The sequence below is a fragment of the Acinetobacter sp. DSM 11652 genome (genome assembly GCF_900109815.1).
Taxonomy (GTDB): Bacteria; Pseudomonadota; Gammaproteobacteria; order Pseudomonadales; family Moraxellaceae; genus Acinetobacter.
Window position 1 is genome coordinate 196,357 of record NZ_FOBK01000005.1, and the last position, 43,506, is coordinate 239,862.

Consider the following 43,506-nt stretch of genomic DNA (forward strand, 5'->3'; position numbering starts at 1 on the left):
TTAATCGCGGCAATTATTCCAAGCTATTTAAAACATAAAAATGATCACCGCTGGGCAAGTCTAGGGGCTTCTGGAGCAGTGTCAGCAGTCTTGTTTGCTTATATTTTATTTCAGCCATGGAAACTGATATTTGTCTTCTTTATTCCAGTTCCAGCCATTATTTTTGCCGTGCTTTATGTTGCTTATAGTATTTGGTCAGGTAAACGTGGAAACAGTAACATCAACCACAGCGCACATTTATGGGGTGCAACCTACGGTGTCGTGGTTACGATATTGATTGAACCTCAAATTATTCCACATTTCTTCAGCAAGTTGCTTCAACTACCTTTCTAATCCTTTGATCATTGCGGAGGGTTAAAACACTCCGCACAAATACCCTTAAATTCAAAATTGATGCTGTTAAATAAATCAAAAACACAAACTCAACAATGATAATGATTATCATTTATATATTCATGTTAAGCTTTTATCAAACCACGAGGTATTGATATGACTTACATTAAACTTCCATTGGCACTCATTCTTTCATTCAGCGCCTTTGTTTCATATGCTCAACCTGTTCAATTCACTTATCAAGATCAAACTATTCAACTTCAAAATACACCACAGAAGCTGGCTGTTTACGAACTATCCGCGTTGGATACACTGAATGCTTTAGGTATTCAAGCATCAATCGTACCCGAAACTACTTTTGTTGGTGCTTTGAAAAAATTTAATGACAAACAATATGTAAAAGCTGGATCTTTATTTGAACCCAACCAAACCTTATTAAAAGAACAAAAGCCAGATCTCATCATTGTCGGCGGGCGTTCTGCTGCAAAATTAAATGAGGTCAAAAAAATTGCACCTGCAATCAACCTCTGGCCTGATACTCAAAACTTCAATCAAGACCTGAAAAATCGCACACTTTTTTTAGCAAAAATGTTTAATAAGGAACAACTCGCACAATCTAAATTAGATCATGTCTATGCCCTTCAAGCACAACTTAAACAACTCACTAAAGGCAAATCCGGCCTGATGCTTTTTGCCATCGGTAATAATTTTATACCGCATGCAAAGAATGAAAGATTTGGATTTACCTATGATATTTCTGGCTTAAAGTCAGTGGTGCCGCCTGCAGCACCTCAAGCCTCAAGTGCTCGACCTGCTCCAAACTCACCAGAAGCTCTTGCTACCGCGCAACGCAATTTAGAGCGTCTAGTACAAGCAATAAAACAAAATCCTGATTTCATCATTGTGTTAGACCGTGGTGCTGTAAACACGCAAAACTATGCTGCGAAACAACATATTCAATCACATCCATTACTCAAGAATAGTCAAGCAGTCAAAGAGAATCGTGTCATCTTTGTTGATGCCGATGCCTGGTATTTAACGGGCGCTGGCTTAGATAACACTGCATTTATGTTAGAAGAATTGATCAATGGCATAAAAAATACTAAATAATTGATTTTGTTTATAAAGGAAGTCTTCGGCTTCCTTTTTTTAGAAATATCTCGTAATAATTCAATCAATATCTGGTAATTAATGCCACCTAGATCATTAATTTTGTCAGGATAATGTAGGCATCCGCGAATTTATTCATTTTTTTTTGAGATTTTTTGCATGTCTAATCAACCTGATGGTTTACAATTTTCCTCTAACACGTCCTCTAAACCCAGCAGTTCAAAATCAGGCCAACGCATCGTCAGTGCTGCATTACAACAGATTCAGCCAGAATACGCTGATGCAGTTATCAATGAAAAGAATTGGCGAAAATCCTATCCGATTCATTTTAAACGGTTGGTAGAATGTGGGCTCTCATCACCTGAAGCTGCGCTGCGCATCGCTCAAGATGGACTTCAACAAGCTTATGAAGAGTTTAGTTTTCAACGTGATCAACATACACATGCATTGAATGAAGTGATGAATCTTAAATCAACAGATTTAAATACCTACACACTTCAAGGAAACTCTACTGCTGAGCCGCAATGGTTTGTACCTTATCAGGGTAAAAATTTAGAAGGTCAAGCCCTACTCGACCAAATTCAACTCTGGTTAGATCGAGGTATTATAGAAGCATCACATGCTCAGGCACTACAAGCGTGTGTACAGCATCCAGAGTGGTTTGACCTTTCGGATCGAACAATGGTGCTGTTTGGTGCAGCTTCTGAAGCAGGACCTTTACCTTGGCTGGCGAAATGGAAAGCCAATATCGTGGCGCTTGATTTAAATCATGAGCGAGTATGGACAAAGATTTTGAATACTGTTCTGCAAGGCAATGCGACCTTATACGCTCCAAGTGTCGAATCAATAGATTCATCTGCATCTATACGTGAAGCTGCAGAGCGTTTAGGCGTTAACTTATTAACAGATACCCCTGAGATTGCACATTGGCTCACCCAGTTTGATCAAGTCTTAGATCTTGCCGCGATTGCCTATTTAGATGGCGAAAAGCACGTTCGTGTTTCTATGGCGATGGACGCCATTATGCAACATGTCAGCCAACAAAAATCCAATACCAGTTTAATGTATATGTGTACGCCCACTGACGTCTACGCTGTACCACAGGAAGTTATTCAAGGTGGATTAGATAAGTTTAAATCACGCTCTAAACTTGAAAATATTCTGTCCAAGAGTATTTCGACTGTCTCTCGTGATTATTTTTTCAAACAAAACGAAGAACGCTTATTCCAATGTCATGATAAACAGTATGGGATCTGCGACTGTCTTGTGGTTGAACAAGGTCCAAATTATGCGTTGGCGAAAAGGATTCAACAATGGCGCGCTACGTTAGCACGGTCACAAGGTCAACGTGTCAGCATTAATATTGCTCCATCGACCACTACATATTCGGTAACCAAAAACCCATTATTAAAAGCTGCTTTCAATGGTGCCAATTTGTTTGATGTTGAAGCATTTGAACCCGCGACGACCAATGCGATTATGGCTGCGTTGTGGATTCATGATTTGAGAAACCCACAGTCGGTTGCCAATCCTGACATCGCCCTCAATCATCCATTAGACTTAATCATGCATGGTGCTAATCATGGTGGATTATGGCGTGTAGCATATCTCGCACGCACCGCCCTACCATTTGCCGCATTATATGGTTTTGCTGAGGAAAAACTCCCCTTGAAAAAACTTTGGTCTAAATTCCAAAAATAAGCGTCATAAACAATTTATCATAAAAAAAGCGCTGATTGTTCAGCGCTTTTTTAGTCTTTAAGTATTGATTTCAATCAGGTGAACTGAAGGAACAACCAGAATAAACCACCTGACAAACAGATTGTTGCTGGCAGTGTGAAAATCCACGCTGATAAGATTGTGCGAACCATTTGGAAGTTTAAGCCCGACTTATTCGCAACCATCGTACCTGCTACAGCAGAGTTTAAAACGTGTGTTGTTGACACTGGCATACCAAAGCCATCAGCAGCAGCAATCGTTGACATTGCAACTAGCTCTGCAGACATCCCCTGACCATAAGTCATGTGTTGTTTACCAATACGCTCACCAACGGTAACAACAATACGTTTCCAGCCTACCATCGTCCCTAGACCTAATGCCAATGCAGTCGCAACTTTCACCCATGTTGGAATGTATTGAAGGAATGAATCTAAGTTATCACGGTAGTTGTCCACTGTTTTTTCTTGCGCTTCAGTCATGGCAGGTAAAGCTTCTGCTTTATCTAAACGCTTGAATGCAGTCGTGCTGAGGTACATATCATTACGGAATTCAGCCACTTGATCTTCAGGAACATCTTTAATGGATGTGTAGCTTCCTACTTTTTCACCTAAATGATCCGTCAAGCTTGCCAAAGCTGGCACAACTTCAGGTGTGATTTCTTTGGTTTGGATATATGACGTGATAATTTGACGTGCTTTTTCATCTGGAATATCTTGGTGATTTGGATAAATCAAATCAGCAGTTTCAGCAGATAACTGACCAAACGTTTGGATATGTTGTTGATCTAGACTCTTGTTTAAAGAGTATGCCAATGGCACGATCCCGATCAGAATCAACATAATCAGACCCATACCTTTTTGACCATCATTTGAGCCGTGTGCAAAACTTACACCGGTACACGTGAAAATCAAAATGGCACGAATAAGTGGCGGCGGCGGTTTATTCCCTTCTGGTGGTTGGAATAATTCCACTTGTTTCTTAAAGATTTTTTTAACCAATAAGAACAATACAGCCGCAAATGCAAAACCGATTAATGGTGAGAATAAAAGTGCTTTACCCACTTTCATCACCTGTTCCATGTCTACACCTGACGCACCATTACCTGCGTTTAAGATGTAGTTCATGATGCCCACACCTAAAATCGAACCGATCAGTGTATGAGAGCTAGAAGCAGGGATACCGAGGAACCAAGTTCCTAAGTTCCATACGATTGCGGCAATCAACATGGCAAAGACCATGGCAAAACCAGCACCTGAACCGACGTTCATAATCAATTCAACAGGCAATAGCGCGATAATACCGTAGGCAACTGCACCACTTGCGACCATTACGCCAAGGAAGTTACAGAAGCCTGCCCACATTACAGCGACAGGTGCAGATAAAGCGTTGGTATAAATAACTGTTGCCACAGCATTGGCCGTGTCATGGAAACCGTTAACGAACTCGAAACCCAATGCGATAAACAATGCCGTGGCCAACATGATCACAGCATAAAGATTTAAAGCAGGCACATGAGATAAATCAGCAGCCAACTGAAAACCAATGTAAATCAAGGTTGAAACAATCAGTGTAAGGAACACTGGCATAAAGAATTTCGGCGTTGGCACGTGAACATTCGTCGACTGCATAGGCGTTGACGATTGTGCTGAATCTGAAACTGGAGTTTGATTAGAATTCATGCAAGCAGAGAAAGAGGATAAATATCCCCTCTATTGTTCAATTTAATTATTACAATTATATGACAAAGAGCTGTCATATAAGTCATCCAAACGACACTTATTTAAGAAAATTAAACTTTAAAAACAACCAATATTCAAAATTTAACAAAAATAATCAGATAGTTAATACAAAACCCTCGTCTTTAATCTTTATTTCAATCGGTAATTAAATAGATGAAATAAAGATGACATCACTGTCACATTTGTTACAACGGCAGTTATTATTACATTAGATTATGACAACATGATGAAATATAGACAGTTTCAGTTTTGATAGATTGATCATCGTAGTTGATGGATGAAATTCATCCTTAATTTTTTGGGAATAGGTTCATAAATTTTTATTTATCAGAAAAGTGGACGTAACTCTGCTAAAATATTGCACCATTATTTGTGCAGATTTTTGTGAGAGTCATTTGATGTCTACCCTCGCCACCTTAAAAGCGCTTCTTGCCAAACGTATCCTGATTATTGATGGTGCAATGGGTACCATGATCCAACGCCACAAATTGGAAGAAGCTGATTACCGTGGTGAACGTTTTGAGGATTGGGCCTACGACCTTAAGGGTAATAACGACTTATTGGTTCTAACTCAACCACAGATTATTCAAGGCATTCATGAAGCTTATCTTGAAGCTGGTGCAGATATTATTGAAACCAACTCGTTCAATGGAACGCGTGTTTCAATGTCTGACTACCATATGGAAGATTTGGTACCTGAGATTAACCGTGAAGCAGCTCGAATTGCCAAAGAAGCATGTAAAAAATACTCAACACCTGAAAAGCCACGTTTTGTCGCGGGCGTATTAGGACCAACGTCACGTACCACTTCAATTTCACCAAATGTAAATGATCCGGCATTCCGTAACATCACCTTTGATGAGTTAAAAGTTAACTACATTGAAGCGACTAAGGCATTGATTGAAGGTGGTGCAGATATCATCTTGATTGAAACGGTCTTCGATACCCTAAATGCCAAAGCTGCGATCTTTGCAGTGAAAGAAGTGTTTAAAGAAATTGGTTACGAACTGCCAATTATGATTTCGGGCACCATTACCGATGCATCTGGGCGTACACTCACAGGTCAAACCGCAGAAGCATTCTGGAACTCAATGCGCCATGCAGAGCCTTTATCGATTGGCTTTAACTGTGCACTGGGTGCAGATGCGATGCGTCCACACGTCAAAACCGTGTCTGATGTTGCGGATACTTTTGTTTCAGCGCATCCAAACGCTGGCTTACCAAATGCCTTCGGTGGTTATGATGAAACTCCTGAAGAAACTGCAGCATTTATTAAAGAATTTGCTGAAAGTGGCTTAATTAACATTACGGGTGGTTGTTGTGGTACGACGCCGGATCATATTCGTGCGATTGCGCAAGCAGTTGAAGGTATTGCACCGCGTCAAATTCCTGAAATTGAACCTGCATGTCGTTTAAGTGGTTTAGAGCCATTCAACATCACCAAAGATTCATTATTCGTCAACGTCGGCGAACGTACCAACGTGACAGGTTCTAAAAAATTCCTTCGTTTAATTAAAGAAGGTAACTTCACCGAAGCTTTAGATGTGGCACGTCAACAAGTTGAAGCCGGTGCGCAAATCATCGACATCAACATGGATGAAGGGATGCTGGATTCGCAAGAAGCGATGGTGCATTTCCTGAATCTGATCGCGTCTGAGCCTGATATTTCACGTGTGCCAATCATGCTTGACTCTTCTAAATGGGAGATCATTGAAGCAGGTTTGAAATGCGTCCAAGGTAAAGCAGTTGTCAACTCAATCTCCTTAAAAGAAGGTTATGACGAGTTTGTCGAACGTGCTCGCCTCTGCCGTCAGTACGGTGCGGCAGTCATTGTCATGGCGTTTGATGAAAATGGTCAGGCGGATACTGCTGAACGTAAAAAAGAAATCTGTAAACGTTCTTATGATGTCTTAGTCAATGAAGTGGGCTTCCCTTCTGAAGATATTATTTTTGACCCGAACGTGTTTGCGGTCGCAACAGGTATTGAAGAACACAACAACTACGGTGTGGACTTCATTGAAGCAACCGGTTGGATTAAACAAAACCTTCCAAATGCGATGGTGTCAGGCGGGATCTCAAACGTATCGTTCTCATTCCGTGGTAATGAGCCTGTTCGTGAAGCGATCCATGCGGTGTTCTTGTATCACGGCATTCAACAAGGCTTAACCATGGGGATCGTCAACGCAGGTCAGCTTGCAATTTATGATGATATCGATGCTGAGCTAAAAGAAGCTGTTGAAGATGTGGTACTGAACCGTAACCAAGGCGCAAGCGGTCAAGAAGCGACTGAAAAATTGCTAGCTGTTGCGGAAAAATATCGTGGTCAAGCGGGTGCGCAAAAGGCTGAAGAAAACCTTGAATGGCGCAATGAACCTGTAGAAAAACGTCTTGAATACGCGTTAGTTAAAGGTATTACGACTTATATCGATGAAGATACTGAAGAAGCACGTTTAAAATCAGCTCGTCCACTTGATGTGATCGAAGGTCCACTCATGGCAGGGATGAACGTGGTGGGTGACCTGTTCGGTGCCGGCAAAATGTTCTTACCACAAGTGGTGAAATCTGCACGTGTGATGAAACAAGCCGTGGCTTGGTTGAACCCATTTATTGAAGCAGAAAAAACCCAAGGCGAAGCCAAAGGTAAAATCTTGCTTGCTACTGTTAAAGGCGACGTACACGACATCGGTAAAAACATCGTGGGTGTGGTACTTGGCTGTAACGGTTATGACATCGTTGACCTTGGCGTGATGGTACCGTGTGAGAAAATCTTACAAACAGCGATTGATGAAAAAGTTGACATCATCGGTTTATCAGGTTTGATTACACCGTCATTGGATGAAATGGTTTTTGTTGCCAAAGAAATGCAACGTAAAGGCTTTAACATTCCACTCATGATTGGTGGTGCGACCACGTCTAAAGCACATACCGCTGTGAAGATTGCACCGCAATATCACAATGATGGTGTGTACTACACTGCCGATGCATCTCGTGCAGTCGGTGTTGCAACCCAATTGCTTTCACCTGAAATGAAGCCTCAATTGGCAGCTGACTATGCTGCGGATTATGAAAAAATCCGTACGCGTCTTGCCAACAAACAACCGAAAGCAGCAAAACTTTCTTATGCTGAATCGGTTGAAAATGGTTTCAAGATTGACTTTGAAAAGCATGCACCTGTAAAACCAAACTTCATTGGTTCGCAAACATTCACCAACTATCCACTCGAAACTTTAGTTGAATACTTCGACTGGACACCGTTCTTTATTTCTTGGAGCTTGGCGGGTAAATACCCGAAAATCCTTGAGGATGAAGTCGTTGGCGAAGCTGCACGTGATTTGTTTGAACAAGCACAAGCGATGCTCAAAGACATCATCGAAAATAAACGTTTCGATGCGCGCGCTACTTTCAGCCTTTACCCTGCCAACCGTGTTGCAGCAGACACTGTTGCTGTAACGGATGAAAATGGCAATGTGACCCATACCTTTGAGCATATTCGTCAGCAGTCTGACAAAGTGACAGGTAAAGCGAATTTCTCACTGGCTGACTTTGTTGCGCCGAAAGACGTGGCGCAAGATTACTTGGGTGGTTTCACTGTATCGATCTTTGGTGCGGAAGAACTTTCGCAAGAATACAAAGCTAAAGGTGATGACTATAACGCGATTATGGTTCAAGCCTTGGGTGACCGTTTTGCAGAAGCATTTGCAGAACACTTGCACCAACGTATTCGTAAAGAGTTCTGGGGCTACCAACCGGATGAACAGCTTTCAAATGAAGAATTGATTAAAGAGAAGTATGTGGGTATTCGTCCTGCACCGGGCTACCCTGCTTGTCCTGAACATTCTGAAAAAGCGCCTTTGTTTGATTGGTTAGGTACGACTGATAAGATCGGAACTTACTTAACCAGTAGCTTTGCAATGTGGCCACCTTCATCAGTGAGCGGTTTCTATTACGCAAGCCCTGAAACGGAATACTTTAACGTGGGTAAAATCTCTGGTGATCAGTTGGAAGATTATGCGAAGCGTAAAGGTTGGACGTTGGATGAGGCGAAACGTTGGTTAGCGCCGAATTTGGATGATTCAGTGATCTAAACATGCTAAAAAGTCCTTCTCTTGAAGGACTTTTTTATTTCTTAAATTAAACTGAGTCCTGCTCAAATAATTCAATTATTCATACTCTTACCCATTCATCATCTGGTTCATATAAAGACTATAATTTGATCTGATTAATCTAAAATTTTATTTATCTTATGATTTTGACGAAATTCCTCATTCCCAATTCAGGTTGAATTAGGTCTAATCAGTTATTTCTAATTTACAAAATAATACATGTAAATTACTTACGAAAAGTTATATTTTAATAATGCATTAATCTGATATTTTTTAATTATATTTTCTCTGTAAAAGTTCACAGCATTTAAAAGATTTCAATAAAATCAAATAAAAAGAGAAGAATTTCATGTTGTACTGTGGTGGTGAAAGTCATCCTATTCATTATATTTCTGATTATAAAATGACGGTTCTCGCACGTTATGATAAAGATGAACTTGGACGTACCGTAATTGAGACCTTTTGGGCAGGAGATCCTAACTTCAATGCTGGTCCAGTCGCTTTCCCATCTGCTTTAGATGCTGAAATTATCCGTCAAATTGAAAATAAGAATTTGAAACCTCATCAGAATAAGTGGGAGCGTTGGAATCTCTCCGCAATTGATCTCCCCCAAATGATGTCTTCTTTAGGAGGGACAGTAACCGTTAATGTATTTAATGCGTATATTGCCACTCAAGAAAATACCTTGGTCACGTCCAATGTCAGTTGTCCTCGTATGAGTTTAATTCCTACAAGTTTTAGTAATGTTGATACTTCTGAACCCAACCAACATTTAACGATTCAATTTGGTGATTATATTTTTAAGACTTTAAGAGAATATTGGAATGAAATTACATCAGATGAGTTTCTACGTTCTATTGAAGTCATCAACAATAAATCGGATAAGGAATTAGCAACCTTAGCGAAGCAAGCAATTAAAGCAATTTCGATTGTCCCAATAGACCAAATCAAGTTTGGCATAAATGATCAACTTGCTTTGTTTTCTCCACCAAGTCGAATGTGGAAGTTTGCTGAACAAGGTGATTTTAACCAAGAGATATTAAACTGATTGAATAAAAATAAAGGAAAATAAATGAAAGGTTTTGCGATTCATAATGCACCAACTGACCATAGTGGTCGGATTCCATCAACGCAGGTCAGAAGTTCTCAAGAAGGAAATCTTTTTGTTCGCGCTGGTGATGGTCATTTCTGCCCTAAATGTAAAGTCTGGTCAACCGTACAACCAAGCCATAACCATGTCATTTTTGATGATAAGCCTGTGGCTTATGTAGATGATATTCTAAGCTGTGGAGCTAGAATTTTACCTCAACAGTCTCACGTAGTAGGAGGTAGTGGTGGAGCTAATTTACGTTCATCTACACCTGTTTTTCAGCCTATTAGTTCTCAACAGAACCTCAATAATAATTTAACGGATAACAAAAATGAGCTCTTAAATGGCTATTACTACAATATAAACACTGGACTATATGAAGGGAGAATTTCTAACGGCAAAGGTAATCTAGAAGATGTCTATGCATGTAATGGAAAGAAATCAGATAGTGAATTTATCTCTCCCCAATATGCAAATATTACTCATAAAAAATTTCAAGAGTGCTCACGAGTCGTTTCGCATGAATCAGGAACAGCTACTATAGAATGTATTTATATTGCTTTTACTGCCAATAATTATGCAAAACAAGTGGAAAAAGATTTACATTCATTATTGATGTCTGGCTATTCCACTATGCCTAAAGGAACAAAGACTCCATTACCAGATAAACCAGCTAATGGAAAAGCTGAAGATCCTAAATATGGACTAGCTCGTAAAGGCGTTTTAAAAGTTTGCTTAGGAGAAGCGGATCCAACGGATGGTTCAACACATTGGGATGGAACAGACTTCTTAGCATGGGGGTTAGAAAGCCCATATAAATATAAAGATAATACAAATAAGCCACATGCTAAATTTAGAGAATATAAGAAAATCACAATTCCTAAATCTGTATATGATGAATTTTTGGCGGGATCACTAAAGGAATACCCTAAAGGAAGAGTTAAATATAGCGGTGTTTTCTATGATATTCCTGCAAATGTTTTTAAAGATCAAAAAAATTGGACAACTGGAAACTTTGAATACAACACTGGTAGCAAAGTTAGTAAATCATTAACAGCAAAAGTAACCGCAGGTCATACTATTTTTTGGAGAGCAGCATGAAATTTAAAATATTAATTCCAATATTTATTAGTTGTTCCGTTATAACTATGGGGTATGCTAAAACAAATAATTATTTGATTAGCAAAGACATTAAACCAAAATATAATCTTCAATTAAGTGGTTCATACCCACTAATAGCAGGAAACCAATTCAAAGAAGTGAATAGTTCTATTGTAAAATTTATTACAACTAATTTTGATAATGAAGATAATAACTATCCTACTGAAGTTGGTTTTGAAAAATTATATCAAAATAAAGATATATTGAGCTTTTCAATTAACTATAACATCAGTAACTCAACAGAAAGATACTTTAATAAATACTATGCGCTGAGCCTATCCAGTAATAAAGAATTAAATCTTTCTCAGTATCTTAAAGACAAGAAAATATCTAAATACAATATATTGAAAAATATAAATAGCTTTATTGCTCCTTGTCTTACAACACAGAAATCTCTCCCTGATTACTGTTCAGATATGGCATTACAAAATTTAATTGAGAACAATAAAAAGGTGAACTTTTCAGATATCTCTAGTTTTTTTATTAAAAGTAATGATGATATAGGAATAGGTATTGATTCCAATAAGTTCACGACTACTTTCATCTACAATATAAAAACTAAAAAAATTAATTTAAATTAATAATTTACATACCAAAATCCATACCCCGATCTTTCTTAGATTGGGACCACCATCACACTCAATCACCAACTTGGCAGCAGGACAGTAAAAATCTACGATGTAATTTAAAATTGGCTTTTGCCGATAAAACTGAAAATCTAAAATTTGTTTATTGCGAAGTCATGACCATAACAGCTTTTCAGCATCAGTCATGTTATTGCGTAAAACACGTGAGGCTTGTTTTAAGTTTTGATTGTAGGGCTTCATTTTTATTCTCTTTTTTAAAATCTCCCCTAGCCCTGAGCCATATATGGCGCAAGGGAAAAGAGGGAAATTTCACGCATCTAAAACCGCAATCAAATTCGCGCAAGTCCCCCTGAGCGAGACTTAAGCACTGCTTTATGTAGAAGCGCAAGAAAGGGGGATTTAGGGGGATTCTTTTCACCAATATATACATTAAAAACCGCCCCTTTTCTAACCACCAAACCTCAAATCATCCGTTTTAACATTTTTAGATCAGCAAATGTTTCAAGTTTGGTGAATAATTAATACTTATTAATGAAATTACCAAAAGTTTGATATTTCCATGAAAAAACTCATCAACCACCCTGAAAACTTGGTTGTCGACATGTGCAAAGGCTTTGTTCTTGCACACCCAGAACTCGCATTTACTGAGTCTCACAAAATCATTTCAAGAAAAGAAAAACACAACAATGTTGCTCTCATCAGTGGTGGCGGTAGCGGGCATGAACCTGCACATGCGGGCTTTGTCGGTAAAGGCATGTTAGATGCAGCCGTATGCGGAGACGTCTTTGCATCACCGTCACAAATTCAGGTCTATAAAGCATTACAACATGTCGCAACCGACAAAGGCGTGTTGATGATCATCAAAAACTATTCTGGCGATATGATGAATTTCCAGAATGGTGCAGCCTTAGCCGCTGAAGACGGAATTCAAGTCGACTTTGTGAAAGTTGCAGATGATATTGCGGTTAAAGATAGTTTATATACAGTCGGTCGCCGTGGTGTCGCAGGCACAATCTTTGTTCATAAGATTGCAGGCGCAGCAGCATCTAAAGGCTTAGAATTAGGTGAAGTTAAAACAGTCGCTCAAAAAGCGGCTGACAATGTCATCAGTTTAGGTTTTGCCTATAGCTCATGTACTGTTCCTGCTAAAGGCACACCAACCTTCACCCTTGCCGATGATGAAATGGAATACGGCGTGGGTATTCATGGTGAACCGGGCATCCGTCGTGAAAAAATCTTGCCAGCGAAAGAACTGGCACAACGTATGGTCGATGACCTGTTTTTAGATCGTCCAGACATGAAAGAAGTTGCAGTATTGATCAATGGCTTTGGTTCTACCCCAATGCAAGAACTGTATCTGTTTAACCATGATGTATGCGCACACCTTGCACATAAGGGCATTAAAATTTACCGTACCTTTGTCGGCAACTACATGACCAGTATCGACATGAATGGTGCATCCATTTCATTACTTGAATTGGATGATGAACTCAAAACATACTTAGATGCAGAAGCTAACACCCCTGCCTTTAAACTTGATGGTTCACCTGCTTTAGCCATTGAGTTTGCGATAAAAGATACGGCTACCCAACATCAAGGCAATAGCGAAGTTGAAACTGCAGCAGAACATGCTGAAATTCAAAATGAGCAATTCACCATTGAAAACATGCGCTATGTGGTCGATGTCATGGCTGCCTGTATTATTAAAAATGAAGTGCCATTTTGTGAGTTAGACGCACACGCAGGCGATGGTGACTTCGGCATGAGTGTGGCTAAAGGCTTTAAACAACTCAAGAAAGAATGGCAAAGCTTGATCCAAGCACAGCAGATGGATGAATTCTTACTCAATAGCTCCATGATCATCATGGAACATTGTGGCGGTGCATCAGGTCCCATCTGGGGTTCTGCATTTCGTGCCGCAAGTAAAGCCATTCAAGGTAAAACCACGTTAAGCGTGGCAGATTTTGCCGATATGCTGCAAGCCTCAGTAAAAGGTATTCAAACCACAGGTGAACGTTCATTTGGACGTGGCGCGGTAGTGGGAGATAAAACTCTCATTGATGCGCTCGTGCCATGCGCAGATTCATGGTCAGCCAACACCGACAAAAGCTTTAAGGAAAACTTTATCTTAGGTGCTCAAGCTGCTGTTCAAGGCGCAGAATCGACCAAAGAGATTGTTGCACGTATGGGTCGTGCAGGTACTGTCGGGGATCGTAGCTTAGGCTATCCTGATGCAGGTGCATATGGTCTAGGTGTGATTTTTACCGATATTGCCGATCATCTAAAATAACATCTAAACATGACATGAATGATTGATCTGTTCTACAAAAAAGCCCTGATGATTCAGGGCTTTTTTTTGCTTTTTATTTTTTAAAACTTGATAATAATGCGCTGGTAATCGCCTGATTATGTGATGCCACACGAGACTTCTTCGCTTTCGCTGACTGGTCAGCTACACGTTGAATTTTGACTGCTTTTAATTTACCTTGATTTTCAACAACCTGAAATTTGACTCGGTCATTGCGTTTTGGCTCACCTTCATCTGTAGGAAAGTCAGAAATGTGGAAAAAAATATCCTCACCTGCACCACCAATAAAACCAAAACCTTTATCGGCATGATAAATTTTAATTTTGCCTTGCTGGACTTCAGACTTCATAACATTCCCAAAAAACGGTATACAATTTTCAATATTATACACGCATCTTAAAGCGCATCATCTTTGCTGATCACTTTAAATAATCATGCAAATGCTGTTGGACAATGACGCGTTTGTGTCCTTTACTTTGTTGTTCCGATAACAATGATTCCGCATCTAAGACCACTACTCTGTGACCATCATCCTGTAGACGTTTCACACCTTCAAATAACATTCGAGCACCGACATCATGGATTAAGGTCAGATGTGTAAGATCAAGCACTACTTTATTTTTACCTACAGGCTCATTCTGTAACTCACGCAAGAACATTTCAGTCTCTGTAAATTGCAAGACACCACGTAGCTCATACACCACCATGCCATCATCATACTCACGGCGACTTTGGATAATGGTTTGTGCTGAAGGGGTTCCCTCCATTAAATGTAATCCCATATCACTTGATAGACGTTCAAAGATTTCCACACCTCGAACACTGTTGCCATGGCTGTCTAATTTAGGCGAAAAAACCGCAATTCCAACCTGACCTGGTAAGACACCAATGATCCCCCCTGCCACACCACTTTTGGCAGGAATACCAACGGTGGTCAACCAATCTCCAGCTGCATCGTACATACCACACGTCATCATGACGCTAAGTACCTGACGACATACCTGAGACGATCTAAAATACATTTTCCCGTAACAGGGTCTTTTCCGCCATTCGCCAACACACTGCCCATTCGCGCTAAATCTTTCACGGAGACTTTAATCGCACACTGTTGAATATAACCATGAACAATCTGTTCTGGGTCTTCTTCTAGCACGCCGACGGTACGCAACATATATCCAATCGAAAGATTACGAAATGCTGTTTTGAGTTCAGATTGATAGACTTGCTCATCAAAGGTTAACTCACGCCCACACAGTTCACTCAAGAAACGTCGTAAATGTTCTGCACGAGAAACAGTCTTTTTATGAGGCAATAAAGAATGTGTCGTAATCGCACCCGAGTTAATCATTGGGTTCTTAGGAATCGATCGTTCTTTTTCTAATGAGATTTGATTAAATGCTTCCCCCGAAGGTTCAACACCAACTTTTTCTAATACCTGAGCCAAACCATGTTCTTGAATCGCTAATGCATAAGCAAATGGTTTAGACATTGATTGAATCGTGAACTCAACCTCATCATCCCCTGAAGAATAAATCGTACCATCAATGGTTGAAAGTGCTAAAGCGATACGATTTGGATTGGCAGCTGCCAGTTCTGGAATATAGTCAGCCAATGCTCCTTCGGTATTCGCATGACATTGGTCCAATACATGGGCAAGATAATCAGGTACAGGTGTCTTCATTTTTATTCTCTTGGTGATCAATGGAGACCCAAAATAAGATCTCAAATGTTAAATTCAGTTGTCGATATCGTGTCACATCTGACTTGATTACGGCCATTCTGCTTTGCAACATATAGTGCTCTATCCGCCGCACTATAAATCCTTTGCTTTACTTCGTCTGTGTGTAGATGTGGTAAATTTTGTGACATCGCCACGCCAAAGCTTGCCGTCATTTGAATAAAAGTCTCTGAGCTAATCTCAATTTTTTCACTTTCGATCGTTTGACGGCAACGTTCTGCGATGATTAATGCTTCGTCGATATCACCATCTGTCAGTACTAGAACAAACTCTTCACCACCGAGCCGTCCTACTATATCCTCTTCTCGTGTTTGCTGTTTTAAAATGAGAGCTATACGTTTGAGTACAAGATCACCAACATCATGACCATAATTGTCATTAATCTGCTTGAAGAAATCGAGATCTAAGAGGATGAAAGCAAAGCTGCGATTTTGTTGAATTAACTTACTAATAAACTGATTGATGTAACGACGGTTATAGAGGTTGGTTAACGCATCTTTCTGACTTAGTACTTCAATCTTACGCTCACGTTGTCTCCACTGCGACAAGATCAACTCAAAAAATACTGCTGAGCACAACAGTATGGGTAAATATAGTACCGCCATACTTTTCAGCCAAAAAGGATTGGCATACAAATTAGATTGATTCAGTGCATCACTAAATAATGGCGCATAAGTCAGTTGACCATTGGCCGTCAGTACTGCCAACCACACGATAATACAAGCAATAATAAAAGAGACGCTATAGATGATGCGCTGTTCATATAACACAAAACCAATTAATACAATATTGACCGTTCCCGCCATCACCGCAGGACTATAAATCCCAACCGTGTATCCCGAAAAAATGACAATCAATCCATAAAATAAGGGGATTAAATAGCCCAAAATTCGGCGAGCAGTAGCATTTTTTCGAAGCATTAAAGCGATTATCAGAAAACACGTGGTCAAAATCACTTGTAAACATGTGGTCAATGTCCGATGAGGATAATATTCTGGATCTAACCAAATTTGATATTCTGAATGGAAAGTTAGGTAGTACCACAACCAATGACCAATGAGCATCAACAGCCCAAATATAAGTAACAGAATCCCTTTATTAAAGTTGGACCAGTTAATAATAGAACGTTCAGATTCTAACAAGACATATTTGATAGCTTGCAATAAACTGCGCTGTTGTTGTACTTCATTCTCTCGAGTCATCATCTAATTGTATTATCGAATATTCATATTTATTTTTATTAAAATTTGGATGTATTCAGCGATCATGTCAATGCGCTTTAAGCATTAAAAAGACTGCTTTATCGATCAGATCAATTTATGGTATGAATTTGATGATCACTGACCAAAACAAAAGCATTGCTATAAAAAAAACCTAAGCGTATGTTTCTCTATAGTTAGTAGTACCGAAACCGAAATTTAATCATTGAATTAAGCTGGCTGATATAACTGTACCTGATTTCGTCCGCTTTCTTTGGCAATATATAAAGCGTGATCTGCACAATGCGTAATGAGGTCTTGATCAGATAACTCATGGGATAATGCAATACCAAAGCTTGCCGTCACATTTAACGAGGTTCCATCATCCAGCACAATTGGCTGCTGTGCAATTGCGTTACGGCAACGTTCTGCGATATCAACCGCTTGATCACGACTGAGATTGTCCAGAATTAATATAAATTCTTCACCGCCATAACGTCCAACCGTATCACCAATACGAACATGATATTCCAAACGCGTCGCCACCTGTTTCAGGACTTCATCTCCTGCTGCATGACCATATTGATCATTAATTTGTTTAAAATGATCCAAATCCAATAAGATCACAGCATAATCAGCACGATCCTGCTGAAAATGTGATAACACTTCATTGATTTGACGACGGTTATAAACGTTCGTTAGTGCATCAAATTTACTGCTGGTTTCGAATTGTTTTTCACGACTGCGCCATTGGGTGAGTAAAATCTCAAAGAATAAAACACTCATAAGTAAAATGGGCACGTAGAGCTGTACCATGCTCATGACCCAAAAATCATTTTGGTAAACGATACTTTTATTCAACTCATCACTAAACATAGGTGCATAACGAATTCGATCGATATGCGTCAAGTAACACGTTAATAACGTGTATATCGTAATTGGAATTGCAATCCCATAAATAATTTTACGGCTATAAAATACCAACCCGACCAATACAATACTAATGAACCCTGCCATTGTTGCAGGACTATAAATTCCAATCGAATACCCTGAATAAATCATGGTCATTCCAAAGAAACTAGGGGCAAAGTAAGCAATGAAGGTTTGAAACTTAGCGATATGCTGAAACTTGAAACAACTCCAAAACAGGACAAGATAAATCACGGAGGTCACCAACAATTGGGTAACACGTAATTCAAAATAGTCAGGATTTAACCACTGTGCTTTTTCAGGGGTATAAAAAGCCACAATTAACCAGCGAGCGACCTCAAGTTGGCTTAGAATTCCAAAAAAGAGGATAAGCCGTCCCTTTTTAAAATCACTCCAATTGATCAGCATATTTTGAGGATCAAGGATGTACGTATTGGCCATACGATACAATCGCTTAATCATATGTTGAATCTTCCTGATTAACTTCATTCTGTCCTTTTATCTTTTATATTGTCTTTTTAAGCAGCGTGAACTCGCTCTACAAACAAGATCCCATCAAGATGGTCAATTTCGTGTTGAATAATTCGTGCAGGGAATCCTGAAAAAGTCTCAGTAATTTCCTGTCCTTGCATATTACGATAACGGACACGGATTAATGAAGCTCGAGCTACTTCCGCACGTCGATTCTCTACACTTAAACATCCCTCTTCTCCTAAAACAACATGATCAGAACGCTCCAATATTTCAGGATTAATCATGTAAATAGGCTCCATCTCAGGCGCATCGGGATACCGTATATTGGGTTTTGAAGCGACGATAATAATCCTTTTAGAGACATAAACTTGTGGTGCAGCAATACCGACACCATTGCGCTGTTGCATCGTAAAATTCATTGCTTCAACCAGATGCGTTAACCAGCTACTACTAAACTCAAGTTCACTTACCGGCGATGCAACCAATTCAAGGATCACTTCACCTTTTTGAGCAACGGGTAGTATCGTCATAATACGTTCATCTCAATTATGATAAGAATTTGATCTTCATAATTTTTTAAATTTTAAATCAAATATTTGATTAATAGTCAACCAATCTTAAAGCATTTCAAGATGAAGTAAAACTGATTTAAATGACGAATTTGTGACCTGATAATTTTACGGCTCAAGTTTCACTTTTTTGTATGACATCAGCATCCTGAAGTTCGTAGTAGTGTCTAACCTGATTACGACCACGTTTTTTTGCTAGATATAATGCTTGATCTGCATGACGAATCACCGCTTCTTTATTTAAATTAAATTCAGAAATGGCTATACCAAAGCTTGCTGTCACTCTGATCGTCGTACGTTCATCGATATAAAAGAGCTCATTTTCAATTTCTTTGCGACACCGCTCTGCGACCTCCATCGCAGCTCTGAGGTTTTTATTCTGCAACAGCATCACAAACTCTTCACCACCAAATCGCCCGACAATATCTGTATCACGTATATTTTGACGTAGTACATTGGCAACACGCTTTAAGACGTTGTCTCCGATATCATGACCATAGTTATCATTAATACTCTTAAAATGATCAAGATCTAACAGAATGAGAGCAAATTTTCGTTCTTGTAATTGAATTTCATTGAGTTCTAAACCTATTTTTCGACGGTTATAAATCCCCGTAAGCGGGTCCATTTGACTCATTAAATTAATTTGTTTTTCTCGATTTCTCCATTGCGTCAACAAAATCTCAAACAATACAAAAGTCGCAAAAAAAATAGGCACGTAAAAATAAAGTTGTGAATAAACCCAGAATTCATTAAATACCATGACTGAATAATTGAGCTGATCACTAAAGACCGGTGCGTAGGTCATATAACCCAATGCACTACTGACAATTGCAATGAGCATATATACAGTGACTGGTAAAAAAAGCAGATATACAATCTTGCGTTCAAATAAAACCAGACCAACTGTTAAAATACTGATAAATCCCGCAACGGTAGCAGGACTACTGATACCAACCGAATAGCCACCATAAATAAAGCTTACGGAAAATACCAAAATAATAAAGTAAGGTAAATATTGTATCACCCATTCTTTATGACGCCATATGACACAAGGAATAATCAGTAAGAACTGTAATACACAGCACAGCAACATCCGTGATAGGTGAAAATAATAATAATCAGGATTGAGCCAATGATGTAATGCAGGATGATGAAATGAAAATAAATACCATGCAATCCAGGTGATATGTGCAAGTCCGCCCAATACCATGACCAGAATACATTTATTTAAGGTACTCCAATTCATCAACACACTTTGATTCATAAATGAATGAAGTGTATAGGGGAGAAAAATTCGATTGAATAGTCTTAACATAATGAACTAACTCAATTGAAACAGCTCATCAAAATAAACTATATTTTCATTTAACTCTGTAATCATTAAATCTATTTCACCCCTACAAAATATAGTGAATAAAATCACATATTTTTTATTATGATTGCACTTATTATCACAATCTAACCTTAAGATTAGGATTTATCAAGGTTTTTTTACCATTTATTCTATTTTTTTTTAAAGCTTTTTTTGCTTAAATCCAGCTAAGGATACGCTCAAGCATTTTAATTTGACTCAGCTAAAAATTGCTAAACACACTCCTAACTCTTAGAGATCGAGTTCTCGATAAATAACTTTAATTTCTTGTGCAATGTGAATACTAACTTGATGATGCAAATATTGAATCAAAATATCAAATTGCTCTGCACCATCGTCTAATCCAGTACAAAAATATTCAGTATGAGGAGGAAGCGTTTTTAACCACTGACTTTGATAAAAATCGGCAACGGATTCAAAGTTAAGATAACGATGAGGATGCTGTTGTAATGATTTTACAAATTGCAGAAATCGAGCTTCCCAAAAGTGGATAATCATACATTTAAAGTCTACTGGTTAAATTCAATTTCATTGTTACGTCGATCTGCTTTATTTTGCAGATCGAATCATTCAAATCAATGTCCAAGGATGTAAATTTTTCAGAGTGAGTAGACGGTTTGCTGTTGAACTTGATATTTTTTCTTCCACTGAAGATAACCTAATAAGGCTAAAACAATAAATGCGCCATAAAGACCAGCCGTCAAGTATAGATCTTTATACATAAACATCATCACATAGATGATATCCACCACGATCCAAGCAGGCCAAATTTCCAAATATCGTTTAGACGTCCAATATGTAATGAGCAGACTTAAACTTGCCAATTGAGCATCTAAATAAGGAATGGAAGCATCCGTAAAATAATCCAGACCTAAACCAAAAATAAGTCCTGCACACATCGTAAAAAACACATGTTTGATAATTCTCAACCCTTGAATACGATTGATGGCAAGTTGCTCTTGCTGTTTAAACTGAGCTTTCCATATCCACCAACCATACAGTCCTAAACCGATAAACACGCATTGCAATATCGTTTCACCATAGAGTTGATAGTCATAAAATAACTTTGCATATAAGCCATAAGCCACGAGATTCACAGGCCAACACCATATATTACGACGAATCGTGAGGGTTACACCCAATACACTCATCAATACTGAAATAATTTCTAAAAGGCTCATACACTACTTAAAATGATCGTGGTTTATTCAATACGTCTATCCTAACGTATATTGAATGGCACCATACATGATTCTTAACAAACACCACTTAGCGATGTTCAATTTGAACTGCACAGTTTTGACCTAACCATTAAACTCCTCTAAAAATAGAATGTCCTCAATGGAAAATAATAATGATGAATACAACTCAAACGACCAGAATAACCATTGAAATTCGCAATCATCTGATGTTGATTGGTTTAAACCGTGCTGCGAAGCGCAATGCATTCGACAGTCATATGATTGATGAACTTTCACAAGCACTTACCACCTATGAAGACCAGTCCGATTTACGCTGTGCTGTGATTTATGCACATGGAGAGCACTTCACGGCAGGATTAGATCTGCTTGAGCTTCAGCCGCGTATGTCAGATGGTATATTTTCGGAAGATATGAATCTGATTAACCCATGGGGCACGACTGGTCGTAAACGAAAAAAACCAGTCGTTGTCGCTGTGAAGGGGTATTGTTTTACTGCTGGAATAGAATTGATGTTGAATGCCGATATCTGTATTGCCCATCAAAATACCCAATTTACTCAACTTGAAGTGCAACGTGGCATCCTCCCCTTTGGCGGAGCAACTTCACGCTTCGTTAAAACTGCAGGTTGGTCTAATGCAATGCGCTACTTATTGACGGGGGATTTTTTTGATGCTGCAACTGCATTTCGACTTCATTTGATTACTGAAGTAACAGAACAAGATCCGCTTGACCGTGCCATTGAACTTGCCGAATCCATCGCTTCAGCTGCTCCACTCGCTGTTCAAGCCACCTTGACGGCTGCTCACGAAGCGATTTCACATGATGAGCAGTACGCTTTTAATCAGTTAAAGACTCATCTTCTTCCACTAATACAATCTGAAGATGCAGTCGAAGGTATGCGAGCAATGAGCGAAAAACGTCAACCTCGCTTTAAAGGTCAATAGTTCAATATCGGGAAATATAGACATGCAAGCTATTCCAAATGTGAACCAGATGCCAAGAAGCATCAATAAAACTCAAGTTCAGTTTCCTGCCTTAGATAACTATATGCTCACCGGCACTCGCTACCTATCATCTGGTGTGAAGACTGTTGCACGTATTATTGTGGCTTCAGCGACAGCGGTTCCCCAACCTTTTTATCGCAGATTTGCAGAGTATGCTGCAGAACGTGGTTTTGAAGTGCTAACCTTTGATTATCGTGGTGTGGGGGCATCATCTCCAGCACAACTCAAAGGTTTTAAAATGAGTTATTTGGATTGGGGGAAACTTGATCTCGCTGGTGCCATTGAATACTTTTCTAGCGATACTTTCCCCTTATTTGTGACTGCACACTCTTATGGTGGTCAAGCCTTGGGACTTACCCCTAATCATCATCAAGTCAGTGCCATGTGTTGCTACGGTACAGGTGCAGGTTGGGCAGGATATATGCCGTTCAAAGAAAGATTCAAAGTATCCGTGATGTGGAGTATTGTGTTTCCACCCATTGTCGCAGTCACAGGTTATTTACCTTGGAGTAAATTCAATATGGGCTCTGATCTGCCTTTAGGGGTATATCAACAGTGGCGTCGTTGGTGCAAAAATCCGTTATATTTTTTCGCTGACCCCGAGCAACAAGATTTAAAAGCACAATATGCAAGTGTTAAAACCAAAATTTATGCTGTTTCAGCATTAGATGATGATTGGGCTCTCCCAAATTCGAGGCAAGCCTTTATGCAACATTATCGTTCTGCTGATATGCGCTACATTGATATCACAGCCAAACAGTATCAAATGCCTGCAATTGGACACATGGGATATTTCAAAAAAGGCGCAGAAAAAATTTGGGATGACATGCTCCAAAATTATCTCAATTTAGTTGATGATTAAATTCTAAATTACTGAATAAAGTCAGATTGATGCTCTACCCCTTGTGCGTCAGTATGTCGATACATGATGCCATATTGACTCACATAGTATTCAAGAGATTGATTACGATATTCCCATAAAATCGACCACTCACCTAAATCAAATTGATTGATCTGACATAAAGTTCGTGATGGCATCTTGTTCAAAAACTCATATTGAATTTGCTGAGCAAACTTGATATCACGATGATTTACACGTTTCTCAAACAGTAATTTAGCAACCTCATCAAACATACGAATATCTTCGACAGAATCCGTATCATACACCAAGCGCGCCGGCTGGCTGAGATCAGTAGGCTTGAGGAGTTTTGTTAAATCAAAGTGCCTCTGCGTATTCCCCATAATCAATTTAGGTTGTAATAATAGTCGCCATACGGCATAGCAACTGACCAAAGCAAAACACACCACGATTAGCATCATATTTTTTACTCATTCCGATGATTATTCATTGAATCGTTCATTACAGAAATGATTATTTCTTTATTTTTATTGTTAATTTTCTTGGTGTTATTAAGTTTTAACTTTTAAAATATTAACTTAAAAACCAGTAGAGCGATGGCACGAAACGTAACAACTCATTTCAAAATCCACATGTTATGTAAACCGTGTAAATCTAGGTAATTTTATTCAATTAATATGACTTAAAAGTACGTTGAAAGATTCTCATTAAAATAGGGTTTAAAATCTTAGTGTTCTAAATCATTACGACATTTTTTGTCGTTTAACTTGATACGCATCTACACTATTCTTTTCTCAAATTTTATAATTTAACCATGAACTATTCCCGTAAACGCAAACCCATTACCAGTGCATGGCCAGTTGAGCATGATTGCTTCCTCATTGAAAACAGTCATCTTCAACTCGAAGCATTGCAACAGACGCTTCCTTATTCTGCTCAAGAAATTCAAGATCGCCAAGAAATCTTGGGGCTCACGAGACGTCGTCGTCAAATGAAAAAATTAGGTCAATTTTAATTTTCTAATGAAGCTAAAAATAAAATCCCAATAATCCATCAAGTTTAAGTATTTTTTGTTTAATAAATTAACCCTCGTGCCCTCTCTGACAATGAATCAATTTCGCCATATTCTTGGATGGTGATTTGCCATCATTTTTGCTCAAAAATAATTATTATTTAAATGCTCCCTCAAAAATGGATCCAAAATATTTATTTTTAAAGATTATTATTGACTTTTTATCTAAAAAATAGAATTATTGGATCCAATTGATAAGGAGATCAACTCATGTTTGTAAAAAATGCTTGGTATGTGGCGGCACGACCTGAAGAAGTACAAGATAAGCCTCTAGGAAGACAAATTTGCGGTGAAAAAATGGTTTTTTATCGTGGAAAAGAAAACCAAATACATGCCGTTGAAGATTTTTGCCCACATCGCGGTGCACCTTTGTCATTAGGCTTTGTTGAAGATGGTCAACTGGTCTGTGGTTATCATGGGTTAGTGATGGGATGTGACGGCAAAACGGTTTCAATGCCTGGGCAACGTGTACGTGGCTTTCCTTGCAATAAAAGCTATCGCGCAATTGAAAAATTTGGCTTTATTTGGGTATGGCCAGGAGACCAATCGCTTGCAAGTGAAGATCAACTCCCAACTTTAGAGTGGGCTGAAAATCCAGAATGGGCCTATGGTGGTGGACTATTCCACATCAACTGTGATTACCGCTTGATGATTGATAACTTAATGGATCTCACCCATGAAACATATGTTCATGCAAACAGCATTGGTCAAAAAGAAATCGATGAAGCTGCACCAACCACTCGTGTTGATGGTGACCACGTTGTGACTGAACGTCATATGGAAAACATTTATGCACCTCCATTTTGGCAAATGGCTCTAAAAGGTAATAATCTCGCTGCAGATGTCCTAGTAGACCGTTGGCAAATTTGTCACTTTCATGCACCTAGCAATGTTCATATTGAAGTTGGTGTTGCCCACGCAGGACAGGGCGGTTACAACGCACCGGAAAATAAAAAAGTGTCTTCAATCGTTGTAGATTTTATTACCCCTGAAACGGAAACGTCTCACTGGTATTTCTGGGGTATGGCTCGACACTTCCAACCCGACAACATCGAATTAACTAACCAAATTCGTGTGGGACAGGGCAAAATTTTCTCGGAAGATTTAGATATGCTTGAACAACAGCAACAGAATTTATTGAGACATCCTGATCGTAAATTGCTGATGCTGAATATTGATGCAGGCGGTGTTCAATCTCGAAAAGTAATAGACCGCTTGATCAGCTTAGAGCAAACGAATGATGAGCAGAAAATTACAACTTTGAATGTTGTTTAAAGTAAACCCACATTTTATCAGTTTTTCATTTTACCAAGGAGCGATACTCACATGGATGTGACTATTCAGAAGATTTATCGTCATAATGAACACATTTTATCTTTCGAACTGGTAAACACCCATGGTGAATTATTACCAGCTTTTCAAGCCGGTGCACATATTGATGTGCACTTAGGTAATCAATTAATTAGACAGTATTCTTTGGCAAATTGTAGTTCAGAGCAGCACCGTTACGTCATTGGTGTCCTGAATGATCCTTTATCACGTGGTGGTTCTAAATTTATTCATGAACAACTTCGTGAGGGTCAGCAGCTCAAGATTAGTGAACCACGAAATTTGTTTGCCTTGGTTCCTGAGACAGAATATGCATATTTGTGTGCAGGTGGAATCGGTATCACCCCTATCTTAGCAATGGCTAAAGAGCTTAAACGCAATAATCAGCCCTTCCAATTACTGTATTTTGTGAAAACGAGAGCTTCTATTGCATTCCAACAAGATTTAGAGGCTCTAGGAGATTCCGTCCACATCCATATTGATGATGAACCTGAAACACATATTCTTTTGAATAGGGTCTTTGCCTCTCCTCATATCGATCATCATATTTATGTATGTGGCCCAGATGGTTTTATGAACTATGTGATCCATACCGCAGATACGCTCTCTTGGCCTAGTCATCAAGTACATAAAGAGCATTTCAGCGCACAAGGTATTGATACCAGTCAAGATGGCAGTTTTGAAATTGAGATTTTAAAAACAGGGCAACGTATTCATGTCGCAGCTGATCAATCTGCAGCACAAGCTTTAGAACATGCTGGAATCTGTATCCCTTTATCTTGTGAACAAGGTATTTGTGGCACTTGCTTAGTAAATGTAGTTGAAGGTGAAATTGATCACAGAGATATGTATTTAACTGAAGAGGAACAAGCTGCAAATGATCAATTCACACCTTGTTGCTCAAGAGCCAAATCTCAACGAATTATCATTGATGTTTAATTTGGATCGATAGATTTTCAAGTGTAGCCCTTCATTAATTGAAGGGTTTTTTATATAGACCCATCTGTATGAAATATTGAACGCATAGTCTCCCCTAAAGTAACCACATGACTATGCTCACGCATTAAACTTTCAGCGCGTGCTGAGTCTTGTTGCTTTAATGCATTGAATATTGAGCAGTGTTGGATATGCGCATATTGCAAACGACGAATTTCAGACAGCGCATTATTTTTATCATAAGTCAGTGCTTGTGCAGATGCCATAGGTAACTGATTGTTTTTACTGAGTGCTTGCACAATTGCGACATTATCCGAGCCTTGAATAATAGTATTGTGAAAAATAGTGTTGTAATGATGGTAGGTTTCTAAATCATCGCTTGTTAATTCTGGTTTATTGAATATGGAATCAATTTGCGTAATACAATTCAAAAGTGTTTGATGTTGATCTAACGTCATGCCTTTTTCAGCAAGCGTTTTTGCAGCAAGACCTTCTAAAACGCCACGTACATGCAACGCATCATGAACTAATTTGGATGAAATTTCTCGAACAGTATAGCCTCGAGTTGGATTTTTAACGAGTAAGCCTTCTTGCTCTAAAAGCCGAAAAGCCATTCGAATAGGTTGACGCGATACACCTAGCATTTCAGCAGTCGGAATTTCAGCCAAACGAGAACCTCCTGCAATCTCCCCAGAAATAATCATTTTTCGAAGTTCAATTAACACTTGCTGCCCTGAAGACATATAACTACTCAATTTTTTTGATCATGATTGATCCTAACGAGTCAGATTTGGAATATCAATCTCTGTTGAGTTAAAGGACTCTTTTAGGCCGGAAATTCACTATTCTATTTTTGATAACTGAGGTGATTATGAGTTAGTATCATCAATATTTATTTTTTGAAGATTGGTTGCCATTAACTCTAGATTGTTTCGAATTAAATAAGCTAAATGGATATCTACCCCATCTAACATTTTTTGTTCTATCTCATTAACAATGTTTCGACATTGTTCGAGTTTTTCAAATCCTTTAGGCGTTACATTAATTAAAATTCTTCGTCCATGTGAGGGATCTGAAGCTCTACTGATCCAATCCTGGTTTTGTAAATCTTGTAGAATTTTATTGGTAGATTGCGGTTTAATAAATGAACGTTCTGCAAGTTTTGCATTAGATAGATTGCCTTTCGCAGCGATAACTGACAATGCTGTAAACTGAGATAAGGTGATATCTAAGTCTTTTAAACGTTCAGTTAAAAGTTTACTCACAATACGATCAACCCTTGCAATTATATAGCTCAGTGTCGGAATCGAATGATTAACTTCTGACATTTTATATTCCTTAATAGATGAACAAAAGTATGACTACTGTCGTAATCATACTTTTAACATATGTTTAACGTGTAGTTATATTTAGAACAGCATCAGACTGCTCTGCTCGTGGCTTGCGTACAAGCATTAATGCCGCAACAGCTGCAAATAAAATCAGGGGAATACTTGCACCAATGACCATTGCTGAACTAGAACCTAACGACAGTAGCATGCCAGCAAATAGGGGCCCTGCAAAAGATCCTATACGCCCTACTGCGACTGCAGCGCCTACACCCGTGCCACGCATTTCTGTTGGATAGAACATCGCTGCCAATCCATAGAGCGCTGATTGGCCACCTACAATAAATAGACCACAACCCACAGCAGACAATACAAGTAAAGCAACAGTTGGAGAGATTGCAAGACAGCACAGTGATAACAAGATGCCAATATATATAAATTTAATTACAGTACTCATGCGAATCTTATCAAGTAAAGTTCCCATGAGAATCGACCCGAAGATACCACCGATGTTGTAACCAATTTGAACATAGTTCGCTTCTGTTTTTCCTAAACCTTGTGCACCCATCAATAGTGGCAACCAGTTGAGTAAAAAATATAAAACAACTAACGTAAAGAAAAAACTGATCCAAATTTGAATCGTGGAAAAACGCCGTTCTTTTGCAAACAACACTTCAAAGAATGGGGTAGAAGTTTTATTCTTCGTCGCTGTTAAATAGTCTTTAGACTCCGGCAAATACTTCATTAGCAAAGGGATTAAAAGAATTGGAGCGAAGCCACCAATGTAGAAGATATGTCTCCATTGCGCATCACCAGCTAAACCCATTGCCACGAATGATGTCAACATTCCACCAAATGGAATACCGCTATACATAATACTGACTGCAATGCCTTTATGTTTCTCTGATACTGCCTCAGATGCCATGGTGATCATCATTGGTAAAGCGCCACCCATCCCTAAGCCAGTTAAGAAACGAATGATTAAAAGCAGTGTATAATCAGAAGCATATGCCGTTAGAACTGACATCACTCCAAAAATTAAAATACTGGTCAATAGAACTGCCTTACGCCCAATTTTATCAGCGAAACGACCTCCTAATAATGCACCAGGTAAAGTACCCAAGATTGCCGCGCTAAATGCCCATGCCATTTGAGTATTATCTAAGCCAAACTCTGCTCGCATCCGTGGTGCTGCTACGCCCATTGATTGAAGATCGAAACCTTCAAATACAGCGATAGCGAAACACAGTACGAGTGTAAGCGTAGCTTTAGTCTTACTACTTACACTTTGTTCCATTTTTTATTGTCCCTTTTAGAGCTTTTAAAATACTTTTAAAAAAATACACATCCTATGTATTGCCTCCGTCCAGGCAACTCAAAAAATATCACCCAAACTTATAAAATAATCAATATTTTTTTTAAATAAAATTCATTTAAAATATTATTTTATTAAATATAAATAGATTATAAAAATTCTATAAAAATTCAAAAAACACTTGTATATAAGTTTAACTGATATTATCTTAATTCCAACAGGACATAAAACAAACACTAAGGAGCTTATCATGTCTTATCAAAATCGCTGGTCCACTGTTGATGTAAAAGTTGAAGCTGGCATTGCTTGGGTCACTTTAAATCGCCCAGAAAAGAAAAATGCGATGAGTCCAACCTTAAATAAAGAAATGATTGATGTACTTGAAACGCTTGAACTCGATCCAGAAGCAGGTGTTTTGGTACTCACTGGTGCTGGGGATTCTTGGACAGCAGGTATGGACTTGAAAGAGTACTTCCGTGAGGTTGACAGCCAGCCAGAAATTTTCCAAGAGCGAATTCGTCGTGATGCATCACGTTGGCAATGGCATTTACTTCGTTTTTATTCAAAACCAACGATTGCAATGGTAAACGGCTGGTGCTTCGGTGGTGGATTCTCACCACTAGTCGCATGTGATCTAGCCATTGCAGCAGATGAAGCTACATTTGGCTTGTCTGAAGTGAATTGGGGAATTCCTCCAGGTAACTTAGTGAGCAAAGCTATGGCTGATACAGTCGGTCATCGTGCTTCTATGTACTACATCATGACAGGCAAAACCTTCTCTGGTGTTGAAGCTGCAAATATGGGCTTAGTGAACAAGAGTGTTCCACTTGCTCAATTACGTGCAGAAGTAACTGAATTGGCAAATAATTTGCTTGAAAAGAATCCAGTTGTACTGCGTACTGCGAAGAATGGTTTTAAACGCTGTCGTGAGCTGACTTGGGAGCAAAACGAAGATTACTTATACGCCAAACTGGATCAATGCAACTACCGTGATGATGAAGGTGGTCGTGCACAAGGTATGAAGCAATTCTTGGATGACAAAACAATCAAACCAGGTCTTCAAACTTATAAACGTCCTGCTTAAGCAGAATCTACTTTTTTCGTCATGATGGACATGTAAGGAAACATTCACCATGCAAAACGTACAGTTACTTATTCACGGCCAATCTGTTGCAGCAAGTTCAGGACAAACTTTTGAAAGAATCAGTCCAATTAATGGCTCAATCGCATCAACGAGTGCAGCAGCGACTTTAAGCGATGTTGATCGTGCAATTGAGTCAGCGCATGAAGCATTTAAAACTTGGTCTGCTCTATCACCAACAGACCGACGTTTAAAATTGCTTAAAGCTGCAGATTTGATGGATCAAAAAACTGAACAGTTTATTCAAACTGCAATACATGAAATAGGTTCAACTGCGACGTGGTATGGCTTTAATGTCCATCTTGCTGCCAATATGCTGAGAGAAGCAGCAGCCATGACTACACAAATTGATGGAAATATTATTCCATCAGATGTTCCTGGCAATATCGCTATGGGTGTTCGCGTTCCATGTGGTGTCATCGTTGGTATGGCGCCGTGGAATGCTCCTGTTATCTTAGCCACTCGTGCCTTAGCGATGCCTCTGGCTTGTGGGAATACAGTCGTACTTAAAGCATCTGAAGCTTGCCCTGCAACACATCGATTAATTGGGGAAGTACTTCATGAAGCAGGTATTGGCGATGGTGTTGTCAATGTCATTACTCATGCCCCGCAAGATGCTCCACAGATTGTAGAGCGTTTAATCAGTCATCCATTGACTAAAAGAATTAATTTTACAGGTTCAACGCATGTAGGACGAATAATTGCAGAAACTGCAGCGAAATACCTAAAACCAGTGTTGCTGGAACTTGGTGGCAAAGCACCGGTCATTGTATTGGAGCAAGCGGACCTGGACGAAGCCGTTAATGCCATCAGTTTCGGCGCTTTTTTCAACCAGGGACAGATCTGTATGTCGACAGAGCGTGTTCTTGTGGATGAAAAAATTGCAGACCAATTCATCGAAAAATTGATCAATAAAGTTCAGAATATCAGAGCAGGAAATCCACTTGAGAGTCAAGAACCCCTGGGCGTTCTAGAAAGTTTAAAAGCTGCAACAAGAATCAAAAATTTAATTGAAGATGCACGTGAAAAAGGTGCATATTTACCACTAGGTTTAAGCATTGATGGTGCTATGATGCAACCTACTATCGTAGTTGACGTCACTAAAGATATGCAGATTTATGCCGAAGAGTCTTTTGGTCCTGTGTGCACCGTTCAACGTTTTAAAACTATTGATGAAGCAATCGATTTAGCAAATGACTCAGAATTTGGATTATCTGCAGCAGTTTTTAGTCAAGATTTATCCCTAGCTCTAGATGTTGCTAAACGTATCGAATCAGGTATTTGTCATATTAATGGTGCAACCGTTCATGATGAAGCGCAAATGCCTTTTGGTGGCGTGAAACAAAGTGGTTATGGACGATTTGGGAGTAAAGTCTCAGTTGCAGAGTTCACTGAGCTGCGTTGGATCACCATGCAAACCAAAACTCGTCACTACCCTATTTAACGAATATTTCAAAGAGTTGACATGAAGTCAGCTCTTTTCGTTGGAAAAGAATAGCTAAAAATACATGGAGTGAAAACAATGTCGAATATGACGGTTCATACGCATAAATATCCTGAGCGATTTGTTAAATTAGGCAGTCACGAGATTGAGTTTCAATCTAAAAATGGCACTTTGTATATTTCCCCAAAAGAACAACTTAAACCATACCCACAAAAAATTACTGACCGTTTAATTCAATATGCTCAAACACATCCCGATCGTGTATTCGCAGCAAAACGTGGTCATGATGATGAATGGATTAAGCTTACATACGCAGAAACATTAGATCGAGCATGGCGTATTGCACAAAGTTTGAAACAATATTCACATCTTTCAACTGAACGTCCTATTGTCATTCTATCTGGAAATGATCTAGAGCATCTTACTTTGTCAATGGGAGCAATGCTTGCAGGAATTCCATTCTCTGCAATTTCTCCTGCCTATTCACTTATTTCTAAGGATTTTGGCAAGCTCAAACATGTGTTTGATGTTCTAACACCAGGTTTGGTTTTTGCTAATGATGGTCAAGCTTTTGCTAAAGCGATTGAACATTGCTGTGATACAGATGATATTGTGATCGTTACGAATTCTGGAAAATTTGGTGAGAAAAATTGCCTTGCTTTCTCTTCACTCCTCTGCTCTGAAATTAGTGATATTAAAGATCATTATGAAACCATTGATGAACATCAAATAGCGAAATTTCTATTTACATCTGGCTCAACTAAAATGCCGAAAGCGGTACCTACAACGCATCTAATGCTATGTACCAATCAACAGATGCTGCTTCAGACCTTCCCTGAGTTTGAAGAGACCCCCCAGTATTAGTTGATTGGTTAGCATGGCATCATACTTTTGGTGGCAGTCATAATGTAGGAATCGCACTATATAACGGCGGCACAATTTATATTGATGACGGCAAGCCAGTTCCAGGAAAGATGCAAGAAACCATCAGGAATCTTAAGGAAATTGCACCTACTGTGTATTTAAACGTTCCTAAAGGATGGGAAGAAATAACCGTAGCACTTGAACAAGATGCTGAGTTACGTGAAAAATTTTTTAGTCGAGTTAAAATTTTGTTTTTTGCTGGTGCTGCACTATCAGAAGCTGGTTGGAACAGACTTGACCAAATCGCGCAGTCACACTGTGGAGAACGTATTCGTATCATGAGCGGTTTGGGGATGACTGAGACTGCACCATCATGTGTGTTTACAACTGGTCCCAAAGTAATGGCTGGGTTCATTGGATATCCAGCTCCAGGTTGCGAAGTTAAATTAGTTCCCTATGGTGACAAACTTGAGTTTTGTGTTCGTGGTAAAAATGTCATGAAACATTACTGGCGTCTACCTATGGCACAACAAGCTGATATCTTTGATGATGAAGGCTTTTATCGCACCGGGGATGCAGTGAAATTAGTGGATCCATCAGACCCGAGTCAGGGACTCATGTATGATGGCCGTATAGCTGAAGATTTTAAGTTGAATACAGGTACCTTTGTCAATGTTGGAACATTACGCAATAAAGTTCTCATTACAGGTAATCGACTTATTCAAGATGTTTGTATCACCGGTTCTAATTTAAGTGCGATTGGATTTTTAATATTTCCCAAAATTGCAGATTGCGCTGAGTATGCAGGATTAGATTTAAGTCTAGTGGATACTAAAGAGGTGCTTCTACACCCTAAAGTTCAACAGTGGTTTAAGCAGTTTTTAATTGATTTCAACAAAGATGCGACAGGTAGTTCAAACACTGTTTCAATGCTTTACCTCATGATTGAACCTCCACTTCTTGATGCAGGAGAAACCACTGATAAAGGCAATCTCAATCAAAGTGGTATCTTGAAACGTCGCATAGCAATGGTGGAAGAGTTATACGAAAAAAACATCAATAATCCACTCATTATTCGCATTCCAACCCTTAGAAATTAACTCAACTTTTTTATTCAGCAGCGTTTAGTCAAACGCTGCTTAGACAGTTGCATTCAAAATTAGGATAACGCTATGCAGAAAGATAGTGATTTTGAGCTGTTTCGGGACAATTATCGACGCTTCCTAGCAGAGTTTGTCGCCCCATATTATGAGTCATGGGAAGAGCAAGGACTCATGCCTCGACAAGTTTGGGATCTACTTGGACAAAATGGATTTTTATGCGTCGATGTGCCTGAACAATATGGAGGTTACGGCGCACCGATATATTATTCACAAATGATCGTTCAAGAAACGGCTCGAGCGGGCTTCTCTGCGTTAGCCGTTGCAATCGGTGGTCAGAGTGAACTTGTTTCACCCTATATCCAGAATATTGGAAGTGAAGATCAAAAACAATATTGGTTACCTAAAATGGTATCCGGTGAAGTTGTTACAGCTATTGCAATGACTGAAGCCAATGCAGGTTCAGACCTACAAGCCATCCGCACTCAAGCCTTATTAGATGGCGATCATTATGTGGTAAATGGCTCAAAAACGTTTATATCGAATGGTCAACATGCAGATCTCATAGTTTTAGTTGCTAAAACTGATCCTCAAGCAAGAGCTAAAGGTATTTCGATTTTATTGGTGGATGCTCATTTAGATGGAGTAAAAAAAGGTCGTGGTCTAAAAAAAATTGGACTTCAATCTCAAGACACTGCCGAATTATTTTTTGACCAAGTCAGAGTTCCTAAAGACCAATTATTAGGTCAGGAAGGTCAAGGCTTTAGCTATCTCATGCAAGAACTTCCACGTGAGCGTTTGAGTATTTCTCTCATGGCATTAGGCGCTTTGCAAGGTGCTTTAGAAATTACTCAAGAATATGTCCTCGAACGTAAAGCTTTTGGACAATCAATTGCACAATTTCAAAATACTCGTTTTGTAATCGCTCAAGCCAAAATTAAAACTCTAGCAGCCGAAGCCTTTGTCGAAAAATGTAAGTCGCTTTATCAACAGGGAGTATTGGATGTAAGCGAAGTTGCGGCATTGAAATGCTTCATCACTGATACCCAATGTGAAGTCATTGATCAACTTCTGCAATTGTTCGGGGGATATGGATACATGCGGGAATATCCAATATCTCGATTTTATGTCGATGCACGTGTTCAAAAAATTTATGGGGGAACCAATGAAATTATGAAAGAAATCGTTGCAAGAGAACTTTTAGGAAAATAACACAAAGATTACCTCTATGTATTAATACTATTTCAGGATGAAATAAAGATGAAAAAATTATGGATCACACCACTTCTATTATGTACCGCTCCAGCATTTGCAAATAATTTTATCGACCAAAGTAAAGTCGAATTAACTGCACGTAACTTCTACTTTGACCGTGACTTTAAAGTTGAGAATAGATACCCCGCATTAAGAGACTGGACACAAGGATTTATCTTTAAAGCGCAATCTGGATTCACCGATGGAACGATTGGTTTTGGTTTAGATCTATTAGCGACTGCAGGTTTTAAACTGGATGCTGATGCTAAATATGGAGGTACAGGAAACTTAATTCGTTCCTTGGAAACCAATGAGCCTGCAGATCAATATGGTGAAGTTGGAGTCACTTTAAAAGCTAAAGTTTCTGAAACCGAGGTACGTATAGGGACCCTTCAACCCATGACTCCTGTTTTAGTCGGCTCTCCAGCACGACTTTTACCTCAAACGTATCGAGGTGTTGCAGTTCAATCTAAAGATATTCAAGGTCTGGATCTCCAAGCATCCTATATTGATGAAGTCAATCAACGTGATTCTACAAATTATGAAGCTATAAAGATCTCTGGAGTAAATGGTCGTTATATTTCTGAAGAAACAGATTATTTGTATTACTTAGGTGGACATTATGACTTGACTCATAATCCATTGCGGTTGACTGCATTTCATATGGATGTTAACGACTTATATCGCCAATCGTTGTTAGGCATAACCTATAAATATCCAATCTCAAATCAATCCACTTTTACAACACAGTTGCGTTACTACATTAGCGATGAAGATGGGACTGCTAAAGCGGGTTTAGTTGACAATAATTTACTTCATAGCCATTCAGAACTTCAACACCAAAACCATAAGTTTATCTTTTCTACATTTCACCACTTTGGAGATACTGCTTTTCCATACTTAACTGGAGGAGAAACTGGACTAGCAATTGATACTTGGACTGGTGAGTTTTTGAATGCGAAAGAGCGTGTTTATAGCCTGCGTTATGAATACGATTTTAAAGACTATATCCCAGGTCTTCGTTTTATGACCCGCTATACCCATGGTAGCAATATTTACGCACCACAGTTGGGTGGTACAGATTTTTCGGAAGATGAATTGGATTTTGATCTAGCTTACATAGTTCAAAATGGCCCACTAAAAAATTTAGGTTTACGCGCGCGTTACGCGATCTACGATAATGATATGCCAATTACCGCCAATATTAAGCCGGCCAATGAAACTCGTATCAATATTGATTACACGTGGAAATTTAAATAATAACAAAAGGGTTCTTTACTGAGGAACCCTACCCTCTCTAAGGATAATAAGTATGAAATATTTAATCGGCTTATTGGTCTATACCACCACTACATTAAGTTTGGCAAATACCCAATATTCACCACAACCCATAAAACTTGAACCCCTTGCGACATTCAATGTTGAACTCATAGCCCCAGTTTGGGAACTCGGTAAAACTTCAGATTTAGGGCAAAGACGCATTATCCCAATCACTGGAGGAACTTTTTCTGGACCAAGTTTGAAGGGGCATATTCTTAACAATGGTGCAGATTGGCAAAAGGTCGATAGCAAAGGTTTGGCATATATAGATACGCGCTATTTATTAGAAACTGATGATGGTGCTCTGATTTATTTACAAACTAAAGGTTATCGCCATGCTTCACCACAAGTACTAGAACAATTAAGTCGTGGCGAAGATGTTAATCCCACTCAATATTACTTCAAGTTAATCATGCAGTTTGAAACTAGCTCAGAAAAATATGCATGGCTAAATCAGACAATTGCAGTTGGAAGTGCAATGCGTCTCGGAAAAGCCGTGATCTATGATGCATTTGCAGTGAAATAAATATTAAAGGAGTACTTTTCAATGGAAGAACAAGTTTTATCTAATCTGCCCCCTATTCATCATTTGTTGGGTGGTCATCAACTTCAGTGGAACAAGGAAAAGCGAGAAATTTCAGTTCAATATATTGCTCTTGAAAGTTTTACTAATCCTAGGGGAAGTGTTGAAGGAGGCATGATCTGTGCCATGCTTGATGATGCAATGGGTATTTTAGCCGCCTTAAATCAAACAGAAAAACCAGCTGCCACAATTAATTTAACAATTGATTTCTTCAGACCATGTGAAGTTGGTGAAGTATTAGCAAAAGCGTGGTTCATTAAAGAAGGACGTAAAATTTTAAGCATTGAAAGTGAAGCTTGGCAGCATGGAAAGTTAGTGGCAAAAACCAGTGCTGCATTTATGGTTCTATAAGGATTAAAAAAGAATGGATATCTTAAAATTAAAGGATTGTGTCGATAATGACAAAATAAGTTCATATCAAAAATTCGTCGTTTTTTTCTGTTTTATTTTATACATTATCGATGGATTCGATTTCATGATAATGGCTTATTTGGCAAGTTCAGTTGCCAATGAGTTTTCATTAACTGGTACTAATATAGGAACTTTAATTAGTGCTGGTTTAATTGGTATGACCGTCTGTTCATTTTTACTTGCACCTCTCGCAGATAAAATCGGCAGACGTAATTTAATTAACCTTTGTCTATTAATCTGTGGTTTGAGCATGTTTGCATCTGCATTTGCCACCGATTTTAAGCAATTGGTTCTGTGCAGATTTTTCACTGGTGTTGGTATTGGTGGTGTTCAAATCAGTGCTATGATTTTGGCCAGTGAATATTCTCCAACTAAATATAAAAGTTTTAGTGTTGGGATATTATCTGCCGGTTATGGGATTGGAGCAATTAGCGGAGCACTACTTGCTGTATATAGCTTAGAAAGTATCGGTTGGAGACAAGTATTACTAATTGGTGGATTCGTTACTACATTTGCTTTTCTTTGCTCATTGAAATTTTTACCAGAATCGATCGATTATTTATTACTAAAACAACCAAAATATGCTTTGGAAAAATTGAATCAAATTTTCTCTAAAATGCATAAAAAACCAATTCTCACACTCCCCAAAGCATATGTAAAAAATCAAAAGTCTTCTGACGTAGAAATATTTAACCACAAGTATTTAGTTAAATCCCTTGTATTATGGGTTTCTATATTCTTTATTCTTTTTGGTTTTTATTTCGTGATGGGCTGGACACCTAAAATTCTCAATAGTTCTGGTCTAGATAACTCATTATCTATTAAAACTGCCATGATGATCAGCGTGGGTGGTATTTTAGGTAGTTTTATCATTGGTGTTCTTAGTTCTAAAGTCAGCGTATACATCAATCAAATTGCCTTTTTAATCCTCACGTACGTATGTATTTTATTGTTTGTGAACAATACAGATAATTTAAATATATTAATCATCGTTGCCACAACGCTAGGATTCTTTATTAATGGCTGTTTAGCTGGAATCTATGCCATTTCTACACAGCTCTATGAGGCAGATGTACGATCAACAGGCGTGGGGATTGCAACTGGTGTTGGTCGTTTTGGTGGTATTTTCTCTCCAATCATTGCGGGATACTTTTTAGACCTAGGGAACTCGCCTTTAGAATTGTACGGAAATTTTGGTTTTGCATTTGTTTTAGCAGCTATTGCCATTTTCATCATCTATAAGTTAAAACAAAAATCCGTAGTAAATACACCATATGTCGTTTTACAAAAAGAGCCTCAATAATTTACGCTCACGAATATATAACTTTGTATTGTTAAGATAAGTTGTTTCATCAAAATCTATTGATAGAAACAACAAAAGGTCAGTGAAATCACTGACCTTTTGTTGTTTCTTGTTCAAAGTTTAAATATCAAAGAATACAGTTTCATTTTCACCTTGAATGCGAATATCGAAACGATAAACGATCTGACCATCACGCTCTTCACGCTTAGCAATGAGTGTTTGACGACGTGGCGCCCACTCAATACCATTCAAAATTGGGTCTTTCGCATTCGCTTCAGCTTCATCCTCGAAGTAAACTCGAGTATGTAAACCTAAATTGATACCACGCGCAAAAATAACCAGCGCGATATGTGGTGCTTGCTGTGAACCCTTACGTCCAGGAACAGCACCTGGTTTGATCGTATCGAAGCTCCAAAAACCAGTGTCAAAATCCGCACCCGCTCTACCCCAACCTAAAAAGTTTGGATCTGGCTGCTTCCCTTGCGTATCCTGCTGACTTGGATAAACACCATTGGCATCAGCTTGCCAAATTTCTACGAGTACATCGCGAAGTGGTAAACCCAAACCGTCAAAAACTTGCCCTTCGAGGCGAATACGTTCACCTTGAGTGCCATCTTTCACCATTTGATTATTGAAGCTATGCTCAAATACTTCTATACCAGCTTGATTAGGCATTAATCCAATATGGACATATGGACCACCTGTTTGAGATGGTGTTTCATGTAATTCTTCAAATTTCCAGCCATTCATCCTGATGCTCCCTATCAAGTCAAATCATTTTCAAAATATGTCGCACGACGACCACGTAAAGTAATGTCAAAACGATAGCAACGACTATCAGCTTCAATAAAGTTGCTCTTGTCTTCGAGCGCAATTAAAGCTCTTCGCTGTTGTTCTGAAGGAACAGTTTTTAAAATTGGACAGCTATCAATTAATGTATCGCCTTCAAAATAAAACTGGGAAATCAAACGCTGTGCCCAGCCATCTGCCATCACAGAAAAATGGATATGTGCTGGACGCCACTCATTGATACGGTTACGCCACGGATAAGGTCCTGGTTTTATCGTTCTAAAAATGAAGAATCCATTTTCATCTGTGAGCATTCGACCGCAACCACCAAAGTTAGGGTCCATAGCTCCCACATACTGATCATTTGGATGGCGATAACGTCCTGAGGCATTCGCTTGCCATACTTCAATCAAAGCATTTTTAACAGGACGACCAAATTGATCACGTAAATAACCATGAATAATGACGCGTTCACCAACAGGTAAACCATCTTTTGCATAATTTAAAATTAAATCATTGTCTTTAGGACCCAATAAGTCTGCGCTAAAGTGAGGTGCAGTAACCTCGGTTAATGTTTGCGCAATCGAAATCAGTGCATTTTTCGGGGAACGTAATACACTGGTTTTATATCCCGGTGCATATGCTGGTGGATGATCATCTGTATTTCGCTGTGCATAAGCACCCATCAGAATTTGAGACATGAATCTCTCCTTATTCAATTTAAAATATCGTCCGTTTATTTAATTTTCTCAGGCGAAATGCCTAACTCTGCAAATACTTCTTCTGCCATATGCATTGCAGCATTGGCTGCAGGAAGTCCTGCATATAAAGACGCATGCAAAAATAATTCTTTAAGATCATCTTTAGTAACGCCATTGTTGAAACAAGCACGAATATGCATTCTGAGCTCTGCTTCACGCCCCAATGCAAGTAAGATTCCAATCGTCACCAAACTACGTGTATGTCTTGGCAATCCTGGTCGTGACCAAACCTCACCCCATGCAAAACGACTAATGAAGTTTTGAAAATCAGCATTAAATTCATTTAAATTTTCAAGTGAACGCCCGACATGGGCTTCACCCAAGACTTCAGTACGGACTTCTAGCCCCTGCTTATAACGTTCTTCATCATTCATGAGGTTGTTCCTCTTTAAAATTGAAATTATTTGATGTTCAGATGTGCTTAAGACTGAATAAAAGCAAGCAATGCTTGGTTAAATTCAACTGGTCGCTCAATATTGGATAAATGCGATGCATCTATGACTGCAAGTTGACAGTCAGGTATATGTTGTTTTAAAAACTCACCATCATTCACTGTGGTCACAGGATCTAAGCCGCCACATAATGCCAAACAAGGCACAATAATTTTTCCAAGTTGATTGCGTAAATCCGTCTGAGCTAAAGCACGACAAGAGGCTGCATAGCCTTTAGGCTGAGTGACAGACAAACTCTGAATGGTTTTTTGAGCTGTCACATCGTGTAAATAATCAAATTGTTCACTAAACCAACGCGTATGTGTAGTACTGACGATATCAGCCAAACCATTTTGTTCAACCGCATCTGCACGACTCAACCATGCCTCGGCATTTCCAATTTTTGCTGCTGAATTTGCAATGGTAATAGAGTTAAAACGCTCTGGTGCAATTATGCCTAATTGAATCCCAGTAACTCCCCCCATGGAGATACCACAAAAATGCGCTTTTTCTATAGAGAAATGATTGAGTACATCAAGGACATCATTGGCTAAATCAATGATTGTGGTATTTTCAATGACACTACTTCTTCCATGACCACGTGTGTCGTAGCAAATCACATCATAATCTTTGGAAAAATAATCAATTTGGGCTTGCCACATGCCATGATCAGTGCCCAGTGAGTTTGAAAAAATGATGCTTGGTTTTGTATCGTCACCAAAACGATAGACCGCAAGCTGCTGACCATTACGATTATTGATTAATGTCATTATGGTGTACTTCCTTGAACGCTCTCTAGTACCGCATCTATTTGTGCTTGAGTATTTCCTAGATAATGTTGCGGATTAAAAATCTGACGGAGTTGATCTAGATCAAAAATAGCTAATATTTCTGGATTATTTTGTACAACATCGAGTAAGTGTCGTTGTTCGGCAACGGCTTGCTTACAAGCAGCTTCCACAAGATGATGTGCATTCAATCGACCCATCTGAGGTGCGAGTGACATCATCAGTGCTTCAGCCATGATTAATCCTTGCGTGCACTCTAAATTTCTGAACATATTTTCAGGATCTACTTCTAATCCCGTAAATACATCGATTGCTCTACTTAAACTACCCGCCGTCAGTTGAAATAACTCTGGTAACGCTAGCCATTCAGCATGCCATGCACCTAAACTTCGTTCATGTTCTTGTACTAAGCTTTGGTAGATACTTGACATTAATGCAGGGACGCGATTTGCAGCGGCTAGAATTGAAGCAGCTGCAACAGGATTACGCTTATGAGGCATCGTCGATGACCCTCCACGCCCAGCACCACTCGGTTCAAACACTTCTGCAATTTCTGTTTGCATCATGAGTGACCAGTCACGGGCCATCTTGCCCAAGTTTCCTGTAATCGTTGCAAGTACATGTGCAATTTCGGCTACACGATCTCGTTCCCCATGCCATGTACATACGGGTGTATTTAAACCAAGTTTTTGTGCGTAGGTACTCACTACAGCCGAACCATATTCAGTTAATGAAGCTAAAGTACCTACCGCACCACCTAACTGCGCTGTTAAGACATGTTGCTGTAACTGCTGAACACGCTTTAAATCTCGATCTAAACTAGAGAGCCACCGTGCTGTTTTATGTCCAAAGGTAAGCGGTAAACCTTGTTGCAACCATGTACGTCCGATCATTACCTGATCACGGTATTGAATCGTCAGTTTTTTAGTTGCCTGAATAGCCTGGATAAGTTGCATTTCGATCAGCTGTAACGCATCTTGAGCTTGCAGCATAAAGGCCGTATCAATGATATCTTGGCTGGTCGCACCCCAATGCACATAACGAGAAGCATCTTCATTGATTTTTTTCACAGCAGCAGTGAATTGCTTTACGAATGGAATTGCAATATTGCCAGCGAGACCACTGGACTGTGCCAAATGATCAAAATTAATAATGGAATGAATTTCTTGTGCTGCAACACGTTGAATCGTTTCAGCAGCAATTAAGGGAATAACACCAACTTCAGCTTGAGCTTGAGCCAGTGCAACCTCTGCACGCAACATATATTTTACGAGTGCTTCATCACTAAATATGATATTTACATCATTCTGATAAAACAAACTTGCATATAACTGACTCATAACTTATCCCTATTACGCTTCATCATGTGTTTCACCATAAAGCGTCTGTCCAAAAATTGCTGTTAAACTTTTTCAATTATTAAAGCGATGCCTTGACCCACACCAATACACATAGAGCACAATGCATATTTACCGCCAGTTGCTTCTAGTTGGTTGAGAGCAGTCGTCACCAAACGCGCACCTGATGCACCCAATGGATGACCTAGTGCAATTGCACCACCATTTGGGTTTACACGCGCATCATCGTCGGCTAAACCTAGGTCACGTGTACACGCCAATGCTTGTGCTGCAAACGCTTCGTTCAGCTCAATCACATCCATTTGCTCTAGTGTTAAACCTGTTTGAGCCAGTAACTTTTTAATCGCAGGTGCAGGACCAAAGCCCATAATGCGAGGTTCAACCCCAACAGTGGTTGCACCAATTACTTTGGCACGAGGTTTTAAACCATATTTTTCTACAGCTGCATCAGAAGCAATCAGAATCGCAGCAGCACCATC

At 39.0% G+C, this 43,506-nt stretch carries 36 protein-coding genes and 5 pseudogenes (1 of these 41 only partly in view); 21 read left to right on the forward strand and 20 right to left on the reverse strand.

Going from position 1 to position 43,506, the window contains the following annotated elements; all coding sequences use genetic code 11:
- From BMW42_RS07140 to BMW42_RS07150, 3 genes are all read left to right on the forward strand, one after another.
- Positions 1-333, forward strand: the 3' portion of a protein-coding gene (locus BMW42_RS07140) for a rhomboid family intramembrane serine protease (protein ID WP_092766890.1). 285 nt of this gene lie to the left of the window's left edge; the window shows 333 of its 618 coding nt (coding positions 286-618); the start codon falls outside the window, past its left edge; the stop codon is at positions 331-333.
- A gap of 156 nt (positions 334-489) precedes the next feature.
- Positions 490-1,443 (forward strand): ABC transporter substrate-binding protein, encoded by a 954-nt coding sequence (locus BMW42_RS07145; protein ID WP_092766891.1) that lies wholly within the window; start codon positions 490-492, stop codon positions 1,441-1,443.
- A gap of 159 nt (positions 1,444-1,602) precedes the next feature.
- A complete protein-coding gene (locus BMW42_RS07150) occupies positions 1,603-3,144 on the forward strand; it encodes a hypothetical protein (protein WP_092766892.1) in 1,542 nt (513 codons plus the stop codon).
- A gap of 74 nt (positions 3,145-3,218) precedes the next feature.
- Here BMW42_RS07150 and BMW42_RS07155 read toward each other — a convergent pair whose 3' ends face one another.
- On the reverse strand, positions 3,219-4,841 hold the full coding sequence (locus tag BMW42_RS07155) for an inorganic phosphate transporter (RefSeq protein ID WP_092766893.1): 1,623 nt from the start codon (positions 4,839-4,841) through the stop codon (positions 3,219-3,221).
- A 458-nt stretch (positions 4,842-5,299) separates the two neighbouring features.
- On the opposite strand from BMW42_RS07155, the gene metH reads away from it, so the two are divergent.
- The 4 genes and pseudogenes from metH to BMW42_RS07175 all read left to right on the forward strand — a co-directional run bounded on the left by metH (position 5,300) and on the right by BMW42_RS07175 (position 11,836).
- Positions 5,300-8,986, forward strand: a complete 3,687-nt coding sequence (gene metH / locus BMW42_RS07160; RefSeq protein ID WP_092766894.1) for a methionine synthase — start codon at positions 5,300-5,302, stop codon at positions 8,984-8,986.
- 367 nt (positions 8,987-9,353) lie between these two features.
- Positions 9,354-10,052 carry a hypothetical protein gene (locus BMW42_RS07165; RefSeq protein ID WP_092766895.1) on the forward strand — a complete coding sequence of 233 codons (699 nt, stop codon included), beginning with the start codon at positions 9,354-9,356 and terminating at the stop codon, positions 10,050-10,052.
- A 24-nt stretch (positions 10,053-10,076) separates the two neighbouring features.
- A pseudogene (locus BMW42_RS07170) lies at positions 10,077-10,340 on the forward strand (PAAR domain-containing protein); the annotation flags it as partial.
- A gap of 851 nt (positions 10,341-11,191) precedes the next feature.
- The gene (locus BMW42_RS07175; protein ID WP_092766896.1) at positions 11,192-11,836 is read left to right on the forward strand and encodes a hypothetical protein; all 645 of its coding nucleotides are present in this window, start codon (positions 11,192-11,194) and stop codon (positions 11,834-11,836) included.
- 21 nt (positions 11,837-11,857) lie between these two features.
- Here BMW42_RS07175 and BMW42_RS07180 read toward each other — a convergent pair.
- A pseudogene (locus tag BMW42_RS07180) lies at positions 11,858-12,082 on the reverse strand (endonuclease domain-containing protein); the annotation flags it as partial.
- Between the two features lie 319 nt (positions 12,083-12,401).
- Here BMW42_RS07180 and dhaK point away from each other — a divergent pair.
- Positions 12,402-14,132, forward strand: a complete 1,731-nt coding sequence (gene dhaK / locus BMW42_RS07185; protein WP_092766897.1) for a dihydroxyacetone kinase subunit DhaK — start codon at positions 12,402-12,404, stop codon at positions 14,130-14,132.
- A gap of 73 nt (positions 14,133-14,205) precedes the next feature.
- Here dhaK and BMW42_RS07190 read toward each other — a convergent pair whose 3' ends face one another.
- The 8 genes and pseudogenes from BMW42_RS07190 to pnuC all read right to left on the reverse strand — a co-directional run bounded on the left by BMW42_RS07190 (position 14,206) and on the right by pnuC (position 21,616).
- Positions 14,206-14,499, reverse strand: a complete 294-nt coding sequence (locus tag BMW42_RS07190) for a cold shock domain-containing protein (protein WP_092766898.1) — start codon at positions 14,497-14,499, stop codon at positions 14,206-14,208.
- 70 nt (positions 14,500-14,569) lie between these two features.
- Positions 14,570-15,831, reverse strand: a pseudogene (locus tag BMW42_RS07195) (glutaminase).
- A 41-nt stretch (positions 15,832-15,872) separates the two neighbouring features.
- Positions 15,873-17,093 carry a GGDEF domain-containing protein gene (locus tag BMW42_RS07200; protein WP_092766899.1) on the reverse strand — a complete coding sequence of 407 codons (1,221 nt, stop codon included), beginning with the start codon at positions 17,091-17,093 and terminating at the stop codon, positions 15,873-15,875.
- 225 nt (positions 17,094-17,318) lie between these two features.
- Positions 17,319-18,479, reverse strand: a complete 1,161-nt coding sequence (locus BMW42_RS07205; protein WP_171260686.1) for a GGDEF domain-containing protein — start codon at positions 18,477-18,479, stop codon at positions 17,319-17,321.
- A 56-nt stretch (positions 18,480-18,535) separates the two neighbouring features.
- Complete coding sequence (gene def, locus BMW42_RS07210) at positions 18,536-19,024, reverse strand: peptide deformylase (protein WP_092766901.1); 489 nt, start codon at positions 19,022-19,024, stop codon at positions 18,536-18,538.
- A gap of 151 nt (positions 19,025-19,175) precedes the next feature.
- Positions 19,176-20,309, reverse strand: coding sequence for a GGDEF domain-containing protein (locus BMW42_RS07215; RefSeq protein ID WP_092766929.1), 1,134 nt, complete (start codon positions 20,307-20,309; stop codon positions 19,176-19,178).
- Between the two features lie 357 nt (positions 20,310-20,666).
- Complete coding sequence (locus BMW42_RS07220; RefSeq protein ID WP_092766902.1) at positions 20,667-20,933, reverse strand: hypothetical protein; 267 nt, start codon at positions 20,931-20,933, stop codon at positions 20,667-20,669.
- A 101-nt stretch (positions 20,934-21,034) separates the two neighbouring features.
- Positions 21,035-21,616 (reverse strand): nicotinamide riboside transporter PnuC, encoded by a 582-nt coding sequence (pnuC, locus tag BMW42_RS07225; protein WP_092766903.1) that lies wholly within the window; start codon positions 21,614-21,616, stop codon positions 21,035-21,037.
- A 173-nt stretch (positions 21,617-21,789) separates the two neighbouring features.
- Here pnuC and BMW42_RS07230 point away from each other — a divergent pair, with 173 nt between their 5' ends.
- Together BMW42_RS07230 and BMW42_RS07235 are read left to right on the forward strand one after the other, a co-directional pair.
- Positions 21,790-22,581, forward strand: a complete 792-nt coding sequence (locus tag BMW42_RS07230) for a crotonase/enoyl-CoA hydratase family protein (protein WP_416224318.1) — start codon at positions 21,790-21,792, stop codon at positions 22,579-22,581.
- A gap of 22 nt (positions 22,582-22,603) precedes the next feature.
- Positions 22,604-23,503 (forward strand): alpha/beta hydrolase family protein, encoded by a 900-nt coding sequence (locus BMW42_RS07235; RefSeq protein ID WP_092766904.1) that lies wholly within the window; start codon positions 22,604-22,606, stop codon positions 23,501-23,503.
- Positions 23,504-23,511: 8 nt separating this feature from the next.
- Here BMW42_RS07235 and BMW42_RS07240 read toward each other — a convergent pair whose 3' ends face one another.
- Positions 23,512-23,961 (reverse strand): hypothetical protein, encoded by a 450-nt coding sequence (locus BMW42_RS07240; RefSeq protein WP_051586611.1) that lies wholly within the window; start codon positions 23,959-23,961, stop codon positions 23,512-23,514.
- Between the two features lie 353 nt (positions 23,962-24,314).
- Between BMW42_RS07240 and BMW42_RS07245 the strand changes: the two genes are divergently transcribed.
- From BMW42_RS07245 to BMW42_RS07255, 3 genes are all read left to right on the forward strand, one after another.
- On the forward strand, positions 24,315-24,515 hold the full coding sequence (locus BMW42_RS07245) for a hypothetical protein (RefSeq protein WP_035269110.1): 201 nt from the start codon (positions 24,315-24,317) through the stop codon (positions 24,513-24,515).
- A 267-nt stretch (positions 24,516-24,782) separates the two neighbouring features.
- Positions 24,783-25,847: an aromatic ring-hydroxylating dioxygenase subunit alpha gene (locus BMW42_RS07250; protein ID WP_092766905.1), complete on the forward strand. Its 1,065-nt coding sequence runs from the start codon at positions 24,783-24,785 to the stop codon at positions 25,845-25,847.
- Positions 25,848-25,898: 51 nt separating this feature from the next.
- Positions 25,899-26,840, forward strand: coding sequence for a PDR/VanB family oxidoreductase (locus BMW42_RS07255; RefSeq protein ID WP_092766906.1), 942 nt, complete (start codon positions 25,899-25,901; stop codon positions 26,838-26,840).
- Positions 26,841-26,890: 50 nt separating this feature from the next.
- On the opposite strand, the gene BMW42_RS07260 is transcribed toward BMW42_RS07255, so the two are convergent.
- The 3 genes from BMW42_RS07260 to mhpT all read right to left on the reverse strand — a co-directional run bounded on the left by BMW42_RS07260 (position 26,891) and on the right by mhpT (position 29,462).
- On the reverse strand, positions 26,891-27,580 hold the full coding sequence (locus BMW42_RS07260; RefSeq protein ID WP_035269117.1) for a GntR family transcriptional regulator: 690 nt from the start codon (positions 27,578-27,580) through the stop codon (positions 26,891-26,893).
- 126 nt (positions 27,581-27,706) lie between these two features.
- A complete protein-coding gene (locus BMW42_RS07265; RefSeq protein WP_092766907.1) occupies positions 27,707-28,165 on the reverse strand; it encodes a MarR family winged helix-turn-helix transcriptional regulator in 459 nt (152 codons plus the stop codon).
- A gap of 64 nt (positions 28,166-28,229) precedes the next feature.
- On the reverse strand, positions 28,230-29,462 hold the full coding sequence (gene mhpT / locus BMW42_RS07270) for a 3-(3-hydroxy-phenyl)propionate transporter MhpT (RefSeq protein ID WP_092766908.1): 1,233 nt from the start codon (positions 29,460-29,462) through the stop codon (positions 28,230-28,232).
- 268 nt (positions 29,463-29,730) lie between these two features.
- Between mhpT and BMW42_RS07275 the strand changes: the two genes are divergently transcribed.
- The 8 genes and pseudogenes from BMW42_RS07275 (at position 29,731) to BMW42_RS07310 (ending at position 38,900) form a co-directional block, all read left to right on the forward strand.
- Positions 29,731-30,564: a p-hydroxycinnamoyl CoA hydratase/lyase gene (locus tag BMW42_RS07275; protein WP_035270071.1), complete on the forward strand. Its 834-nt coding sequence runs from the start codon at positions 29,731-29,733 to the stop codon at positions 30,562-30,564.
- Positions 30,565-30,613: 49 nt separating this feature from the next.
- Complete coding sequence (locus BMW42_RS07280) at positions 30,614-32,065, forward strand: aldehyde dehydrogenase (RefSeq protein ID WP_092766909.1); 1,452 nt, start codon at positions 30,614-30,616, stop codon at positions 32,063-32,065.
- Between the two features lie 78 nt (positions 32,066-32,143).
- Positions 32,144-34,029: pseudogene (locus BMW42_RS07285) on the forward strand (feruloyl-CoA synthase).
- 72 nt (positions 34,030-34,101) lie between these two features.
- Positions 34,102-35,241: an acyl-CoA dehydrogenase family protein gene (locus tag BMW42_RS07290; protein ID WP_092766910.1), complete on the forward strand. Its 1,140-nt coding sequence runs from the start codon at positions 34,102-34,104 to the stop codon at positions 35,239-35,241.
- Between the two features lie 48 nt (positions 35,242-35,289).
- Positions 35,290-36,543: an OprD family outer membrane porin gene (locus BMW42_RS07295; protein ID WP_092766911.1), complete on the forward strand. Its 1,254-nt coding sequence runs from the start codon at positions 35,290-35,292 to the stop codon at positions 36,541-36,543.
- A gap of 52 nt (positions 36,544-36,595) precedes the next feature.
- A complete protein-coding gene (locus BMW42_RS07300; RefSeq protein WP_092766912.1) occupies positions 36,596-37,129 on the forward strand; it encodes a DUF3237 domain-containing protein in 534 nt (177 codons plus the stop codon).
- Positions 37,130-37,150: 21 nt separating this feature from the next.
- Positions 37,151-37,537, forward strand: a complete 387-nt coding sequence (locus BMW42_RS07305) for a PaaI family thioesterase (RefSeq protein ID WP_092766913.1) — start codon at positions 37,151-37,153, stop codon at positions 37,535-37,537.
- A gap of 13 nt (positions 37,538-37,550) precedes the next feature.
- Complete coding sequence (locus BMW42_RS07310) at positions 37,551-38,900, forward strand: MFS transporter (protein ID WP_092766914.1); 1,350 nt, start codon at positions 37,551-37,553, stop codon at positions 38,898-38,900.
- A gap of 120 nt (positions 38,901-39,020) precedes the next feature.
- On the opposite strand, the gene pcaG is transcribed toward BMW42_RS07310, so the two are convergent.
- The 6 genes and pseudogenes from pcaG to BMW42_RS07340 form a co-directional block, all read right to left on the reverse strand.
- Positions 39,021-39,650: a protocatechuate 3,4-dioxygenase subunit alpha gene (gene pcaG / locus BMW42_RS07315; protein WP_092766915.1), complete on the reverse strand. Its 630-nt coding sequence runs from the start codon at positions 39,648-39,650 to the stop codon at positions 39,021-39,023.
- Positions 39,651-39,664: 14 nt separating this feature from the next.
- Complete coding sequence (gene pcaH, locus BMW42_RS07320; protein WP_092766916.1) at positions 39,665-40,390, reverse strand: protocatechuate 3,4-dioxygenase subunit beta; 726 nt, start codon at positions 40,388-40,390, stop codon at positions 39,665-39,667.
- 35 nt (positions 40,391-40,425) lie between these two features.
- Positions 40,426-40,824, reverse strand: a complete 399-nt coding sequence (gene pcaC, locus BMW42_RS07325) for a 4-carboxymuconolactone decarboxylase (RefSeq protein ID WP_035269644.1) — start codon at positions 40,822-40,824, stop codon at positions 40,426-40,428.
- Between the two features lie 47 nt (positions 40,825-40,871).
- On the reverse strand, positions 40,872-41,654 hold the full coding sequence (pcaD, locus tag BMW42_RS07330; protein WP_171076801.1) for a 3-oxoadipate enol-lactonase: 783 nt from the start codon (positions 41,652-41,654) through the stop codon (positions 40,872-40,874).
- Complete coding sequence (gene pcaB, locus BMW42_RS07335; protein ID WP_092766917.1) at positions 41,651-43,009, reverse strand: 3-carboxy-cis,cis-muconate cycloisomerase; 1,359 nt, start codon at positions 43,007-43,009, stop codon at positions 41,651-41,653. The genes pcaD and pcaB overlap by 4 nt, the downstream gene beginning before the upstream one ends.
- Positions 43,010-43,071: 62 nt before the next feature.
- Positions 43,072-43,506, reverse strand: a pseudogene (locus BMW42_RS07340) (acetyl-CoA C-acyltransferase); the annotation flags it as partial.

Excerpts from the sequence above, each read along its gene's own strand:
- BMW42_RS07165 (WP_092766895.1), top strand. The coding sequence starts at position 9,354 with ATGTTGTACTGTGGTGGTGAAAGTCATCCTATTCATTATATTTCTGAT.
- pnuC (WP_092766903.1), bottom strand. The coding sequence starts at position 21,616 with ATGAGCCTTTTAGAAATTATTTCAGTATTGATGAGTGTATTGGGTGTA.
- BMW42_RS07310 (WP_092766914.1), top strand. The coding sequence starts at position 37,551 with ATGGATATCTTAAAATTAAAGGATTGTGTCGATAATGACAAAATAAGT.
- mhpT (WP_092766908.1), bottom strand. The coding sequence starts at position 29,462 with ATGGAACAAAGTGTAAGTAGTAAGACTAAAGCTACGCTTACACTCGTA.
- BMW42_RS07280 (WP_092766909.1), top strand. The coding sequence starts at position 30,614 with ATGCAAAACGTACAGTTACTTATTCACGGCCAATCTGTTGCAGCAAGT.
- BMW42_RS07250 (WP_092766905.1), top strand. The coding sequence starts at position 24,783 with ATGTTTGTAAAAAATGCTTGGTATGTGGCGGCACGACCTGAAGAAGTA.
- BMW42_RS07290 (WP_092766910.1), top strand. The coding sequence starts at position 34,102 with ATGCAGAAAGATAGTGATTTTGAGCTGTTTCGGGACAATTATCGACGC.
- pcaH (WP_092766916.1), bottom strand. The coding sequence starts at position 40,390 with ATGTCTCAAATTCTGATGGGTGCTTATGCACAGCGAAATACAGATGAT.
- BMW42_RS07145 (WP_092766891.1), top strand. The coding sequence starts at position 490 with ATGACTTACATTAAACTTCCATTGGCACTCATTCTTTCATTCAGCGCC.
- BMW42_RS07295 (WP_092766911.1), top strand. The coding sequence starts at position 35,290 with ATGAAAAAATTATGGATCACACCACTTCTATTATGTACCGCTCCAGCA.
- BMW42_RS07215 (WP_092766929.1), bottom strand. The coding sequence starts at position 20,309 with ATGAATTGGAGTACCTTAAATAAATGTATTCTGGTCATGGTATTGGGC.
- BMW42_RS07235 (WP_092766904.1), top strand. The coding sequence starts at position 22,604 with ATGCAAGCTATTCCAAATGTGAACCAGATGCCAAGAAGCATCAATAAA.
- BMW42_RS07245 (WP_035269110.1), top strand. The coding sequence starts at position 24,315 with ATGAACTATTCCCGTAAACGCAAACCCATTACCAGTGCATGGCCAGTT.
- BMW42_RS07300 (WP_092766912.1), top strand. The coding sequence starts at position 36,596 with ATGAAATATTTAATCGGCTTATTGGTCTATACCACCACTACATTAAGT.
- BMW42_RS07255 (WP_092766906.1), top strand. The coding sequence starts at position 25,899 with ATGGATGTGACTATTCAGAAGATTTATCGTCATAATGAACACATTTTA.
- BMW42_RS07155 (WP_092766893.1), bottom strand. The coding sequence starts at position 4,841 with ATGAATTCTAATCAAACTCCAGTTTCAGATTCAGCACAATCGTCAACG.
- BMW42_RS07230 (WP_416224318.1), top strand. The coding sequence starts at position 21,790 with ATGATGAATACAACTCAAACGACCAGAATAACCATTGAAATTCGCAAT.
- dhaK (WP_092766897.1), top strand. The coding sequence starts at position 12,402 with ATGAAAAAACTCATCAACCACCCTGAAAACTTGGTTGTCGACATGTGC.
- BMW42_RS07275 (WP_035270071.1), top strand. The coding sequence starts at position 29,731 with ATGTCTTATCAAAATCGCTGGTCCACTGTTGATGTAAAAGTTGAAGCT.
- pcaG (WP_092766915.1), bottom strand. The coding sequence starts at position 39,650 with ATGAATGGCTGGAAATTTGAAGAATTACATGAAACACCATCTCAAACA.
- BMW42_RS07175 (WP_092766896.1), top strand. The coding sequence starts at position 11,192 with ATGAAATTTAAAATATTAATTCCAATATTTATTAGTTGTTCCGTTATA.
- BMW42_RS07205 (WP_171260686.1), bottom strand. The coding sequence starts at position 18,479 with ATGATTAAGCGATTGTATCGTATGGCCAATACGTACATCCTTGATCCT.
- BMW42_RS07240 (WP_051586611.1), bottom strand. The coding sequence starts at position 23,961 with ATGATGCTAATCGTGGTGTGTTTTGCTTTGGTCAGTTGCTATGCCGTA.
- BMW42_RS07200 (WP_092766899.1), bottom strand. The coding sequence starts at position 17,093 with ATGATGACTCGAGAGAATGAAGTACAACAACAGCGCAGTTTATTGCAA.
- BMW42_RS07260 (WP_035269117.1), bottom strand. The coding sequence starts at position 27,580 with ATGTCTTCAGGGCAGCAAGTGTTAATTGAACTTCGAAAAATGATTATT.
- BMW42_RS07305 (WP_092766913.1), top strand. The coding sequence starts at position 37,151 with ATGGAAGAACAAGTTTTATCTAATCTGCCCCCTATTCATCATTTGTTG.
- metH (WP_092766894.1), top strand. The coding sequence starts at position 5,300 with ATGTCTACCCTCGCCACCTTAAAAGCGCTTCTTGCCAAACGTATCCTG.
- BMW42_RS07220 (WP_092766902.1), bottom strand. The coding sequence starts at position 20,933 with ATGATTATCCACTTTTGGGAAGCTCGATTTCTGCAATTTGTAAAATCA.
- BMW42_RS07190 (WP_092766898.1), bottom strand. The coding sequence starts at position 14,499 with ATGAAGTCTGAAGTCCAGCAAGGCAAAATTAAAATTTATCATGCCGAT.
- BMW42_RS07265 (WP_092766907.1), bottom strand. The coding sequence starts at position 28,165 with ATGTCAGAAGTTAATCATTCGATTCCGACACTGAGCTATATAATTGCA.
- BMW42_RS07150 (WP_092766892.1), top strand. The coding sequence starts at position 1,603 with ATGTCTAATCAACCTGATGGTTTACAATTTTCCTCTAACACGTCCTCT.
- pcaB (WP_092766917.1), bottom strand. The coding sequence starts at position 43,009 with ATGAGTCAGTTATATGCAAGTTTGTTTTATCAGAATGATGTAAATATC.
- pcaC (WP_035269644.1), bottom strand. The coding sequence starts at position 40,824 with ATGAATGATGAAGAACGTTATAAGCAGGGGCTAGAAGTCCGTACTGAA.